The 56,643-nt window shown below is 71.3% G+C and carries 47 protein-coding genes and 1 pseudogene (1 of these 48 only partly in view); 22 read left to right on the forward strand and 26 right to left on the reverse strand.

All coding sequences use genetic code 11. The annotated features are described in order from the left end of the window. On the forward strand, positions 1-278 hold a 278-nt coding region (locus ACFW2Y_RS04555), incomplete at its 5' end, for a hypothetical protein (protein ID WP_384873438.1). Positions 279-641: 363 nt separating this feature from the next. Here the strand turns inward: ACFW2Y_RS04555 and ACFW2Y_RS04560 are convergent. From ACFW2Y_RS04560 to ACFW2Y_RS04570, 3 genes are all read right to left on the reverse strand, one after another. Next, positions 642-1,049: a DUF6415 family natural product biosynthesis protein gene (locus ACFW2Y_RS04560; protein ID WP_384873441.1), complete on the reverse strand. Its 408-nt coding sequence runs from the start codon at positions 1,047-1,049 to the stop codon at positions 642-644. Positions 1,050-1,173: 124 nt separating this feature from the next. Beyond that, positions 1,174-2,388, reverse strand: a complete 1,215-nt coding sequence (locus ACFW2Y_RS04565; protein WP_384873444.1) for a helix-turn-helix domain-containing protein — start codon at positions 2,386-2,388, stop codon at positions 1,174-1,176. 190 nt (positions 2,389-2,578) lie between these two features. After that, positions 2,579-4,243, reverse strand: coding sequence for a recombinase family protein (locus tag ACFW2Y_RS04570; RefSeq protein ID WP_384873447.1), 1,665 nt, complete (start codon positions 4,241-4,243; stop codon positions 2,579-2,581). 188 nt (positions 4,244-4,431) lie between these two features. Here ACFW2Y_RS04570 and ACFW2Y_RS04575 point away from each other — a divergent pair, with 188 nt between their 5' ends. Continuing rightward, positions 4,432-4,710, forward strand: coding sequence for a hypothetical protein (locus tag ACFW2Y_RS04575; RefSeq protein ID WP_384873450.1), 279 nt, complete (start codon positions 4,432-4,434; stop codon positions 4,708-4,710). Here ACFW2Y_RS04575 and ACFW2Y_RS04580 read toward each other — a convergent pair. Both ACFW2Y_RS04580 and ACFW2Y_RS04585 read right to left on the reverse strand, forming a co-directional pair. Further along, positions 4,698-5,321, reverse strand: a complete 624-nt coding sequence (locus tag ACFW2Y_RS04580; protein ID WP_384873455.1) for an HAD family hydrolase — start codon at positions 5,319-5,321, stop codon at positions 4,698-4,700. The genes ACFW2Y_RS04575 and ACFW2Y_RS04580 overlap by 13 nt on opposite strands. 101 nt (positions 5,322-5,422) lie before the next feature. Further along, entirely contained in the window at positions 5,423-6,478 is a 1,056-nt protein-coding gene (locus tag ACFW2Y_RS04585) for a hypothetical protein (protein WP_384873458.1), read from the reverse strand. Positions 6,479-6,550: 72 nt separating this feature from the next. On the opposite strand from ACFW2Y_RS04585, the gene ACFW2Y_RS04590 reads away from it, so the two are divergent. Further along, positions 6,551-9,187: a helicase-associated domain-containing protein gene (locus ACFW2Y_RS04590; RefSeq protein WP_384873461.1), complete on the forward strand. Its 2,637-nt coding sequence runs from the start codon at positions 6,551-6,553 to the stop codon at positions 9,185-9,187. Positions 9,188-9,299: 112 nt separating this feature from the next. After that, positions 9,300-10,940, forward strand: a complete 1,641-nt coding sequence (locus ACFW2Y_RS04595; protein WP_384873464.1) for a DNA repair helicase XPB — start codon at positions 9,300-9,302, stop codon at positions 10,938-10,940. 3 nt (positions 10,941-10,943) lie between these two features. Here ACFW2Y_RS04595 and ACFW2Y_RS04600 read toward each other — a convergent pair whose 3' ends face one another. Then, on the reverse strand, positions 10,944-11,147 hold the full coding sequence (locus tag ACFW2Y_RS04600) for a hypothetical protein (RefSeq protein ID WP_384873467.1): 204 nt from the start codon (positions 11,145-11,147) through the stop codon (positions 10,944-10,946). Between the two features lie 210 nt (positions 11,148-11,357). On the opposite strand from ACFW2Y_RS04600, the gene ACFW2Y_RS04605 reads away from it, so the two are divergent. Beyond that, entirely contained in the window at positions 11,358-13,397 is a 2,040-nt protein-coding gene (locus tag ACFW2Y_RS04605; protein WP_384873596.1) for a HelD family protein, read from the forward strand. A 138-nt stretch (positions 13,398-13,535) separates the two neighbouring features. Here the strand turns inward: ACFW2Y_RS04605 and ACFW2Y_RS04610 are convergent, their stop codons facing one another. From ACFW2Y_RS04610 to ACFW2Y_RS04620, 3 genes are all read right to left on the reverse strand, one after another. Next, entirely contained in the window at positions 13,536-14,453 is a 918-nt protein-coding gene (locus ACFW2Y_RS04610; RefSeq protein ID WP_384873470.1) for an aminoglycoside phosphotransferase family protein, read from the reverse strand. 218 nt (positions 14,454-14,671) lie between these two features. Then, complete coding sequence (locus ACFW2Y_RS04615) at positions 14,672-15,364, reverse strand: copper homeostasis protein CutC (RefSeq protein WP_384873473.1); 693 nt, start codon at positions 15,362-15,364, stop codon at positions 14,672-14,674. A 51-nt stretch (positions 15,365-15,415) separates the two neighbouring features. Continuing rightward, positions 15,416-16,381 (reverse strand): hypothetical protein, encoded by a 966-nt coding sequence (locus ACFW2Y_RS04620; RefSeq protein ID WP_384873476.1) that lies wholly within the window; start codon positions 16,379-16,381, stop codon positions 15,416-15,418. Between the two features lie 186 nt (positions 16,382-16,567). On the opposite strand from ACFW2Y_RS04620, the gene ACFW2Y_RS04625 reads away from it, so the two are divergent. From ACFW2Y_RS04625 to ACFW2Y_RS04635, 3 genes are all read left to right on the forward strand, one after another. After that, the gene (locus ACFW2Y_RS04625) at positions 16,568-16,855 is read left to right on the forward strand and encodes a heavy-metal-associated domain-containing protein (protein ID WP_384873598.1); all 288 of its coding nucleotides are present in this window, start codon (positions 16,568-16,570) and stop codon (positions 16,853-16,855) included. A 146-nt stretch (positions 16,856-17,001) separates the two neighbouring features. Then, positions 17,002-19,269, forward strand: a complete 2,268-nt coding sequence (locus tag ACFW2Y_RS04630; RefSeq protein ID WP_384873479.1) for a heavy metal translocating P-type ATPase — start codon at positions 17,002-17,004, stop codon at positions 19,267-19,269. A 34-nt stretch (positions 19,270-19,303) separates the two neighbouring features. After that, positions 19,304-19,585 carry a metal-sensitive transcriptional regulator gene (locus ACFW2Y_RS04635; protein ID WP_384873482.1) on the forward strand — a complete coding sequence of 94 codons (282 nt, stop codon included), beginning with the start codon at positions 19,304-19,306 and terminating at the stop codon, positions 19,583-19,585. A gap of 37 nt (positions 19,586-19,622) precedes the next feature. Here the strand turns inward: ACFW2Y_RS04635 and ACFW2Y_RS04640 are convergent, their stop codons facing one another. After that, positions 19,623-19,778: a hypothetical protein gene (locus tag ACFW2Y_RS04640; RefSeq protein WP_384873485.1), complete on the reverse strand. Its 156-nt coding sequence runs from the start codon at positions 19,776-19,778 to the stop codon at positions 19,623-19,625. Between the two features lie 83 nt (positions 19,779-19,861). On the opposite strand from ACFW2Y_RS04640, the pseudogene ACFW2Y_RS04645 reads away from it, so the two are divergent. From ACFW2Y_RS04645 to ACFW2Y_RS04675, 7 genes and pseudogenes are all read left to right on the forward strand, one after another. Next, a pseudogene (locus ACFW2Y_RS04645) lies at positions 19,862-20,209 on the forward strand (BlaI/MecI/CopY family transcriptional regulator); the annotation flags it as partial. A 119-nt stretch (positions 20,210-20,328) separates the two neighbouring features. Continuing rightward, the gene (locus tag ACFW2Y_RS04650) at positions 20,329-21,240 is read left to right on the forward strand and encodes a M56 family metallopeptidase (protein ID WP_384873488.1); all 912 of its coding nucleotides are present in this window, start codon (positions 20,329-20,331) and stop codon (positions 21,238-21,240) included. A gap of 233 nt (positions 21,241-21,473) precedes the next feature. Next, positions 21,474-21,845, forward strand: coding sequence for a GNAT family N-acetyltransferase (locus tag ACFW2Y_RS04655; protein ID WP_384873490.1), 372 nt, complete (start codon positions 21,474-21,476; stop codon positions 21,843-21,845). A 157-nt stretch (positions 21,846-22,002) separates the two neighbouring features. Beyond that, entirely contained in the window at positions 22,003-22,896 is an 894-nt protein-coding gene (locus ACFW2Y_RS04660) for an SAM-dependent methyltransferase (RefSeq protein WP_384873493.1), read from the forward strand. Positions 22,897-23,016: 120 nt separating this feature from the next. Further along, complete coding sequence (locus ACFW2Y_RS04665; protein ID WP_384873496.1) at positions 23,017-23,448, forward strand: Fur family transcriptional regulator; 432 nt, start codon at positions 23,017-23,019, stop codon at positions 23,446-23,448. A gap of 173 nt (positions 23,449-23,621) precedes the next feature. Next, entirely contained in the window at positions 23,622-24,653 is a 1,032-nt protein-coding gene (locus ACFW2Y_RS04670; RefSeq protein ID WP_384873499.1) for a LuxR C-terminal-related transcriptional regulator, read from the forward strand. 140 nt (positions 24,654-24,793) lie between these two features. Then, the gene (locus tag ACFW2Y_RS04675) at positions 24,794-25,846 is read left to right on the forward strand and encodes a LuxR C-terminal-related transcriptional regulator (protein WP_384873502.1); all 1,053 of its coding nucleotides are present in this window, start codon (positions 24,794-24,796) and stop codon (positions 25,844-25,846) included. A gap of 100 nt (positions 25,847-25,946) precedes the next feature. On the opposite strand, the gene ACFW2Y_RS04680 is transcribed toward ACFW2Y_RS04675, so the two are convergent. The 6 genes from ACFW2Y_RS04680 to asnB form a co-directional block, all read right to left on the reverse strand. After that, complete coding sequence (locus tag ACFW2Y_RS04680) at positions 25,947-26,153, reverse strand: hypothetical protein (RefSeq protein WP_384873505.1); 207 nt, start codon at positions 26,151-26,153, stop codon at positions 25,947-25,949. Between the two features lie 216 nt (positions 26,154-26,369). After that, on the reverse strand, positions 26,370-27,650 hold the full coding sequence (gene mshA / locus ACFW2Y_RS04685) for a D-inositol-3-phosphate glycosyltransferase (protein ID WP_384873601.1): 1,281 nt from the start codon (positions 27,648-27,650) through the stop codon (positions 26,370-26,372). Positions 27,651-27,811: 161 nt separating this feature from the next. Next, positions 27,812-29,377 (reverse strand): class I tRNA ligase family protein, encoded by a 1,566-nt coding sequence (locus tag ACFW2Y_RS04690; protein ID WP_384873507.1) that lies wholly within the window; start codon positions 29,375-29,377, stop codon positions 27,812-27,814. Positions 29,378-29,444: 67 nt separating this feature from the next. Continuing rightward, positions 29,445-30,191: an SDR family oxidoreductase gene (locus tag ACFW2Y_RS04695; protein ID WP_384873510.1), complete on the reverse strand. Its 747-nt coding sequence runs from the start codon at positions 30,189-30,191 to the stop codon at positions 29,445-29,447. A 102-nt stretch (positions 30,192-30,293) separates the two neighbouring features. After that, positions 30,294-31,205 (reverse strand): hypothetical protein, encoded by a 912-nt coding sequence (locus tag ACFW2Y_RS04700; protein ID WP_384873513.1) that lies wholly within the window; start codon positions 31,203-31,205, stop codon positions 30,294-30,296. Between the two features lie 97 nt (positions 31,206-31,302). Next, positions 31,303-33,108, reverse strand: a complete 1,806-nt coding sequence (gene asnB / locus ACFW2Y_RS04705; RefSeq protein ID WP_384873516.1) for an asparagine synthase (glutamine-hydrolyzing) — start codon at positions 33,106-33,108, stop codon at positions 31,303-31,305. A 146-nt stretch (positions 33,109-33,254) separates the two neighbouring features. Between asnB and ACFW2Y_RS04710 the strand changes: the two genes are divergently transcribed. Together ACFW2Y_RS04710 and ACFW2Y_RS04715 are read left to right on the forward strand one after the other, a co-directional pair. Then, the gene (locus ACFW2Y_RS04710) at positions 33,255-33,980 is read left to right on the forward strand and encodes a PIG-L deacetylase family protein (RefSeq protein WP_384873519.1); all 726 of its coding nucleotides are present in this window, start codon (positions 33,255-33,257) and stop codon (positions 33,978-33,980) included. Between the two features lie 237 nt (positions 33,981-34,217). Then, complete coding sequence (locus ACFW2Y_RS04715; protein ID WP_384873604.1) at positions 34,218-35,294, forward strand: IS110 family transposase; 1,077 nt, start codon at positions 34,218-34,220, stop codon at positions 35,292-35,294. Positions 35,295-35,477: 183 nt separating this feature from the next. Here the strand turns inward: ACFW2Y_RS04715 and ACFW2Y_RS04720 are convergent, their stop codons facing one another. Continuing rightward, positions 35,478-36,998: a chitinase gene (locus ACFW2Y_RS04720; RefSeq protein ID WP_384873522.1), complete on the reverse strand. Its 1,521-nt coding sequence runs from the start codon at positions 36,996-36,998 to the stop codon at positions 35,478-35,480. Between the two features lie 319 nt (positions 36,999-37,317). Here ACFW2Y_RS04720 and ACFW2Y_RS04725 point away from each other — a divergent pair, with 319 nt between their 5' ends. Then, positions 37,318-39,594 (forward strand): glycosyl hydrolase family 18 protein, encoded by a 2,277-nt coding sequence (locus ACFW2Y_RS04725; RefSeq protein WP_384873525.1) that lies wholly within the window; start codon positions 37,318-37,320, stop codon positions 39,592-39,594. Between the two features lie 77 nt (positions 39,595-39,671). On the opposite strand, the gene ACFW2Y_RS04730 is transcribed toward ACFW2Y_RS04725, so the two are convergent. Continuing rightward, positions 39,672-40,175: a MarR family winged helix-turn-helix transcriptional regulator gene (locus tag ACFW2Y_RS04730; RefSeq protein WP_384873528.1), complete on the reverse strand. Its 504-nt coding sequence runs from the start codon at positions 40,173-40,175 to the stop codon at positions 39,672-39,674. Between the two features lie 152 nt (positions 40,176-40,327). Between ACFW2Y_RS04730 and ACFW2Y_RS04735 the strand changes: the two genes are divergently transcribed. Continuing rightward, on the forward strand, positions 40,328-40,744 hold the full coding sequence (locus tag ACFW2Y_RS04735; RefSeq protein WP_384873531.1) for a hypothetical protein: 417 nt from the start codon (positions 40,328-40,330) through the stop codon (positions 40,742-40,744). Between the two features lie 67 nt (positions 40,745-40,811). Here ACFW2Y_RS04735 and ACFW2Y_RS04740 read toward each other — a convergent pair whose 3' ends face one another. Further along, a complete protein-coding gene (locus ACFW2Y_RS04740; RefSeq protein WP_384873533.1) occupies positions 40,812-42,566 on the reverse strand; it encodes an FG-GAP repeat domain-containing protein in 1,755 nt (584 codons plus the stop codon). A gap of 147 nt (positions 42,567-42,713) precedes the next feature. Then, on the reverse strand, positions 42,714-46,037 hold the full coding sequence (locus ACFW2Y_RS04745; protein WP_384873535.1) for an FG-GAP repeat domain-containing protein: 3,324 nt from the start codon (positions 46,035-46,037) through the stop codon (positions 42,714-42,716). Positions 46,038-46,523: 486 nt separating this feature from the next. Here ACFW2Y_RS04745 and ACFW2Y_RS04750 point away from each other — a divergent pair, with 486 nt between their 5' ends. The 3 genes from ACFW2Y_RS04750 (at position 46,524) to ACFW2Y_RS04760 (ending at position 54,348) form a co-directional block, all read left to right on the forward strand. Then, positions 46,524-52,817, forward strand: a complete 6,294-nt coding sequence (locus tag ACFW2Y_RS04750; protein ID WP_384873538.1) for an RHS repeat-associated core domain-containing protein — start codon at positions 46,524-46,526, stop codon at positions 52,815-52,817. Between the two features lie 44 nt (positions 52,818-52,861). Continuing rightward, positions 52,862-53,344 carry a hypothetical protein gene (locus ACFW2Y_RS04755; RefSeq protein ID WP_384873541.1) on the forward strand — a complete coding sequence of 161 codons (483 nt, stop codon included), beginning with the start codon at positions 52,862-52,864 and terminating at the stop codon, positions 53,342-53,344. An 809-nt stretch (positions 53,345-54,153) separates the two neighbouring features. Then, complete coding sequence (locus tag ACFW2Y_RS04760; RefSeq protein ID WP_384873544.1) at positions 54,154-54,348, forward strand: hypothetical protein; 195 nt, start codon at positions 54,154-54,156, stop codon at positions 54,346-54,348. Positions 54,349-54,429: 81 nt separating this feature from the next. Here the strand turns inward: ACFW2Y_RS04760 and ACFW2Y_RS04765 are convergent, their stop codons facing one another. The 6 genes from ACFW2Y_RS04765 to ACFW2Y_RS04790 form a co-directional block, all read right to left on the reverse strand. Beyond that, positions 54,430-54,705 (reverse strand): hypothetical protein, encoded by a 276-nt coding sequence (locus ACFW2Y_RS04765; RefSeq protein ID WP_384873547.1) that lies wholly within the window; start codon positions 54,703-54,705, stop codon positions 54,430-54,432. A gap of 80 nt (positions 54,706-54,785) precedes the next feature. Continuing rightward, on the reverse strand, positions 54,786-55,397 hold the full coding sequence (locus ACFW2Y_RS04770; RefSeq protein WP_384873550.1) for a LysE family transporter: 612 nt from the start codon (positions 55,395-55,397) through the stop codon (positions 54,786-54,788). Then, positions 55,394-55,705: a DUF2087 domain-containing protein gene (locus tag ACFW2Y_RS04775; RefSeq protein WP_384873552.1), complete on the reverse strand. Its 312-nt coding sequence runs from the start codon at positions 55,703-55,705 to the stop codon at positions 55,394-55,396. Before ACFW2Y_RS04775 ends, ACFW2Y_RS04770 begins: the two co-directional genes overlap by 4 nt. A gap of 52 nt (positions 55,706-55,757) precedes the next feature. Then, complete coding sequence (locus tag ACFW2Y_RS04780) at positions 55,758-56,039, reverse strand: hypothetical protein (RefSeq protein WP_384873555.1); 282 nt, start codon at positions 56,037-56,039, stop codon at positions 55,758-55,760. A 255-nt stretch (positions 56,040-56,294) separates the two neighbouring features. Further along, entirely contained in the window at positions 56,295-56,486 is a 192-nt protein-coding gene (locus ACFW2Y_RS04785; protein WP_384873558.1) for a DUF397 domain-containing protein, read from the reverse strand. Then, positions 56,479-56,643: the 3' portion of a Scr1 family TA system antitoxin-like transcriptional regulator gene (locus ACFW2Y_RS04790; protein WP_384873561.1), read on the reverse strand. 657 nt of this gene lie beyond the right edge of the window; 165 of the gene's 822 nt are visible here — the last part of the coding sequence; its start codon lies off the right edge, out of view — the gene reads right to left on this strand; it ends in the stop codon at positions 56,479-56,481. Before ACFW2Y_RS04790 ends, ACFW2Y_RS04785 begins: the two co-directional genes overlap by 8 nt.

The following is a 56,643-nucleotide window of genomic DNA, read 5'->3' on the forward strand; positions in this document are numbered from 1 at the left end:
CTGGTGAACGGCGAGAGCGAGACCACCGGCTGATCCCTGGCCCACTCCTGCGGCCCTCCCGACAGAGCATCCGGCACTGCCTCGCCGCCAGCCGCCCCAACCCCCACCACCCCGTCGAAACCGTCCTGGCCTGCGACTTCTGGCGTCGCCTCCACCAGACCCGCGCCACCGTCAGCCACTACCGACGACGCGGCGACTCGCTGCCCCGCCACCTAAAACCCTGGGCCGCCCACCGGCCGATCCCGCCGATCACCGACCCTCAAGATCTCCGGCTGTAGTACTGGTGTGTTGGGCTCGTATTTCGAGCTGCTTCTAGCCTCCCATCCACCACTGACAAACGAGACGGACTAATTCCGCTTACGCAGATACCCCCACACCCGACAAGGGCATGGGGGTATCGGTATGTCTGGGAGATCAGAGAGTCTTACGCCACTCCGCATCCGGAGACGTCAGGCGCTTTACGACGATGCGAGCCAGGAGACGAATAGCGGTCTCGTCTTCCTTCACCTGGTGGACATGCTCACGGTGCGCGTAGACATCCCTTCCCGGTCCGCTGCTCCCCGGCTCGTGCCACAGGAACACCGCGTCAGCTTCCTCCGTGATCACACCCTCGCAGCCACGGCAGTAGAAGAGCGCCTGGCTCACGCCTGCCCGCCCAGGTTCGCGGAGTCGGGACCACCCAGGTTCACGTAGTGGTCGGTGAGCGCCATGACGGACCGTGCGAGCCTCTGAGCCTGCCGGAGAGCCCACGGGGAATCAGCGGGCACGGAACGGGCCCTGAGATGCCGTGAGGCTTCCTCTACGCCCACCAGGGCGCACACACGGGGCATGTCTCCCTGGGGGTACCTGTCGGCTGCTGCGGTCACCTCAGGGATAGCCAGCATGAGCATTCCCCGGAGCGCCTGAGTGAGGCTGCTCAGCTCTTCCTGGGACAGGTTCTCCGAGTCCTTCCTGAGTGCTCTCAGGGCCGTCTGACGCATCGTCTGGACGTCGAGCGGGATCGTCTGCTCCGGGACCTGTTCCGCTGTGCCGTGCGCGGTAGCGTTCACGTGTCGACTCCTTGCAGTCGGCCAAGCTCCGGGGCCGTTCGCGCGGTCGCCGGAGCGCTTGACCTCTCATGCAATCGAGTTGGCGTGATCGCTTACAGGGACGCAACGTCCTAGTTCTGGTCGCTTAGCTGACGACTCCCAGGAACTCAGCCAACGACCGCAGCCCCGGAGGATGGTTGGGGAGCGACCACAGGTCACGGACGATCGCGACAGCCAACGTGTGGTGTTGCATCCACGTGGGCGCCACCTTCCGCAGGGACTCCAGAGTCTTGACCGCCCCGGCAGCATCCCCGGTGTCCGTATGGGCACGCGCCACGTCCAGGAGCAGCCACGTACGCCAGGACGGCGGAGTGTCCTTCCTCAGGCGCATTCCCTTGGCTAGAGCCAACGCGTCTTCCGGGTGGCCGTACTGGACAGCGAGACGTACACGCTCGATACGGACCGACGACGGACTGAACACGCTCACCATGCGGCTGTCTCCGCCCTCAGGGAGCTTGGAGACCCGTGCGGCTTCTTTCTCCGCCCGCTCCATGAGGTCCGCAGCGCGGTCATAGTCACCGCTCCTGGCTGCTGACGTAGCCGCGCTCATCGTCAGTCCGCCCCAGACCTTGAGCCCGTCTGCGGTCTCTGCGTTCCCTGCGCTCTTCATGTCGTCCGCAGCCCGTAGGGCGATAGCCAGGGCGTCTTCCAGGCGCCCCTGCCTCTGGTACGTCCACGCAGTGGAGTTCACGAGCATGGGCAGGAGCAGCGGGTTGGAGGACTGGGCAGCAGCGTCTATCGCCCGTTCAAGACTGATCAGCGCTAGGTCTGTCTTCCCCATGCGCACAGCTACGTGTCCGGCCAGTTGCAGAGCCTTGCCCAGAGCTGCGAACCCTTCCCCCTGCTGCTCCTTGTCGGCAGAGGCCGTGACAGAGCGAGCGTCCCCGATCAGAGAGGGCAGAGCATCCATCACAGAGTCGAACTCAGCAGCGTGATAGCGCGTCCACCCCTCTGCGATCTGCTCCCGCAGGGAGTCCATGGAGAAGTCAGAGGCCGGCGGTTGCGGCTCGGGTCCCCAGAGCGCGGGCATGATCGCCCGGCGCATCGCTACGAACTTAGGGCCGTCCGTCTCTCCCTTGGACGAGACCGCAGGAGGATCACCGAGGAGCGTCGTCAGCTCCACCCCAAGCCCGTTCGCCAGGGCGTGAAGCGTGGGCAGACGTGCGGAGTGCTTGCGCCGCTGCTCTAGCTGTCTGATCACGTCCACGGAGACGTTGGAGCGCTCTGACAGCTCTTCCTGTGTCAGTCCGGCCAGACGGCGCAGACGGCGCAGGGTCTTCCCCGGGTCTTCGGTCGTCACGCCGACACCGTACGCCGACTCCTCCCCCGCACATCAGGGTTCGGGGCTACTGCCCTACCCCCTGGGGGCGCAAGGCACCCGCGCGACTAGACCACCCCGAATTCAATTTTGATCGGTAAAGATGGGGGGTCTTTATTGTGAATCGAACCCACTTAAACAATAAAGCCCTGCATTTCTGCGAGGCTTTACCTTATACACCCCCTCCGTATCCCTCGAATAGCTTTACCATGCTATCGGGGACCGGCTCTTTAATGAACTCCCATGATTCGGGATTCGTCCAATGTCCCGGCACATTCTGACCCATCACGAGCTTATCCATTCCCCCTTCCTTACCCAGGCCCAATTCTTGCGCCATGGTCTTAATGTCTCCGAGGTCAATGACTGTGCCCAGCCCCGCATTCGGGATTGCGTCAGCCCATGCCCAGAGCTTTACACCATAGGTGCGCAGGAATTCCCTGCGGTCTTTCTGGTCTTTGCTTTTCCAGACTTCCCCGTACTTCTTACCCGTGGCCTTGATGGCAGGGTTAGCCCTCTCTGCTTCCTGCTTTTCCAGGAGAGCCACCTTTGCCGACAGGCTCTTGTGCATACGGTGATAGGACTCTTCCTGTCCCTCTCCGTCGTATACGCCTGCCAGGAAGTCACCTTCCAGCTTTTCCAGGCGCGCCTTAGCGGACTGGAGTTCCCGAGCCCGAGAGGGCCCTACGCCTGCCCTCTCGTACATGTCCCAGGTGCCGACGCTTCCCAGAACCTCCTGGTCAACCCACGTGTCGAGCACGTCAGCACGGACGTAGAGACCAGTGGAGCAGTTACCGCCCTTGAACTTGTTGGAGCAGCGGTAATACCTGTGTCCGGGTACCTTCGTTCCGTCTTTCCTGGTGTGTCCAGAACCCATGAGGGAAGTCACCGGAGAATCACATTCTCCGCATCGAGCAATTCCAGAAAGGAGACTCTTACCACCTGTGCGGCTTTCCGCTCCTTCCGCTTTAGGGGTGGGTTTAATCCGGTCCACCAAATCCGTCCACTCATCCATTGTCGCCAACGGCTTTTCCGGGAGGATGACCATTTCCCCATCATCATCCAGGATTGCTTCACCCTTATAGGTGTAGATCCCCGGAACCCAGGAAGACCGGATGAATTTATTGATGATGGTTGACTGCCACTGCGTCCCCTTGGTCTCCTCCCCCTTCACCTTTCGCAGGTGATCGCCCCAGGTGAGTACGCCACGGAAATTGAAGTCACGGGCGATACGGTGAGTGGACTGTCCCCCACGGACACGCCGGAAGATCTCTTCTACGTAGGGGTGGAAGTCCTGGTCAATCTCCAGAACCTTCCGCTTGCCACCCTCTACGGCCTTGATGCTGTAGCCGGTAGGCGGAGCGCCTGTCAGCCATGAACGGTTCTCCAGGCGGCTCTGTACGCCGTTGAGGATGCGTGCCTGGATCGTGTCCCACTCAGCCTCAGCGAACACGGCCGTCATCCGGGCCATCATCTTCCCCTGGGGGGTGGAGAGGTCGAACCCCTCTTCCACGCAGACGATGTACTTCCCGTGCTCCTGCGCCCACTCCAACAGTTCGTTGAAGTGCATGGAGCGACGGGTGAGTCGGTCCATCTTCGCCGCAATGATCACGTCGAACTCATCGGCTCGGGACGTGAGCCAGCATCCGAGCTTGGGGCGCTTGAAGGGGCTCATGGAGCCTGACACGTCGGTGTCCTCGGCCTCCCCGACCAGGACGCCGGACAGATGGGGAGAGCTGACGTGGTGGCGGATGACGCCACGCTGCCAGTCGATGGACGTGGAGCCGTCAGAGTCAGCAGACGGGCGGAGACAGGCTAGGTAGCGCAGACCAGGCGTCATGGCAGGAGCGTAGCGCTCTCTGTGTGCCTAGGTGACCCACTTGACCTTGCTGGTAGGCACCTTCGTCCTCGTCGCTGGGGATGGCAAACGGCGGGTCGGTCGACCCGCCGGCACCAGGCTAATGGTCAGGAGGCCGGAGACGGGCCGCCGCCGATGAGTTCCTCCGGCCTGGGAACTACCCTGGCGGGATGCGTAGTGAAACCCCCGCCGGACCGGTGGACGACGGCGCCCCCGGTGACGGCCTCGTGAAGGCCGGCGTGATCCTGTTCGCGATCGGTGCGGTCGCGACGCTGGTCACCGTGGCCCCGCTGTTCCTCGGGACGGACCCGTTCCCCACCCTCGCGTACACCGTGTCGATGCTGATGGGGGTGGGCTTCCTGGTGGCCGCCGCCGGGGTCCTGCGGTCGATCGCGGCCCAGCGCCGACAGGCCCGGCAGGGCGCGGCCGGGGCGGCTCAGCCGCGGTAGCCCTCCCACCACGGGCGGAAATCCGTCAGGTCGGGGAGGACCACGTCGGCGCCCGCCGCACGCAGTTCCTCCGCGGGACACGGGCCGGTCGCGACGGCCACCGAGAGGGCGCCCGCCGTGGCGGCGCCCCGGACGTCGCCGACGTGGTCGCCGACGTACACCCCGGCACCGTGTGCGCGCAGCGCCTCCGCCTTGCCCTCGGCCCACAGGCCGCCGACGACCGCGTCCGGCTCGATGCCGAGGTGCGCGAGGTGCAGTTCGGCGTGCGGACCGTTCTTCGCGGTGACCACGATCGTGCGCCCGCCGGCCTCGCGGACGGCCTCGATCGCGTCCCGGGCCCCGGGCATCGGCACGGTCGGTTCGATGGCGTACGAGGGGTAGAGCGCCCGGTAGCGGGCCACCATCTCCGTGATGTGCTCCGCGGGGAACCAGTGGGCCATCTCCTGCTCCAGGGGCGGGCCGAGACGGGTCACGACGAGGTCGGCGTCGATCGGCACGCCCGTCTCGGCGGAGAAGGCCACGAAGGCGGCCTTGATACCGGGGCGGGTGTCGAGCAGGGTCAGGTCGAGGTCGAAGCCGACGGTGGGGGAGTTCTTCGAGGTGGTCGCCATACGGCCATTCTGGTGAACCCGCGTCCCGGACCCGCGCCCCGGGTGCCGTCCCCGGGAGGAACTCCGGGGCGCGGGGCGGGCGCCGCGCCGGGTCGGCGGGCTCAGCGCCTGCGGGAGCGCCAGACCAGGAACAGGGCGGAGGCGATCGCCGCGCTCCGCAGGACCCACGGCCAGGTCTCGGAGATCGCCGCGCCCATCGCCTCGCCGCCCGGGCCCACCGGGGCGCCCCAGCGGCCCTCGACGCGACCCCACAACCAGGCCGCCCCGGTCGCCGCGGCCAGCCCGGGGATCACCAGGACCGCACCCTTGGCCTCGGCGGGGGTGAGCCGGCGGGAGGCGTAGGCGAGGAGCCAGCCCGCCGCCAGGGCGATCAGCGAGCCGAAGACGGCGCCGGCGAGGAGGAGCAGTGCGGCGAGGAGGACGAAGGGGTTCGTGAGGCGGGCCCGGCGGGGGGCCGCCGGTGCCTCCTCCGGCTCGGCGGCCGGGGGCGGGGCCTGCGGGGCCTTGCGGAGCCGGAGCACGCGGGCGAGGCGACGGCCCCTCCCCGCTGCGGGCTCCTCGGTCGCCCCGTCCCGGTCCTCCTCGGCAGCGGGGGGCGCGAACAGCTCGGGGCGTTCGACGCCGCCGACGAAACCGGGCACCCCGTCGGCGTCGGCGTCGGGATCCGCCAGCCACCAGTCCGCCGCGCGGTCCGATCCGGGGCGGGCGGGGCCGGAGCCCCGGTCGTCCCGGCCCGGGGCTGCCACGCCCGGGCCACCGTCGCCGGTGGTGCCCCGGCCGTCCGGGCCCCGCTCGTCCTGGGCCGGGATCACCGTCTTCGGCGCGCCGGGGGCCGGTCCGGCGGGCACGGGGCCGTCGGCCGCGGAGCGGGTTCCGCTCCCCCGGCCGCCCCCGCCGTCCTTCCCGCGCGGCTGCGGCACGCCGCCGCGCGGGGGTCCCGCCCGGTCCACGACCTCGTCGGGCGTGCCCAGGTCGCCGAGGATGCCCCGGACCGCCGCGGGGCTCTCCCCGCCGTGCGTGGCGCGCCGTCGGTCGATCTCGTTGCGGAGCCCGGACACCAGTTGCATCCGGTCGTTCGCCGGCAGGTGCCGTTGTTGTGCCAGATCGCCGACCCTGCTCAGGTAGTCGTAGACCAACTGGTCGCTCTCGATCCCCACGGTGCCCCTCCACGGCCGGTTCGCCCGGTACGGCCCGACGTTAGCGCCTGTGCAGCGGTTAACGTGGTCCGGATGGGGATCGGTGAGCTCGACCGGGAGGCGCACGTGCCCGAGGAAACCGGCGCCGGCACGGCGCCCCGCACGCTTGCGGAGGCGCTGCGCGCCCGGGGCGACGAGGGACTCTCCGCGCTGCTGCGGGCCCGCCCCGATCTGCTGAACCCGGTTCCGAACGACCTGACGCAGTTGGCGACCCGTGCCGGCACCCGGGGCTCGGTGGTGCGGGCCCTGGAGCGGCTCGACCGGTTCGCCCTCCAAACGGCCGAAGCGCTGGCGGTGGCACCGGACCCGGTCCCGTACCCCGTGCTCCTGGCGCTGTTCACCGGCGCGGAGGGTGATCCGGAGATCGAGGCGGCGCTGCCGGGTGCGGTGGCGCTGCTGCGCGAGCAGGCCCTGGTGTGGGGCGAGGACGACCGGCTGCGGCTGGTGCGGACCGCGCGGGAGCTGCTCGCGCCCTCGGCGCAGCACCCCTCGCCGACCGGGCTCGGGCCGACGGTGGCGGAGGCGACGGCGGGGATGTCGCCGGGCCGGGTGCAGGAGATCCTCGCGACGGCCGGGCTGGCGGCGACGCACGATCCGGTGTCGGCGGTGGCGGCGTTGACTGAGTTGTTCACGGACCGGTCCCGGATGGGTGCGCTGCTCGACGGGGCGCCCCCGGAGGCGCTGGCGGTGTTGGACCGGCTGGTGTGGGGTCCGCCGTACGGCGAGGTGACGGCGAACCCGGCGCCGCCGGTGGGCTGGCTGCGCGACCGGGGGCTGTTGCTTCCGGTGTCGCCGCGGACGATGGTGCTGCCGCGCGAGGTGGCCCTGCACCTGCGGGGCGGCCGGGCGCACCGGACGCCGGAACCGGTGGCGCCCCCGGTGGGGGCGGCGCGCGACTACCGTCCCCAGGTGGTGGACGCGGCAGCCGCCGGGCAGGCGCACGCGGCGCTCGCGGCGGTCGAGGAGCTGCTGAAGTCCTGGGAGCAGGGCGGCCCGCAGGTGCTGCGGGCGGGCGGGATGTCGGTGCGGGACCTCAAGCGGACCGCGGCGGCCCTGGACGTGACGGAGCAGCTCGCCGCGTTCTGGCTGGAGCTGTGCTTCGGGGCGGGGCTGCTCGCCTCGGACGGCGAGGCCGACGAGCGGTACGCGCCGACGCCGGCCTACGACGACTGGCTGGACCTGCCGCCGGCCGAGCGCTGGGCCCGACTCGTCTCGTCCTGGCTCGTCGCGACCCGTACGGCGGGTCTGGTCGGCGGGCAGGACGCGAAGGGGCGCACCTTGGCCGCGCTCGGTCCGGACCTGGACCGTGCGCCGGCGCCGGAGGTCCGCCACCGGGTCCTCGAACTGCTCGCGACCCTGCCGCCAGGCGCCGCGGTCGACCCCGAGACCTTGTTCGCCCGGCTCCGTTGGGAGCGGCCGCTGCGGGGTGCCGCTGCGGGAGGGCCGCCGCGGCCGGTGGGCGGCGCGGGTGCGGGCGGGTCCGGCGGCGGGGCGCGCGGGGCGGTGGCCGGTGCGGGTCCGGACGGAGCGGTCGGTTCCGACGGCTCCGGGCCCGGGGCGCCGGACGACCTGCGGTCCCGGCTCGCGCGCTGGACGCTCGCCGAGGCCGAGCTGCTCGGGCTCACCGGTCGGGGCGCCCTGGCCGCCCCCGCCCGGGCGCTGCTGAACCTGCCGCTCGCGGAGGCCGCGCCCGCCGGTGACCACGGCGGTGGGGTGGAGCTGTCGGTGGCCGCCGGGCGGGCGGCGACGCTGCTCGCGCCCTTGCTCCCCGAGGCGGTCGACCACGTCCTGCTCCAGGCCGATCTGACGGCCGTCGCGCCGGGACCGCTGCAGCGGCCGCTCGCGGACGCGCTCGCGGTCCTTGCGGACGTGGAATCGAAGGGTGGTGCGACGGTCTACCGGTTCACGCCCGGTTCCGTGCGCCGGGCGCTGGACTCCGGGCGGTCGGCGTCCGAGCTGCGCGACTTCCTCACCGCGCACTCCCGCACGCCGTTGCCGCAGCCGCTGGCGTACTTGATCGACGACGTGGCGAGGCGCCACGGCCATCTGCGGATCGGTGCGGCCTCGGCCTACGTGCGCTGTGACGACGACGCGGTCCTCGGGGAGATCCTGGCGGACCGGCGCTCCACCGCCCTGGGTCTGCGCCGGCTGGCGCCGACGGTGCTGGCCGCGCAGACAGACCCGACGTCGCTGCTGGAGGGGTTGCGGGCGATGGGGTACGCACCGGCCGCCGAGTCCGCCGAGGGCGACGTCCTGATCACCCGTGCCGATGCGTACCGCACGCCGGCCCGGAGGGTCCCGGTGCCGGTCACCGACGGGCCGCCGGCGCCCGATGCGACCTTGCTCGGCGCGGCGGTGAAGGCGATCCGGGCGGGCGACCGGGCGGCGACGGCGGTCAAGAAGGAGCCCGCGGCCCCGGTGGCGGCGGGTGACCTCCCCCGGACCTCCGCGGCCGAGACCCTGGCCACCGTGCAGGCCGCCGCGCTGACCGGTTCGGCGGTGTGGATCGGCTACGTCAACGCGGAGGGTGCGGCGAGCCAGCGGGTGATCGCCCCGGTCCGCGTGGAGGGCGGTTTCGTGACGGGTTACGACCACACGGCGGACGGGATGCGCACGTACCCGCTGCACCGGATCACCGGGGTGGCGGAGCTGGCGGACGACCAGGTGTGAGGGCCGTCCGGGGCCCGCGCCTCCGGGCCGGGCGCCCGGGGAGCGGCCATGCGGCACACTGGAGGATTGGCCGTTACGGGAACGGCCGGGCGCCGGAAGGACCTGATCGCACGTGAATGGGCCACTCATCGTCCAGAGTGACAAAACGCTTCTCCTGGAAGTCGACCACGAGCTCGCCGAGGCGTGCCGGCGGGCCATCGCACCGTTCGCGGAGTTGGAGCGGGCGCCGGAGCACATCCACACGTACCGGGTGACGCCGCTCGGGCTGTGGAACGCGCGGGCCGCCGGGCACGACGCCGAGCAGGTGGTGGACGCGCTGGTCGAGTACTCGCGGTATCCCGTGCCGCACGCACTGCTCGTGGACGTCGCGGAGACCATGGCGCGGTACGGGCGGCTCACGCTGTCCAAGCACCCCGTGCACGGGCTGGTGCTGACCACCACCGACCGGCCGGTGCTGGAGGAGATCCTCCGCTCGAAGAAGGTGCAGCCGCTGGTGGGGGCGCGGATCGATGCGGACACCGTGGCGGTGCACCCCTCCGAGCGCGGGCAGATCAAGCAGACGCTGCTGAAGCTGGGCTGGCCGGCGGAGGACCTCGCGGGGTACGTGGACGGGGAGGCGCACCGGATCGACCTCGCGGAGGACGGCTGGAGCCTGCGGCCGTACCAGAAGCAGGCCGTCGACGGCTTCTGGCACGGCGGTTCCGGCGTCGTGGTGCTGCCGTGCGGGGCGGGGAAGACGCTGGTCGGCGCCGGTGCGATGGCGCAGGCGAAGGCGACGACGCTGATCCTGGTGACGAACACGGTCTCGGCCCGGCAGTGGAAGCACGAGCTGGTGAAGCGGACCTCGCTGACGGAGGACGAGATCGGCGAGTACTCCGGGGCGCGGAAGGAGATCCGGCCGGTCACGATCGCCACGTACCAGGTGCTGACGACCCGGCGGAAGGGCGTCTATCCGCACCTGGAGCTGTTCGACTCCCGTGACTGGGGTCTGATCGTGTACGACGAGGTGCACCTGCTGCCGGCGCCGGTCTTCAAGTTCACCGCCGACCTGCAGGCCCGGCGGCGGCTCGGGCTGACCGCGACCCTGGTGCGGGAGGACGGCCGGGAGTCGGACGTGTTCTCGCTGATCGGGCCGAAGCGGTTCGACGCGCCGTGGAAGGAGATCGAGGCTCAGGGGTACATCGCGCCCGCCGACTGCGTCGAGGTGCGGGTGAACCTGACCGACTCGGAGCGGCTGGCCTACGCGACGGCGGAGGCGGAGGAGAAGTACCGCTTCTGTGCGACGACGGCGACGAAGCGGCGGGTGACCGAGGCTCTGGTGAAGAAGTTCGCCGGACAGCAGATCCTGGTCATCGGCCAGTACATCGACCAGTTGGACGAGCTGGGCGAGCACCTCGACGCACCGGTCATCAAGGGCGAGACGTCGAACGCCCAGCGGGAGAAGCTCTTCGACGCGTTCCGCAACGGCGAGATCAACGTCCTGGTGGTGTCGAAGGTCGCGAACTTCTCGATCGACCTGCCGGAGGCGACGGTCGCGATCCAGGTTTCGGGCACCTTCGGTTCGCGGCAGGAGGAGGCGCAGCGGCTCGGTCGGGTGCTGCGTCCGAAGGCGGACGGCCACCAGGCGCACTTCTACTCGGTGGTGGCGCGGGACACGATCGACCAGGACTTCGCGGCGCACCGCCAGCGGTTCCTGGCGGAGCAGGGCTATGCCTATCGGATCGTGGACGCGGACGAACTGCTGGGGTCCTGAGCGTCAGGACCGCGCGGCCGGGAGGCGTCCCGGGGCCGGGAGGTGCGCGGGGCGGGGGTCCTTGACGCCCACCCCGGCCGGGCCGTGGTCGCCGAGGAGGAGGACGCCGGCGGCCGCGCCGCCGAAGGCGCGTATCGCCCGGAGCGCGAGGGCGGTGCGGCGGAGGCGGGGGGCGGTGGTCGCGAGGGGGAAGGTCGTCGTGGTCATGTCTCCATGATGGAATTCGGACATTCGTTACACATCGCCCCAGGGGTGGAGTCGGGGTCCCCCTCGCGTCGGACCCGACCCCCTAGGGGGAAAGCCGTTCGCCGGGACGGCCGCCCGGAGCTAGACTTGCCGGCTCCCCCGCCTCCCGTCCGTGGAGCGCCGCCGCCCGGTCGGAAACCGGCGGCCACCTCGTCGTGTCCGCGTATCCACCTGCCCGGAGGCTCCACCGTGTCCCCATCCGACCCGCTCGCGCGCGAACGCGCCCATCTGACCTCCTCCCGCGCGGCGCTGCGCGCGATGCGGGAGGACGTCGAGGCGCTCGACCTCCGGGACGTCACCGCGAACTGGGTCAACTCCCTGGTGCTCGGGCGGCAGATCGAGGACCGGATCAAGGCGCTGGCCGACCTCGCCGACACCCCGCTCTTCTTCGGGCGGCTCGACTACCTGCCGACCGCCCGGGAGGGACAGCGCTTCTACATCGGGCGGCGGCACGTGCACGACGTCCAGGGCGACCCGATGGTGATCGACTGGCGGGCACCGGTGTCCCAGCCGTACTACCAGGCGTCGAAGAAGGACCCGCAGGACATCGGCCTGCGGCGCCGCTTCGGCTACACGGGCGGCGACCTCACCGCGTACGAGGACGAGCGCCTGTCCGACCCGGACGAGCTGGAGCGGACCAGCCGGCTGCTCCAGGCGGAGATCGAGCGCCCCCGCGTCGGCCCGATGCGGGACATCGTGGCGACGATCCAACCGGAGCAGGACGGGATCGTCCGCTCCGACCTGTCGGGGACGGTGTGCGTGCAGGGAGGGCCGGGCACCGGGAAGACGGCCGTGGGCCTGCACCGCGTCGCGTACCTGCTGTACGCGCACCGGGAGCGGCTCGCCCGCACCGGGACCCTGGTCATCGGACCGAACCGCTCCTTCCTCCACTACATCGAGCAGGTGCTGCCCGCGCTCGGCGAGCTGGAGGTGCAGCAGGCGACGGTCGACGACCTCGTCGCGCACGTGGAGGTGCGGGGCACGGACGGGGCGGCGACGGCGGTCGTCAAGGGCGACGCCCGGATGGCGGAGCTGCTGCGACGGGCGGTCCGCTCGCACGTGAAGCTGCCGACGGAGTCCCTGACGGTGGTGCGCGGCTCACGGCGCTGGCGGGTGCCCGCCCATGAACTGGAGGAGATCGTCAGGGAGTTGCTGGACCGGGACATCCGGTACGGCGCTGCCCACGAAGCCCTTCCCCAGCGCATCGCGCACGCCGTCCTGGTGCGGATGGAGGCGGCGGGCGAGGCCCCTGACGACCGGGTGCAGAACGCGGTCGCGCGGAACGCGGCGGTGAAGGCCCTGGTGAAGGAGTGCTGGCCGCCCGTCGATCCCGCGAAGCTGGTGCTGCGGCTGCTGGGTGACGCCGACTTCCTCGCGGAACAGGCCGAGGGGCTGCTCACCGAGGACGAACAGAAGCTGTTGCTGTGGGCGAAGCCGGCCCGGAGCGTGCGGAGCGCGAAGTGGTCGGCGGCGGACGCCGTCCTCGTCGACGAGGCGAAGGACCTGGTGGAGCGGACGCACTCGCTCGGGCACGTGGTGCTCGACGAGGCGCAGGACCTGTCCCCGATGCAGTACCGGGCGGTGGGCCGTCGCTGCACGACGGGTTCGGCGACCGTCCTGGGGGACCTGGCACAGGGCACGACGCCCTGGGCGACCGAGAGTTGGGCACGGGCCCTCGACCACCTGGGGAAGCCGGGAGCGCTGGTGGAGGAGCTGACCGCCGGCTTCCGCGTGCCGCGCGAGGTGATCGCGTACGCCTCGCGGCTGCTTCCGCACATGTCGCCGGGGCTCGCCCCGGTGGAGTCCGTGCGGGAGAACCCGGGCTCCCTGGAGGTCCGCCCCAGCGAAGCCCTGGACGAGGACGTGGTCGCGGCCTGCGTCGCCGCACTGGCGCACGAGGGCTCGATCGGCCTGATCGCCGCCGACGCCCGGATCGCGCCGCTCGCGGAGGCGCTGACGGCGGCCGGCCTGGCGCACCTCTCCCCCGGCGAGGAGACCACGGCCGAGTCCCGGCTCACCCTGGTCCCGGCCTCGCTAGCGAAGGGCCTGGAGTACGACTACGTGGTCCTGGACGAGCCGGCAGCGGTCGTCGACGGCGAGCCGGACGAGCGGACCGGCCTGCGACGGCTCTACGTGGCGCTGACCCGTGCCGTGTCGGGCCTCACGATCGTCCATGCGGCGCCGCTCCCGGCCCCGCTGGGTGCGGCATGAGCACCGTCGGCGCACCGCACCGCACCGCACCGCACCGCACCGCGCCGGACCGCACCGCGCCGGACCGCGGGTGGGTGACCCGGCGCGGGCCGGCGTCGCGGACCGCGCGGGGGCCGGTCGGGACCTCCGTCGGGCGCCCTAGTCGAGACCGCCGGGGACCTGCCCACCGGCCGTCCGGCGGGCGAACTCGGGGAGCGCCTGTGACCAGGTGCGGCGGGCGACGGCGGCCAGCACGGGGTTCTTCCCCCGGTAGTGGTGCTCGGTCATGACGCCCCAGCACAGGGCCCAGCCCCGGCCGCGCGCCCAGGTGGCGTCGTCGACCCGCGCGGCCTCGCGGAAGAGGGGTCTGGTGTCCGGGGTGAGGAGCGACCAGGCGGGCATCATGTCGCAGGCCGGATCGCCGGTGCCGAGGCAGCCGAAGTCGATGACGGAGTGCAGGCGGCCGTCACGGGTGAGGAGGTTTCCGGGGAGCAGGTCGCCGTGGATCCAGACGGGCGGGCCGTCCCACTGGGGGAGCCGGAGCACCGATTCCCAGGCGTCCGTGGTCCGGGCGGGGTCGAGCGTGCCGTCGGCGCCGAGGGCACGGATCGCCGCGGGCATGCCGCCCTCCTCCCACTCGGTGACCGGCCCGCCCCGGGAGGAGTCGGGGCCGCCGCTGGCGTCGATGCCGCGCAGGGAGTGCACGAACCTCCCCAACTCCCCTGCGGCGCCAGTGAGATCGGCGATCGGGGCGCGATGGGCGTCGGCCCCGTCCAGCCAGCGGAACACCGACCACGCCCGCTCGTAGCCCGCCCCCGGCACGCCGTGGCCGACGGGCGCGGGCACGGGGAGGGGCAGGTGCGGGGCGAGGTGGGGCAGCCAGCGCTGTTCCTTCTCGGCCTGGTCCGCCGCCCACTCGGCCTTGGGCAGCCGGACGGCGTACTCCTCGCCGAGCCGGAACATGGCGTTGTCGGTGCCGGCGGAGTCCACCGCCCGGACGGGGAGCCCCGCCCAGTGGGGGAACTGTGCGGCGATCAGTCGTGCGACGAGCGCGGCGTCGACGGCGGGAGTCGGCATGCGCGGGAGGCTAGCCGTCGCCTCCTCTTGGGGGCCACGGGTTTTCGGAGCGGGGCGGGCGCTCGGGCGGGAGCCCGGGGGGCCGCCCCGGTGGGGAACGCCGGGCGGGTGCCCGTGAGCGGGGCGCCGGCGTCCGCTCCGGCAGGGGCGCCGGCGTCCGCCCTGTCGGCGGGTGGCACGGCGGCCGCTCCCCCGTACGGGCGTCCCGCCGTCCGGGCCTACGGCGCGTCCAGCGCCTCACGCCAGGTGCGGACCGCTTCCGCGGAGACCGGGGCGGCCCAGCCCCGGGGGCGGGCCGCGCCACCGATGTGGAAGGCGGTGAGGCCGTCCGCGCGGAGGGTCGGCAGGTGGTCGAGGCGGAGGCCGCCGCCCACCAGGATCTGGGGCTCGTACCCCGGCTCGCCCGCGCGGGCGGCCTCGGCCTTCAGGGTGTGGAGGCCGTCGTCGACGCCGGTGGCGGCACCGGCCGTCAGATAGGTGTCGAGGCCGGGGAGGTCGGCGAGCGCCTTGCGGAGCCCGTCGCGGTCGGCGGCCCGGTCGATCGCCCGGTGGAAGGTCCAGCGGCAGCCGTCGAGGACGGCGACCAGGCGCTCCACCGCGACCAGGTCCGGCTCGCCGTCGGGGGTGAGGAAGCCGAGGACGAACTCGTCGGCGCCGGCCGCGCGGAGCTCCGAGGCGCGCGCCACCAGGGCGTCGACGTCACCGGGGGCGAAGCCGTCGCCGAGGCGGAGCATCACGCGCAGCGGGATGTCGACGGCGGCCCGGACGGCGGTGAAGGACGCCGTGGACGGGGTGAGCCCGTCCGCCGCCATGTCGGTGACGAGTTCGAGGCGGTCGGCGCCACCGGTCTGGGCAGCGACCGCGTCTTCCTCGTCGAGGGCGATCACCTCAAGGACTGCACGGTTGCTCATCGAGCCCATTCCTCCATGAATGACGGCTACAGGTCTAGTCCAATGAACAGATTAGCCGTGCGCGTGCCCCGCCGCACCGTGCGTGGCCCCGGGCGTGGCGACCGGCGCCCGATCGGATGCGCCCGCCGTGACCGTGAAGGCGGCCGTGTGGACCTCGCCCCCGTGCTGGAAGTCGAGGAACAGCCGGTACGTGCCCGCACTGGGCGCCGTCGCGGTGAAGGAGACGTCCGGGCCGGGGCCGCCCTCGTTGGGGTGCACGTGGAGATAGGCCAGGTCGCCGTCCCGGAGGGCGACGAGGTGTCCGTACGCGCCGAGGTAGGGCTCCAGGTCGGTGACCGGCTCACCCCCCTTGGTGACGGTGAGCTTCAGCTCGCCCGCCCTGCCGGGGTCGAGCGTGCCGCCCAGCCGGACCTGGTAGCCGTCGACCGTCGCGGTCGGGGCGACGGGGGGCAGCGGCTTCGGGGCGTACGCGCCCGGCACCGCGAGGTCCGCACCGAGGGTGACCCCCTGCGCGCCGGGGGCGGCGGGCTTGAAGTCGGCGAAGGCCTTGTAGCCGCCGGCGGCCGGCAGGTCGGCGTCCACCGACCAGGTGCCGTCGGGGGCCTTCACCGGGTGCAGGTGGCGGAAGGTGGTGAGGTCGCGCGAGGCGACGATGAAGTGGAGTTCCTTGCCGTGCTCGGTGGCGAAGGCGGTGACCTTCTTGCCGGCCGTGTCCTTGATGGAGAAGCTCAGGGTGCTCCGGCCGGGGGCGGGGGTGGGGGTGTCCAGGGCCAGGGTGTAGCCGGCTTCCGAGACCTGGAGGCCGCCCGGCAGGGCCTCGGCGGCCCCCGCACCCTCCTCTCCGTGCCCCGCATGGCCGTCCGCCGCCGTCTCCCGCGGCGCAGGCGCCGCGTGTTCGCCGTGCTCGGCCTTCTCCGGCTCCGCGACGGGGCCGACGCCCTTGCCGACCCCGTACGCGGTCCCGAAGGTCGCGGCGAGCGCGGCGGCAAAGGCAGTGATCTTCACTCCGGTGTTCATGACTGCTCTCCCGTACGTGGGTGACATGGGCATCCGGTCGCCCGATGCACTTCACCATACCCCTGGGGGGTATCAAAGTCACGCCGGACCACGCTTGCATCGGATACCACCGGGGGGTATACATGGACTCACGACAAGATACCCCCCAAGGGTATGATTGAAGTGGATCCGATCGAGGAGGAAGCCATGGGCTCCTGCTGCACCCCCGACAACAGCTGCTCGACCACCGGCGGCGAGGCGACCGCCACCGCGGTCGCCGAGGGCACCGTCACCGTCTACGCCGTCTCCGGCATGACGTGCGGCCACTGCAAGAGCGCGATCACCCAGTCCGTCAGCGCCCTGGACGGCGTCATCTCCGTCGACGTCGACGTCGCCGGCGGCCTGGTGACCGTGACCACCGGCGGGGCACCCGACGACGCCGCGATCACCGCGGCCGTCGACGACGCGGGCTACGAGCTGACCGGCCGGGCCTGATCCGCCACCGGGCCGACCGGCGCCCCCACCGGCGCCCCACGGTCCGCCCGGCAGGCGGTCACCGCCCGCACCACCCCGGCCGCCGGGGTCCGCCCACCACGCCCGGGCCCCGGCCCCCGAACCCCGATCCACGAGGAGCAGACCTCATGACAACGACGACACCCGGCACGGCTCAGGTCGAGCTCGCCATCGGCGGCATGACCTGCGCCTCGTGCGCGGCCCGCATCGAGAAGAAGCTCAACCGGATGGACGGGGTCGAGGCCACCGTCAACTACGCCACCGAAAAGGCGAAGGTCACCTTCGACGCCGACGTCGACGTCGCCGACCTCATCGCCACCGTCGAGGCCACCGGCTACACCGCCGCCGAACCCGAGCCCGAGCGCCCGGCCCACGACGGCGGCGCGGACGGCCCCTCCGACGAGGAGAAGGCCGACGCGGAACTGCGACCGCTGAAGCAGCGCCTGGTCACCGCCGTCTCGCTCGCCGTGCCCGTGATCGCGATGGCCATGATCCCCGCGCTCCAGTTCGAGTACTGGCAGTGGCTGAGCCTCACCCTGGCCGCACCGGTGGTCACCTACGCCGCCTGGCCCTTCCACAAGGCCGCCTGGACCAACGCCAAGCACGGCGCGGCCACCATGGACACCCTGATCTCGGTCGGCACCACCGCCGCGTTCCTGTGGTCGCTGTGGGCGCTGTTCTTCGGCACCGCCGGCACGCCGGGCATGACGCACCCCTTCGAGTTCACGATCGCCCGCACCGACGGCGCCGGGAACATCTACCTGGAGGCCGCGGCCGGCGTCACCGCCTTCATCCTGGCCGGCCGGTACTTCGAGGCCCGCTCGAAGCGCAAGGCCGGCGCGGCGCTCAAGGCGCTGATGCAGCTGGGCGCCAAGGAAGTGACCGTCCTCAAGAACGGCCGGGAGGTCACCGTCCCCACCGCCGAACTCCAGGTCGGGATGCGCTTCCTGGTCCGGCCCGGCGAGAAGATCGCCACCGACGGCACCGTGGTCGAGGGCTCCTCCGCCGTCGACGCCTCCATGCTCACCGGCGAGTCCGTGCCCGTCGAGGTCGGCGTCGGGGACTCCGTGACCGGCGCCACCCTGAACGCCGGCGGTCGTCTGGTCGTCGAGGCCACCCGTGTCGGCGCCGACACCCAACTCGCCCGGATGGCGAAGCTGGTGGAGGACGCGCAGAACGGCAAGGCCGCCGCCCAGCGCCTCGCCGACAAGATCTCGGCCGTCTTCGTGCCGGTCGTCATCGCCCTCTCGCTCGGCACCCTCGGCTTCTGGCTCGGCACCGGGCAGGGCCTCACCGCCGCCTTCACCGCCGCCGTCGCCGTCCTGATCATCGCCTGCCCCTGCGCCCTCGGCCTCGCCACCCCGACCGCCCTCATGGTCGGCACCGGCCGCGGCGCCCAGCTCGGCATCCTCATCAAGGGACCCGAAGTCCTGGAGACCACCCGCAAGGTCGACACGATCGTCCTGGACAAGACCGGCACCGTCACCACCGGCCGGATGACCCTCCTCAAGGTCCACGCCGCCGAGGGCACCGACGAGACCGACGTCCTGCGCCTGGCCGGCGCACTGGAGCACTCCTCCGAGCACCCGATCGCCCAGGCCGTGGCCGGCGGCGCCGCGGCCAAGGTCGGCCCCCTGCCCGTCCCCGAGGACTTCGCCAACGTCCCCGGTCTCGGCGTGCAGGGCGTCGTCGAGGGGCACGCCGTCCTGGTCGGCCGCGAGAAGCTGCTCGAAGAGTGGGCGATGGAACTCCCCGCCGGACTCAGGTCCGCCAAGGAGAAGGCCGAACGGGACGGCAAGACCGCCATCGCGGTCGCCTGGGACGGCAAGGCCCGTGCGGTCCTGGAGGTGGCGGACGCCGTCAAGGAGACCAGCCCCGAAGCCATCAGGAGGCTCCGCGCCCTCGGCCTCACCCCGATCCTGCTCACCGGCGACAACACGGCGGTCGCCGAGGCCGTCGCCGCCGAGGTCGGCATCGACGAGGTCATCGCCGAGGTGATGCCCCAGGACAAGGTCGACGTCGTCAAGCGCCTGCAGGGAGAGGGGCGTTCGGTCGCCATGGTCGGCGACGGCGTGAACGACGCCGCCGCACTCGCCCAGGCCGACCTGGGCCTGGCCATGGGCACCGGTACGGACGCCGCCATCGAGGCCGGCGACCTGACCCTGGTGCGGGGAGACCTGAGGGCCGCGGCCGACGCGATCCGGCTCTCCCGCAAGACGCTCGGCACCATCCGTTCGAACCTCTTCTGGGCCTTCGCCTACAACGTGGCCGCCCTGCCGCTCGCCGCGGCCGGACTGCTCAACCCGATGATCGCGGGTGCGGCCATGGCCTTCTCCTCGGTCTTCGTGGTCGGCAACAGCCTCCGCCTGCGGGGCTTCCAGGCCGCCGACCGCTGACCCCCGTGAATCGCCGAACCCCGAGGAGCCCGTCGTGGCCGGTTACGGACAGCACAAGGAAGACATCATCAGACGCCTGAGGCGGATCGAGGGCCAGGTCAGGGGGGTGCAGCGGATGGTCGACGAGGACGTGTACTGCATCGACGTCCTCACCCAGGTCTCCGCCATCAACGCGGCCCTCCAGTCCTGCGCGGTGGCCCTCCTGGACGAACACCTGAGCTGCTGCGTCACGGAGGCCATCGCCCAGGGCGGGGACCAGGCGAAGGCGAAGGTGGGCGAGGCCTCCAAGGCCATCGCCCGACTCATCCGGACGTGACGGAGGGACCGGGGCCCCGGAGGGCCCCGAAGCAGGGTCAACCGCTCTTGTGCGAAGGGCAGTCGGCGGACAGCGTGAGGCTCAGTCGGAGACAGAGGCCGAGCAGCTGGCGGAGGAGCACCCACTCCACCGATCCGGGCAGACCGGAGCCGCAGACCTTCGCGCAAGGGCGGTTCTTCATGAGGGTCGACATCCCGCCATCGTACCCCTGGGGGGTATATCTGGGCGAGGAGTGCGACCCGTACGATGAGCCGCCCGCAAGGGGAGGGGATGCACGTGCGCCGGCTGGGAGAGCTGGAGGCCGAGATCATGGACCGACTGTGGGACTGGCAACGGCCCGCCACGGTCCGCGAGATCGTCGACGACATCAACCGGGGACGCCGGGTCGCCTACACGACGGTGATGACGGTCGCGGACATCCTCCACCGCAAGGGCTGGCTCCGCCGCGAGAAGTCCGGCCGGGCCTGGCTGTACGAAACGGTCCGCACCCGCGAGGAGTACACCGCCGGCCTGATGCGGGACGCCCTCGGCGACAGCCAGGACCGCCCCGCCGCCCTGCTCCGCTTCGTCGAGGCCATCTCCGACGAGGACATGGCCGCCCTGGACGCCGCACTCCGCGCCGCCCGGGGCGACCAGGATCCGTCCGCCGGGGAGCGGGGCCCGCAGCGCGGGGACGGGGCGCACACCGGGAAGCCGGGGTCGCGCTCCGGGCGCGGGGAACGGGCGGAGAACGGGGCCGGCGCGTGAACCACCACCTGCTCGTCCCGCTCGGCCTCGCGCTCCTCACCGGCTTCCTCGTGCCGCCGCTCGCGGCCCGGGCCCGCTGGGCCGAGCAGGCCCCGCGGCTCGCGCTCGCCGTCTGGGCCGGCTGCGGTGCCGTGTTCGCGGGCGCGACCGCCCTGGTGCCCGCCCAACTGGTCCTGACCAGCGACAGCAGCCACCGGCTCGCCGACATGCTGCTCACCCTCCGCCCGCCCGCCCCGCACCAGTTGCTGCGCCTCGATGACCGGGAGCGGTTCGCCGCCTCCCTCGCCCTGCTCGTCCTCTCGGTGCCCACCGCCGCGTTCCTCCGCCGCCTCGCCCGGGCCCGGCGGACCCGGGCGAAGCACGCGGAGGTGCTGCGGCTCGTCGGACGGTACGACCCCGCCCTGCGCGCCACCGTCCTCGACGACGAGCGCCCCGCCGTCTACTGCCTGCCCGGCCGATCGCGCCGGGTCGTGGTCTCCTCGGGCGCGGTGCACGTCCTGACCCCCGCCCAGCTCGCGGCGGCCCTGGCCCACGAGCGGGCGCACATCGCGGGACGGCACCACCTCCTGGTGGCGGCTGCGGAGGCCTTCGCGGCCGTCGTCCCGCGACTCCCGCTCGCCCGGCACGGCGGGACCGCCGTGCCCCTGTTGCTCGAAATGACCGCGGACGACCGGGCCTTGCGACGGTGCACCAGGGACGCGCTCGCGACGGCGCTCTACGCGCTGGCATCGGGGCGGGCACCACGGTCCGCGTTCGCGGCGGGCGGGCCCTCGGCGGCGCTGCGGATGCGTCGCATCCTCACCCCGCACGGCGCGGGACACCCCGTCCTGCGCGGACTGCTGTCGATCACGGCTGCCGCCCTCGCCGTGGCCCCCCTGGCCGTTGCCTGCTGCTCGTTCCCCCGGTAATCACGAACACCGCTATTTACTAAGTGAATTCGTAGATTTCCCATCGCCCGCGGCTCATCGAATTCGCCGCTATTGTGGGTACGTTGGGGCAAGGACTCGGCACGTCGAAGGGTGCACGACCAATGCAGCTCGCTGGCGTTCGCACGGCAGCGGCCGGCGACGCGACGACCATATCCAGACTGCTTGCCGACATCATTCGGAGCAGCTACGCCGGAATACTGGATGAAATCCCGATGCGACGGCTGATCTCGGCCCAATGCGCGCTCCCCCGCATACGGGCGGAAATTGAAATTCCGGGAGGGGCGCCCGGATGGCTCGGCTGGCTGGTCGCCACGGACCAGGAGGGCTCGGTCGTCGGCGTCGCCGCGGGGGGCGTGCCGGTGCCCGGCGAGGGCGAGCTGTACGCGCTGGCGGTGGAGCCCGGATCCCGCCGCGCCGGGGTGGGCACGGCCCTGCTGGCGGCGGCGACCGAGCGGATGCGGGACTACGGCGCCCGGGAGCAGCGGGTCGGACTCCCTGCGGCGGCCGACCCCTCGCTCCCCTTCTACTCCCGCCTGGGCTTCACGGCCCTCTCCCCGAAGCGCTGGAGCAGACCGCTCGACTGAGGCCGGCCGTGGCAGATCCACGCCATCGCGTGTTCACGCAACCCGATCCGATGGATCGGGGTTCGCCCGCAGGTCAGGATGGTTCCAGCGGTGCGGGCCCGGCGGCACGGGTCCCCCGTTCGGACGGCATGGACCGAGCGAGCCCCTGGAGGAGCGGATGCACACACCGAGCGGCACTTCCCTGCCCGTCGTGCCCGCAGCGCTCGCTCCGGTCCTGCCCTCCCGATGCGGTCACGACCGGGAGCCCGCTCCCGGGGCGGGCATCCGGATCACCGCCGACACCCTTCCCGGACTGGAATCGGTGTCCCCGGCCGACGAGGACTCCGTCTGGCTGCACGACGCCCTGCTCGGTCCGCACAGCGCGGACATCGTCCGGTACCTCGGTCTCGCCCGCTCCACCGGCGGACCCGTCCTGGACCTCGGCTCCGGCGCGGGGCGGCTCGCCGTCCCGTTCGCCCGGCACGGCTTCGCCGTGGAGGCCGTGGACCGGGACGCCTCGGCCTTGGAGCGCCTCGACGACTGGGCCCGCCGGATCGGCCCGCAGGTGGCCGGGCTGGTCGTCACCCACCGGGCGGACCTCACCGGGCTCCGCCTCGAAGGCAGCTACCGGCTTGCGCTGCTGGCCGGCGCGATGGTCACCGCCGTCCCGCCGGCCAGCCGTTCCGCGCTCCTGCGGGAGGTCGCCGGCCATCTGGAGGCGGGCGGGGCGCTCGCCCTCGACTACACCGTGCACCAGGTGCCGGGCCTGATCGCGGAACCGCAGCGGACCTGGGCCTTCCAGGTGCCCCGCTTCGACGGCATCGACGAGTGGGTGGTGGCCCGGCAGGTCTTCGACCTGCGGTCGATGAGCGAGCGGATCACGTACTACGCGGCCAGGACCGGGAAGCTGTCCACGGAGCGGGTGGTGCTGACCACCGACAAGTGGATCGTCGACCCCGAGCGGCTCGCGGCCGAGCTGCACGCGGCGGGGCTGCACGTCGAGGGCCGGCGGCGCCACCGCATCGACGAGCGGACCGAATCGGTCCTGCTGGTGTGCCGGACGGACGGCTGACGCGGCGGCGGGGCGGACGGGGCGAACGGCCGAAGAGCGACTGCCGGGGTGGAGGAGCAAGAGGTACGATGCCCACAAAGGTTTGAGCCGACCAGATTGCGGGCGGAAAAGGTGGCGGTCGTGAAGGAGCTGACGGGCCGCGAGGCGGTGATCCAGCACCTGCGTGACGTGGGGCTGCGGGTCACGGGCCCGCGCCTGGAGGTACTCACGGTGCTCGCCGCCGGCGGTCACCTCGACGTCGAGGCGATCACCACGACGGCCCGCGAGCGACTCGGCACGCTGACCAGCCAAGCCGTGTACGAGATGCTGCGGCACTTCCAGGAGACCGGTCTGGTCAGCAAGTTCGACCGTCCTGGCCTGCCCGCGGTCTTCGAGATCTCCGGGCCGGCCCACCAGCACGCCCTGTGCACGGTGTGCGGTCGCGTGGAGAACGTCGTGGCGACCGCGCCCGAGCCGCCCCGCGGCGCCCTGCCCGGGTGGCGGACGGAGGACGCGGAGGTCGTCTTCAAGGGCTCGTGCCCCGACTGCCGGACCGACGGCTCCGCCGGCTGAACCCCCGGCCGACACCGCGTCGGACACCCCGGGCGGCCCGCCGGAACCCCGTGTGAGCCACCGTCAACTCCGTGCGTGGCGTTCGATTTTGTGGCAGGGTCTAGCGGGGCGATTCAACGGGATCCGGGTGGGATCCGAGGGGAGTCTGCTGCGCCGTGTCCAGAAACGCCGCCGTGACCCGCACGGGTAGCGATCAGGCGCTCGCCGTCTACCAGGAGCTGCGCGCCCGTCCCGAAGCCGGCTTCGACGAGGTCGCGGACCGCCTGGAACTCTCGGCCGACGAGCGGGAGCGGTGCCGCCAGGAACTCGCCTCCTTAGGACTGACCGCCCCACCTGCCCCGGCCCCCTCGGGCCGTCGGGAGGACCCGACCCCCCGCCCCGTCGTCGTCGACCCCGATGTCGCGCTGTTGCGGTTGTTGCGCCGGGAGCGCGACCGGCTCCAGGACCGCCTCGCCGCGACGAGCCGCGCGCACACCGCCCTGGAGGCGCTCGCCGGACCGTTCCTGCGGGCCGGGGCCGCGCCCCGCTCCGAGGTCGAGGTGGAGATCGTCACCGACCCGCAGCGGGTGCTGCGCGAACTGGCCGACCTCACGACGTCCGTGCGCACCGCCGTCCACGTCATGCACACCGGGTCCGTGCGGCGCGAGGACATGGCCGCCGAGTTGGAGCGGGACCGCCGCCGGGCCGCCCGCGGGGTGCGGGTCCGCGCCATGTACAGCCGGCGGGTGGGCACCGTGCCGGAGATGGGCCAGCACCTGGACGACCGGGCGGCGCTCGGCGTGGAGCTGCGCCTCTCCCCCGTCGTGCCGATGAACATGGTGCTGGCGGACGAGAACTTCGCACTGCTGCCGACGGACCCGCACGACCCGGACTCGCCCACCATCCTGGCCCGCGGCCCCGGGCTGGTCCGCTCGTACCTCGCCCTGTACGAGTACTGCTGGCAGGCGGCCTCCCGCCACGGGGAGGCGCCGGGGGAGACCCGCGGAGACGGGCTCTCCGACCAGCAGCGGGCCGCGCTGCAGATGCTCGCCTCGGGGATCAAGGACGAGCAGATCGCGCGCAGCCTGGGCGTTTCGCTGCGGACGGTGAGCCGTCTGCTGTCCGAGGTGATGCAGGAGTTGGGGGCGGCCAGCCGTTTCGAGGCCGGCGTCAAGGCCGCCCGGCTGGGGCTGCTGACCGGCGAGGGGCCGGAACCCGTGGCCTAGTACGAGGAGTTCGTATGTCATGGAGGAGGCGTACGGGTCACGGGGCCCGTACGAGTTGCGGAAACCGTACGACGGACCCGTGCCGAGCCGGATGAGGGCGAGGGCGGGGCGACTCGGAGGATGAGGGGGGTCACTTCGCCATGGTCACTGCGGGCGACGGCATCGGGGACGGCGCGACCGGGGTCCTGCTTGCCGTGTACCAGGAGTTGCGCCGACGGGGCGTCTCGGACTTCGAGGAGGTCCGCAGACAGCTCGGTCTCGCACCGGAGGAGTACGAGCGCTGCCGCAGCGAGCTCCTCGCCCTGGGGCTGATCGTGCCCACCGGGCAGGTGCACGCCACCGTCGCGGCCGTTCAGGACGGGAGTTGGCGGTCCGAGGCGGACTCGGTGGCGGCGATCGATCCGGAGATCGCGCTCCTGCGGCTCCTGGAGCGGGAGCGGGAGCGGCTGCGGGAGCACCTGGCCGAGGCGGACCGGGCGTACGGCACCCTGGAGGTCCTGGCGGGCTCGTACCTGCGGGCCGAGGCGTTGACCAGGGCGGAGGCGCACGTGGAGGCGCTGACCGACTACCGCAGGATCCAGCAGGCCATCGAGGACATCACGGACGTGATGCAGGAGAGTTCGGCGGCGATGCACCCGGGGAGGCCGGGACGGCAGGTGCCGGAGCTGATGCTCGACCGGGACCGGCGGCAGCTCGCGAACGGGGTGCGGGTGCGCGCCGTCTACGGGCGGCAGGAGGCCGCGGACCCGGAGATGGAGGAGTTCCTGGGGCGGCGGGCGGAGCTGGGGGTGGAGATCCGGCTCGCCCCGGTGGTGCCGATGAACATGATCATCGCGGACCAGCAGTTCGCCCTGGTGCCGATCCGGCCGGAAGACCCCGGCGAGGGCGCGATCCTGGCGCGGGGCAGTGCACTGGTGCGTCCGTATCTGAGCCTGTACGAGCACTGTTGGCACACGGCGACCCCGTACGGGAACGAGGCGGCGGCGGAGACGGGTGGCGACGGGCTTTCGGAGCAGCAGCGGGCGGCGCTGCAGATGTTGGCCTCGGGGATGAAGGACGAGCGGATCGCACGCGCGCTGGGGGTGTCGCTGCGGACGGTGAGTCGGATGATTTCGGAGTTGATGCAGGAACTGGGGGCGACGAGCCGTTTCGAGGCGGGCGCACGGGCGGTGCGACTCGGCTGGTTGGACTGATCCGCCGCAGAATTGCCGGGGCCCCGCAATCGTGGCAGCGATTGCGGGGCCCGGTCGTCGAGCAATTCCGGAATTCCTGGGAACGACCCGGTGCGTGCGATCAGTTGGTGGGGCTGGGGGTCGGGTTCGTCGGGGGGACCGGCCAGCCGTTGTCGTCCGCGACGCCGGCGATGGTGTGGGGGACGACCGGGTCGCTGCCGGGGGACACGACGAAGGCGGCGCCGGCTGCGACGGCCGTGCAGGCGACCATGGCGACGATGAACTGACGGGCGGTCTTCCGGATTCCGACGCTCTGCCGAGTGGTCATGATTCCTCCAGGAGTTGGTGGGTGAATTCCGTCTTCCGGGGCCCGTGCCGCCGGGTGTTCCCTGAAGACGTCTCCATTCTGTCCCGGCCCCCTCATCGAATCCAGGGATCGTCTCTGCGTGGATCTGCCATGGCGTGGATGCGTCAATACGCCTTCCCCGCAACGGAATTGCCGCATCCAGGGCTCGCCATATCTTTGGTTGAACCAAAAGAGATGTTAGACTCGTGCTACGGCCTTCTCGTTCCTCCAGGAGAGGGGGGCCGTCGGGGCAGGGGCGTGCCGCCGCCCCTGCCCACCTTCCCGCGCGAGCGCCCCCCGGTACACCTCGACCGTCCGGCCGGCCGACGCCCGCCAACTCATCCGCCGGGCGTGGCGCACCGCCGCCTCCCCCATCGCCGCCACCGCCTCCGGACGCCCCGCCAGCCCGCGCAGCCGTCGCGCGTACTCCACCGGGTCGTGCCCCCGCACCAGCATTCCCGTCACGCCGTCCCGCACCGCCGTCGGCAGCCCGCCCACCGCAGCCGCCAACACCGGCGTCCCGCACGCCTGCGCCTCCACCGCCACCAGGCCGAAGGATTCGCTGCGCGAGGGCACCACCAGCACGTCCGCGGCCCGGTACCAGTCCGCGAGCCGCTCCTGCGGCACCGGCGGGGAGGGCAGCAGCACCTCGGCCACCCCCAGCTCCTCGGCGAGCCGCCGGGCCGAGCCCTCCGCGGAGGCACCCGAATGCCCGCCGATCACCGGGACCAGGAGCCGGTGACCCAACTCCGGCTCCTCCCTGAGGAGTTCGGCCACCGCACGGACCAGCACGTCCGGACCCTTCAGGGGCTGGACGCGGCCGGCGTACAGCGGCACGAACGCATCGGCCGGAAGCCCGAGCCGGGCGCGGGCCGCCGCCCGCCCGTCCCCCGGGTGGAAGGTGCGGAGGTCGACCCCCGGCCGCACCACCTCGGTCCGTGCCCCCTCGGCCCCGTACAGGACGCGCAGGGCCTCCGCCTCGTCCGCCGTGTTGGCGATCAACCGGTCCGCGCTGCCGACCACCTGGTGCTCCCCCCGGATCCGGAGCTCGGGCTCGGGGGCGTCGCCCTCGGCCAGCGAGGCGTTCTTCACCCGGGCCAGGGTGTGCGCGGTGTGCACGAGCGGCATCCGCCAGCCGACGGCCGCGATCCGACCCGCCTGCCCGGACAGCCAGTAGTGCGAGTGGATCAGGTCGTAGCGCCGTTCCTCCTTGAGCAGCGCCAGCGAGAACGGCACCACCAGGTCGGGCATCGCCTCCTTGGGCAGCGGTCCGCGCGGCCCGGCGTGCAGGTGGCGCACCCGCACCCCCGGGGCGAGCTCGACGAGGGGCGGTGCCCCCTCGCCCCGGCAGCGGGTGAACAGGTCGACCTCGACGCCCTGTTCGGCGAGGGCGCGGGAGAGCTCGACCATGTAGACGTTCATGCCGCCGGCGTCCCCCGTCCCCGGCTGGTGGAGCGGGGAGGTGTGGACGCTGAGCATGGCGACGCGCAGGGACACGTGGGGCTCCTGGGAGTGGGGCCGCGCGTCCCTGCGCGGGGCTCGCGCACACGGTCACGCGGCAGGGGAAGGGGAGTGGTGCGGTGCTGGCCGATGGATTCGAGGACGTACTGAAGTACTTAGTTGCTTAGTAGTGGAGGAGGTCAGAAACCGAAGACCGGGCCCGACGGCGGCGCCAGCCGGGTTCCCGGCAGCGGGCCGGTCAGGGCCTGCCAGTCCACCGGACGCCCGGGTGCCACCCGGAGCGCCGCGGCGAGCCGGTCGGCGCCCTCCGGCATCACCGGCCGCGACCACGCCGACAGCGCCGAAGCCACCGCCAGTTGGGTCGCCAGCGCCGGGAGGTGGCGGCAGGAGGTGCTGGGCCGGCACCGTTCGTGGGCGTTGACATGGCCGAAGTCGGCCGCCGAGCGGACCATTTCGTCCAGGACGGCGACCGCCCGGCGCGGGTCGAAGGCGTCCGGGCCGTACGCCTCGCGCAGGTCGTCCACGCCCCGGTGGAGCCGCCGCTCCAGCACCTCCCAGCCGGTGCCGCCGGGCAGCGCCTGCGGGGCGAGTCCGCCGCACTCCTCGCGCACGGCCGAGAAGAGCCGGGACAGCCAGCCGTTCCAGTTCTCGTCCAGCTCGTGCCGGGCGGCGGCGAGCCGCTCCCGCTGGAAGACCGTGCGGCGGCCGAGCGGACGGGACTGGAGGACGTGGCGGCGCAGGGTGTCGGAGCCGTACTCGGTGAGCAGGTCGAGCGCCCAGACGTTGCCTTCCTGGACCCCCTCCTCGATGACGTACGACTCGTTGACGTTGAAGTCCTGCGGCAGTTTGACGTCCTGGGCGAGCAGCAGCACCGGCAGCAGCACGGCGTGGCAGAAGGCGTGTCCGAAGCCGCAGAAGTGGATGGCGCGGCGGGGCAGCGGGCCCGTGGGGTCGTGGCCGAACAGGTGCATCGCGGCGGCCTCGAAGCACCCGTCGATCCGGTGCTCGGGGAAGCCCTCGACGGGGACCGGGAGCCCCCACTCGGCGGGCTGGCCGACCGCGATGTCCGGGAGCCCGTCCTCCACCAGCGACTCGCACAACGCGGCGAGCCGGGGCGGCAGGCCCGCCGTCGCCCAGTAGTCGGCGAGGACGTCCCGGAACGGCTCCAGCGGGACGTAGAGCCGGCGGCAGCGGCGGGCGACCGCCGGGGCGTCGCAGAGCGCGCAGCGCGCCGAGATCAGGTCGCCGCCGTCGTTCGGGCGGGCGCACTCGTGGCACATGCCGCCGCCGCTGACCGCACCGCAGTGCGGACAGGTCCCGGTGGCGTGCGCCCCGTGCAGCCAGCGGCCGCACGGCTCGCAGTACGGGAGCAGCCGGGTCCGGGGGGCGATGACGCCCTGGGCGTAGAGCTTCGCGAAGAGGTCCTGCACCCAGCGCCCGTAGCCCTCGTCGCGGCGCGGGCTCACGATGCGGTCGAACTCCACCCCCGAGCGCAGCCAGTCGGCGGTGATCGCGGCGCGGTAGCCCTCCGCGACCTCCTCGGGCTTGCGGTGGTGCCGCAGCGCCCGGACCTCGACGGAGCTGGTGTGGTCGGCGGTGCCGGTGGTGAAGCGGACCGCTTCGCCCTCGGCGCGCAGGTAGCGGGTGAGGACGTCGGCGGCGACGTACGGCCCGGCGAGGTGGCCGATGTGCAGTTCGCCGTGGGTGGCGGGAGGGGTCGCGGTGATCCAGACGGGGGTGCTCATGGGGGACCTCCTTGACGCTGTGGTGCGGTGGGCTTCAGCGGTCGCGGTCGGCGGTGGGGCGGGCGGCTCAGCGGGGCTCGAAGTGGAAGGACCGGATGAAGCAGTCGCGCGGCTGCTCGACGGCGTAGACGATGCACTCGAAGAGGGCCTGGGTGGTGAGCTTCTCGTCGGGTGCGATGCCGTCCGGGTTCGACCCGTCCCATTCCGCGAAGCGGGGGTCCGAGGTCGAGAAGTCCGGGGGGAAGAGGGAGAAGACCCGGACCCCGGAGGGCCGCAGCCTGCGCGAGAGGATGTCGGCGAAGCCGGCCTGGGCGCTCTTCGCCGCCCAGAAGGCCTCGTGGGCGGCGCCGGCGGTCGCGGCGGAGGCGCCCTCGGCGTCCCGGACGGCGACCATGTTGACGATGTCGGGCCGCAGCGATCCCCGCAGCAGCGGCAGGAAGTGCTTCACCATGAGGACCGTGCCGCCGGCCGTCGACTCGATCGTCTCGACGATCTCGGCGTCGCTGGCCGCCTCCAGGTCCATGCCGTCGAGCCAACGGGCCCCGTTGTTGACCAAGAGGTCGACGCGGTCGGTGTGTTCGCCGACCCGGGCCGCGAACTCCCGGATCTCGGCGGGTCGGCTCAGGTCGCAGCCGAAGGCGTGGATGCGGTCGCGGGCCGAGCCCATCACTTCGGCGCGGGTGCGCTCGGCGGCCTCGACGGTCCGCGCCGACACGTAGACCTCGGCACCGAGATGGGCGAATCCGACGGCGAGCGCACGGCCGAAGTAGCGGGACGCTCCGGTCACGACGACACGCAGGTTCTCGAATTTCATGTGTGTCTGCTCTCCCCACGGATACCGATGGCCGGGCCAGTTCAGCGTGGTTTCAGCCTGGCAGAGGAAAGCGGCGACGAGCCCGGCGAGAGGGGTGCGCGTTCACGCCGTTGCGTGGATGCGCCAGGGCAGTTCGAGGGTTTCGAGGACCTCGGCGCGCTTGTGGTGGACGCGGATGCGGTCGGGTGCCACGGAGACGGTGACGGTGCCGTCCGGGGTGCGCACGGCACCGTGCACGGCGGGCACCACGGTCCCGTCGAGGGCCCCGGCGGCGGCGAGGGCGGCGGCCCCGGTGAGGGCGAGCCGGGGGTGCCATCCGTCGACGGTGAGCGCGCGGACGGCGAGGCCGTCGGCGGTCTCGGTGAAGGCGGCGATCTTGGGCAGGGCGGAGCCGGGCGGGTGGCCGAGTCGGCGGGCCGCCTCGGCGCGGAGCGCGAGGAGCCGGGCCCGGAGGTCCGAGCCGGGCAGTCGGCGGGCGTCGACGAAGACGTACGGATTGCCGTACCGCACGAGGGAGACGGGCACGCCGTGGAGCACGTCGACGGGCCGGCCGGTGGGGAGGGTGCCGGGCGCGGTGGGCGGCTTGAGGAAGCTGAGGGTGTACGCGACGCCGGGCGGGGCGTCGCTCGCGACGCCGGGCGGGCCCTGGTGCTGCGGCTCGCAGAGAACGGTGTCGCCGGTCGTCACGGTGCGGACGGTGACGGGGCCGGGGCGCCCGTCGGCGACGACGCAGGCGAGGAGGGAGTGCCCGCAGCCGGCCCGGAAGTCGAAGGAGCCGTCGGGGAGGGCCTGGACGAAGCGGTAGGAGAGCCGGGCGGGGGCGTCCGGGGTGCGGGGGGACGGGGGACCGTAGAGGGCGATCTTGTTGAGGGCGGCGTACCGGGTCGTGGCGAGGGTGCGCCGCAGGTGCAGGAGTTCGTGCCGCAGGGCGAGTGCCCCCGGGGGAAGTCGGTCGCGGCGGACGACGAGGGTGGGGCCGGGTGCGTCGTGGGCGCGGACGACGGTGACGGGCACCGTGTCGGCCGGGCGTCCCTCCGCGGCGGGACGGGGTGCGGCACCGCCCGGGCGGACGGCTCCCGGTGCGGGCCCGGGGCGGTGCCGGGGCGGGGGTTCAGGCCGCACAGCCCACCGGGATCCGCATGCCCTGGACGACCTCCGTCCACAGTTCGTGGACGGCCAGGGACCAGAGGGTCAGGGCGGCTTGGGGCGTGGGACGGTCCAGGTGGCGGGCCAGGAGCTTGGCCACCCGGTCCGCGCGGACCTTGCCGCCGAGGACGAGTCGCGCCGGCGACAGCAGGTCGCGCACCAGGTCGAGGAGCGGGCCGCCGGGCGCCAGCATGGCCGCGACGGGGAGGGTGAAGGGCTGCTTCGGGCGCCGCAGGACGGACCCGGGCAGCAGGTCGACACCCGCCTCGTAGAGCGCCCGTTTGCCCGTCCGGGCCTGTGCCGGCAGGGACCGGGCGTGGCTGACGACGGAAGGTTGGCAGAACGGCAGCCGCGCCTCGACGGCCCAGGCCATGGAGAGGTGGTCGAGGCGGCGCAGGTGGTAGGCGGGGAGGCGCCAGCGGGTCTCGAAGGCGGTCATCGCGGTGATCCGGTCCGCGCCGACGGCCTCCGCGGAGCGGAGTTCCTGCTCGATCCGGTCGGCGGCGGACCCCCGGTCGGCGATGTGGGCGCGGTAGTTGGCGGTGTAGAGGTGTTCGCGGAGCAGGCGCGGGGCCGCCGCGAGGGCGTCCGCGTAGGCGCCGGCCCAGTCGCTGCCGGCCGGCGCCGCGAGGGCGGCGCGCATCCGGTCGTACCCGCCGAAGAGCTCGTCGGCCCCGTCGCCGGCGAGGGCGACGGTGAAGCCGCTCTCGCGGACGGCGCGGAAGAGGGCGTAGGTGGAGACGGTGATGGGGTCGGCGTTGGGCTGGCCGAGGTGGCGAACGGTCCGGGTGAGGAGCGAGCCGAGTTCGTCGGGGTCGACGGCGACCTCGTGGTGGACGGTCCGGGCGCGGCGGGCGACGGCGCGGGCGTGTGCGGACTCGGAGTCGGGCCACCGGCCCCGGTAGGTGAGGTGGAAGGTGTGCAGCGGCGGTGCGGCGGTCTCGCGGGCGTGTTCGGCGGCGAGGGCGGTGACGAGTCCGGAGTCGAGGCCGCCGCTGGTGACGGCGCAGACGGGGACCTCGGCCCGGGCGAGCCGGCGCACCTCGTGCCGCAACACGTCCTGGGTGTCGCCCGCGGGCGTCGCGCGGTGCGGGCCGCGACGGCGGACGACGGGTGCGGCGCCGGGGCGCACGAGGGCGGTGGCGCCGGGCGGGAGCACGTCGATGCCGTCGAGCGCGGTGTGGGTGGAGAAGGAGGTGCGGGTGGCGAGGAGGGTGTCGAGGGCGTCCTCGCGGGGGGAGATCCGGACGCCCTCGAAGGCGAGCAGGGCGGGGATCTCGGAGGCGAAGCGGGTGGAGCCGTCGTACGGGTCGTGGTGCAGGTGGAGCGGTTTCATGCCCATGTCGTCGACGGCGAGGACGAGTCGGGTGCTGCCGGGGCGCAGGTCGAGGACCGCGACGGCGAACATGCCGTCGAGGTGTTCGGCGAAGGCGGGCCCGTGCTCGGCGTAGAGCGCGGGGAGCAGGGTGCCGTCGCAGCGGTCGGGGAAGCGGTGGCCGCGGGCCGCGAGGGCGCGGCGGAGCTCGGCGTGGTTGTAGATCTCGCCGTTGAGCACGGCGAGGATCCCGGGCAGGTGGGGCAGCCGGTAGGGCTGTTGGCCGCCGCAGGGGTCGGTCACCGCGAGCCGGTCGCAGCCGAGCGACCAGCCGGGCCCGCTGAGCACCCGGTGCTCGTCGGGGCCGCCGTGGCGCTGGCGGGCGGAGACCGCCGCGAGTTGGGCCGGCTCGGGGCGGTCCGCCCCGGCGGCGAAGGAGCCGAGGATCCTGCACATGCCGGTCACCCTCCAAGTACGTCACTTCACCTGAAACTCCCAATGTTTTGAAGCTACCAAGTTTTTGAATGGCGCGTAAGTGCCATGTCCTGTTCACGCCACGGCTTGGCCTTGCGACGCCCCCCGGCCCCCAACAGGCTTGCCCCATGGAGGACTTCAACCGGACGGCCCCCGAGTCCCTGCTGGTGGTGGCCGCACACCCGGACGACATCGAGTTCTGCGTCAGCGGCACCGTCATGCAGTGGGTCGCACGCGGCACCCGCGTCACGTACTGCATCGTCACGGACGGCGGCGCCGGCGGTTACGACGAGGCGCTCCCCCGCCAGGCCATGGCCGACCTGCGCCGCGCCGAGCAGGTCCACTCCGCCAAGCTCAGCGGCGTCGCCGACGTGCGCTTCCTGGGATACCCGGACAGCTTCGTGGAGCCCAGCGTGGAGCTCCGCCGCGACCTGTGCCGGGTCATCCGCGAGGTGCGGCCCCAGCGGGCCGTCATCCCCTCCCCCGAGATCAACTGGGCCCGCGTCGCCGACCTCCACCCCGACCACCGGGCCGTCGGGGACGCCTGTCTGCGCGCGGTCTACCCCGAGGCCCGCAACCCCTTCGCCCACCCGGAGCTCCTCGGGGACGAGGGCCTGGAGCCCTGGACCGTCCACGAGCTGTGGCTGATGACCGGCCCCACCCCGAACCAGTACGTGGACGTCACCCCCGTCTTCGACCGCAAGGTGGAGGCCCTGCGCATCCACACCTCGCAGACCGCCCACTTCGACGACCTGGCCGGCCTGTTGCGCACCTGGCTCGGCGAGCACGCGGTGGCCGGAGGGCTGCCCCCGGGACGGATGGCGGAGGCGTTCCAGATCGTGCACATCGACTGACAGTGATGATGTTCGTGGTGATGTTGCCGGTGGGTCTGACTCATCGACTGACTGACGCTTCGGTTGTCCTGTTTGGGATTTGTCGGCCCGTCGGCGACGCCACCACGCACGCGGCCGGACGGGCGCTTGTGACTTCATAGGAGCCTGGCCAGAGGCCCCGTCACTGTCTTGTCCACCCGCCCGACCGGCGCGTGCCGCCCTCGGCTCGGACAAGCGGCAAGGACGGACATGACCAGCATGACGCACGACGGCCCGGAGATCACCGGCGGAGTCGACACCCACGGGCTGACCCACCATGCCGCGGTGATTGACCGGCTGGGCCGGCACCTGGCCGACCGGGAGTTCCCGGCGACGATTCGCGGCTACCGGGACCTGCTGGGCTGGATGCATTCGCACGGCACGTTGACCGCGGTCGGCGTGGAGGGCACTGGTGCCTACGGGGCCGAGCTCGCCCGGGTGCTGACCGCGGCCGGGGTCACGGTCGTCGACGTCGACCGCCCGGACCGCAAGACGCGCCGGATGAAGGGCAAGTCGGACCCGATCGACGCCTATGCCGCCGCGATGGCGGTGGCTTCCGGCCGGGCCACCGGCATCCCGAAGAGCCGGGACGGGGTGGTCGAGGCCGTGCGGGTGCTGCGGATCGCCCGCCGCAGTGCGGTCAAGGCCCGCACCCAGGCGATGAACCAGATCCGTGGCCTGCTGGTGTCCGCGCCCGCGCTGCTGCGGGAGCAGGCCGCAGGCCTGGACCGGGCGATGCTGATACGCACGCTCGCCCGGCTGCGGTCCGGCGCGGACCTGTCCAGGCCGCTGGCCGCGACCAAGGCGTCCCTGCGGCGCCTGGCTCGTCGCCACCAGGCGCTGGATGACGAGATCGCCGAGCTCGACGCGGAGATCGCACCCCTGGTTAAGCGGGCCGCGCCGGAACTGCTCGCGCTGTTCGGTGTCGGCCCCGAGACCGCCGGCCAGCTGCTGGCCTCGGCCGGGGACAACCCGGAGCGGATGCGGTCCGAGGGCGCGTTCGCGCACCTGGCCGGGGTCGCGCCGATCCCCGCGTCCTCCGGCCGCACCCATCGCCACCGCCTGAACCGCGGCGGCGACCGGGCCGCGAACAACGCCCTGCACACCATCGTGCTGGTCCGCATGCGCTACGACGAGCGCACCCGCGCCTACGTCGAACGCCGCACCAAGGAAGGGCTGTCGAAGAAGGACATCACGCGCTGCCTCAAGCGCTTCGTCGCTCGTGAGGTCTATCGCGCACTCACCAGCACGCCAACCACACCAATCACTCAAACCGACTTGGCTCCTGCGGCTTGACGTCTATAGGAGCATCCCGCTCGACTGCCCCTCCCACCGGACCGCCCCCGCGGACCGTCCGCCCGTACTGCCATCGCGAACCGTCCGCCCGCACCGCCCGGCAGGGGCCGTCCGCACGGGTGGCGGACGGGACGCGCCCGGCGGTTGGGGGGCCGCCGGGCGCGCCGGACCGGTTCAGCGGGCTCAGCAGGGACCGAGGTCCTGCCAGACGCCCCACTCACCGGTGGTGCCGGGCTCCTCGGCCGTGGTCCACCACTTGGCCTTCCAGGTGTGGCCCCGGTGCGAGACCTGCTGGCCGCCGGTGTAGATGGCGGAGGAGACCCAGGGCGGCGCGGTGCACTGGGTCGCGCCGCCGGTGACGGTCAGCGAGAAGACCGCCGAGTGCCCGGCGGAGGGGCCGGACCCGTAGACCACGATCGCGTGGGTGCCGGAGACCGTGGCGGCCGTGGTGTTCAGGGTGAGGGTGGCCGAGCCGCCGGCCGTCACCGAGGCGGGGCTGAAGGTGGCGGTGACCCCGGCGGGCAGACCGCTGACGGAGAGGTCCACCGTCTGCGCGGTGCCCGCGGTGACCGCGGTCTTCACCGTGGTGCTGGTGGACGCGCCCGCGGTGACGGTGGCGGAGGCCGGGGTGGTGGTCACCGAGAAGTCGTCGGTCGGGGTGGCCGTGCCGCTGGTGAAGGGGGCGAAGATCCGGGAGAAGTCCCAGGTGTCCTGCTGGATGCCGGAGCAGTGGTCGGCGGCGGCGCCGCCGGGGCAGCCACCGTTGTCGCGCTGGAGCGCCCAGAAGGAGAGCGTGTTGATGCCCTTGCCGACGGCCCAGTCGTAGACCGTGCGGGCGTTGGCGAGGGTGAAGGTCTCGGCCGGGCCGAAGTCGTCGACGCCGATCATCTCGGTGATGCCGATCATGCCCCAGAGCTGGGCGGGCGTCTTGGTGGGGTAGAGCTTGGCGAGTTGGTCGTAGAGGCCCTGGGCGGCCGTCTTGGTGTCCGCGGCCATGTCGTGGGCGGCGTTGTCGTAGTAGTCGAAGGTCATCAGGTTGACGACGTCGACGCGCGCGCCGTTCGCCACGGCGTTCTTGAGCACCGCGAGCCCGCTGGCCGCGAGGCCGCGGGTGGTCGTGGGCAGGGTGTACGAGATCTGGATCTGACGGCCGTTGGCGGCGGCCCGGTCCTGGACCAGTTTGATGGCCTTGTTGCGGCGGGTGATGCCGGCGGAGTTGTCGAGGGAGTCGACCTCGATGTCCATGTCGAGCCGGGTGAGGTCGTAGGTCGTGATGACCTTCTCGTACACGGCGGCGATCTGGTTGACGTCGGTGCAGCTGTCGGCGATCTCGGTGCCGGTGGTGTCGGCCGTGTAGCCGCCGAAGGAGGGGATGACGTCGCCGCCGCGGGACTGGATGGTCGCGATGTCGGCGCCGAAGGAGGAGGGGGCGATCGGCAGCCCGACGTCACCGTTCCAATAGGCGGTGCACGAGCCCTTGGTGGCCGTCTGGAGGAACGCCATCGTCAGGTGCTTGGCGCCGGACTGGGCACTGAGGGCGGCCGGGCTCTCCCCGGTCCACGCCTCGAAGTACGGGGCGAAGACCCGGTCCGGGAGCGGGGTGGCCGCCTGGGCGGGGGCGGTGGTGACGACGGCCAGGCCGAGGGAGGCCACGGCGGTCACGGCGGCGGTGAGGACGGAGCGGAGCGACCTCATGCGTCTCATCATGGGCAGTCCAATGATCGTGGGGGAATCCGAGGGTGCGCCAACACCGTTGTCGCGCACGGCTGTTGAGCCAAGGAAGCGCCACGCTCCGGGGTGCGTCAATGACTTGACCCAGACTTGGACTAGACCAATTTTTCTTTTCGATGTGTGGTGCACCCACCGACGGGGCGTACGTACTGCCGCGATGCCCGCACGCGGACGGATTGGTCCAAAGAGCCACCCGCGCGAAGAGTTCGGGGCGTCTTGACGCCCGAATTGGTCCAGTCCAACCTCATGGCCGATGACATGCACACTCCAGTCCTGACATCGGAGCTCCGCCATGCCCGAGAACAGACCCCCCGGCCGTACGCGGCGCAGCGCGGCCCTCGCCACGGCCGCCCTGCTGGTCGCCGGCGGCGGCGCCCTCGCCGCCGTGCCCTCGAACGCCGCCGCAGACCCCGCCCAACTGCTGCTCAACCCCGGGTTCGAAACCGGCACCCTCAGCGACTGGAACTGCTCCGGCGGCTCCGTGGTCACCACGCCCGTCCACGGCGGGACCCATGCGCTCTCCGCCGCCACCACCGGCTCCGACACGGCCGAGTGCCGGCAGACCGTGACCGTGCGGCCGGACTCCACCTACACGCTCTCCGGCCACTTCCAAGGGACCTACACCTACCTGGGCGCGACCGGCACCGGCGTCAACGCGAGCACCTGGACCCCCTCCGCCCCGTCCTGGCAGCAGCTCTCGACCACCTTCACCACCGGTCCGAACACCACCTCCGTCACCGTCTTCACCCACGGCTGGTACGGACAGGGCACCTACCACGTCGACGACCTCAGCCTCACCGGGCCGGACGGCGGCCCCACCACTCCCCCGACGACCACGCCCCCCACCAGCGAACCCCCCACCACGCCACCGCCGACCACCACGCCTCCCCCCACGACCCCGCCGCCGACCACGCCCCCCAACGGTCCGGACGGCGACGGCAAGGTCACCACCCCCACCGGGCTGACCGTCGGCAGGACGACCCCGAACGCCGTCGTCCTCAACTGGCAGAAGTCCACCGTCCCCTCGGGCAACGGCTTCCCCGCCTACAAGGTCTACGCGGCGGGGCAGTTGATGGCCACGTCGATGGGGCCCGCGGTCGCCGTCAGCTCCCTGCTCCCCGACACCACCTACACCTTCAGCGTGCAGGGCTACAGCGGATCACACGCCTCCGCCCAGTCCTCGGCGGTCACCGTCACCACTCCCCCGGCACCCGCCGCACCGGCCACCGGCTCCCTCGCCTCGGCCTACTTCGACCAGTGGGGGATCTACGAGAACGCGTACTTCCCCCGGCACGTGGCGAAGAGCGGGGCCGCGGCCAAGCTCGACGTCATCCAGTACGCCTTCGAGAACATCCACCCCACCGACCACACCTGCTTCGAGGCGATCAAGGCCTCCGACGCCGGCAACGAGGACAACCCCAACGCCGGTGACGGAGCCGGCGACGCCTACGCCGACTACCAGGCCGAGTACTCCGCCGGCGACAGCGTCGACGGCACCGCCGACGTCTACGAGCAGCCCCTCAAGGGCAACTTCAACCAGCTGCGCCAGCTGAAGGCCGCCCACCCGAACCTCCGCCTCACCGTCTCGATCGGCGGCTGGACGTACTCCAAGTACTTCTCCGACGCGGCGGCCACCGACGCCTCCCGCAAGGCCCTGGTCTCCTCCTGCGTGCGGATGTTCCTCAAGGGCAACCTGCCGAAGAACGTCCAGGGCGACCCGTCCGGCGGAGCCGCCTCGGCCGCGGGCCTGTTCGACGGCATCGACATCGACTGGGAGTACCCGGGCTCGGACGGGGGCCACGTCGGCAACCACACCTCGCCCGCCGACAAGCAGAACTTCACCCTGCTCCTCAAGGAGTTCCGCACCCAGCTCGACGCGTACGGCGCGACCCTCGGCAAGCGGTTCCTGCTCACCGCGGCCCTGCCCAGCGGCCAGGACAAGATCGCCCACCTGGAGACCGACAAGATCGGCGCCTACCTCGACCACGCCGACGTCATGACCTACGACATGCACGGCGCCTGGGACGCGACCGGACCCACCAACCACCAGGACCCGCTGCACGACAGCCCGTCCGACCCCACCACCCCGATCACCCCGGGGACGGCCAGGTACAACGTCGACACCGCCCTCACCGCCTACACCACCGGACTGCCCGAGTACGGCATCCCGGGCGGCTTCCCCGCCGACAAGATCGTGCTCGGCGTCCCGTTCTACTGGCGCGGCTGGACCGGCGTCCCCGCCGGCGACGACCACGGCCTCTACCAGTCCGCCAAGGGCCCGACCCCCGCGAAGCCGCTGAGCCAGGAATCCGGACTCGCCTCCTGGAAGGAGCTCAACCCCACCGCGGCCACCATCCATTGGGACCCGGTGACGGAGAGCTCCTGGATCTACGACGGCACCAACTTCTGGACCGGCGACACCCCGCAGGCGCTCCGGGCCCGGGGCGACTACGTCCGGGCCAAGGGGCTCGCCGGGATGTTCGCCTTCGCCCTGGAGAACGACGACGCCGCGGGCACCCTGGTCAACGCCATGGTCGACGGCCTCACCGCACCCGGCGGAGCCGGATAGCCGCCCGGCCCGGAACAGACCGGGCCGCGCCCCGCCCGGACCGGACACCGGGCGGGGCGCGTCACGCGGAGCCGGGATCAGGACGGTCCGTCGGGAGCCCCGTCGCCCTCCACGTTGGCCACCATCCTGCGCAGGACCTTGAGCGCGACCACGTACTCCTCGTCGCTGACGCCCCGGTGGACCACGGCACGCACCTCGGTCGCCAGGGCACGGAGCCGGACCCGCGCGGCCTCCCCCGCCTCCGTGAGGTGCAGGCACTGCCCCCCGTCGACGCGGAGCCATCCGCGGTGGAGCAACTGGTCGATGGTCCTGGCGATCTCCCGGGGCTCGTCGGCGAGGTGCCCCAGCTGCGCGACGACCTCCGCGCGACTCGGCGCCGCGGGGCCGCCGTTCACCCGGTTGAGCACCCAGTACTGCGGTTGTGTGGCGTCGACCTCGGCCATGGCGTCACGCAGGTGCCGGGTGACGGCCGCATGGGCCAGGCCGGACCAGTAGCCGACCGGCTGGGTGGCCAAGGCGTCATCGGTGGCGGCGGGGTCCGCCGGCGCCTGGTCAACGGTGGTCCCGTGAGTTAATTCCATGCCCACGACACTACGTTCGCCCGGTGTCCCAGGCGGCCGGGGGGACCCTTCCGCCGCCGCGCGCCGGACACGGACCGACACGGATCGACACCGCTCGCCCGCACCGGTCGCGAGCACCCCGCGGAACCGCCCGGGACCACTAGGGTCGGGCCATGACCCCTCGCCACGGTTCGTCCCCCTCGTTCTGGTCGCGGGCCTCGTCCCTGTCCGTCGGCCCGGTCGGATCGGCGCTGTCGATCGAGTCCACCGGCCCGCTCCCGTCCGTCGGATCGGTCGGCTCCGCGCTCTCCGTCGGCTCCGTCGGATCCTTCCTGTCGATCGGCTCGGTCGGCTCCGCCCTGTCGATCGGCTCGGTCGGTTCCTTCCTGTCCGTCGGTTCGGTCGGCTCCGCGCTCTCCGTCGGCTCCGTCGGATCCTGGGCGAGCATCGGATCCGTACTGTCCGCGCAGTCACGCTGGTCAGTGCTCTCCTGGCGCTCGCACCGGGGCGTCCTGACGGCGGGAGCGGCGCTGGCCGTGGCCGGGACCGTCGCCCTGGCGGCGAGCGCGGCCCGACGGGCGGACCGCTGACGCCTCCCCGCTCCGGGGCGGACGGCCCGCACGCCTGGGTCAGACCGCCGTGCGGGCACGGCCCCGGTCAGAAGAGGTGGTCGTAGGTGTTCCAGCCGCCACCGATGCGGGTGCGGGGAAGGAACGGTGCGGTGGGCTTTCCGGTGCCCCGGTAGAGCCAGAGCGTGCCGGTGCGGTCACGGGCGACGGCGTCGGCACGTCCGTCGTCGGTCAGGTCACCGGTGACCACCAGCTGGTCGTAGACCTGCCACCCGCCGCCGACCCGGACCCGGGGCGCGTACGGTGCCGCCGCCTTGCCCGTGCCCCTGTACAACCACAGGGCGCCGGCCTTGTCGCGGGCGAGGAGGTCGGCCCGGCCGTCGCCGGTGAGGTCGGCGCCCCCGGCCAGTCGGTCGTAGACCTGCCAGCCGCCACCGATGCGCACCCGGGCCTTGAAGCGGGCTCCGCTGGTCTGGGTGCCGGTGCCCTCGTAGAACCACAGGGTGCCGGCCTTGTCGCGGGCGACCAGGTCCATGAGCGCGTCACCGTTGAGGTCGCCCGCTCCGACGATCTGGTCGTAGACGTTCCAGCCTCCGCCGACCCGGACGCGGGGTGCGTATGCCGTTCGTGCCCCGGCGCCGAGCTGACGGTCGTAGTACCAGAGCGTCCCGGCCGCGTCACGGGCGACGAAGTCGCCCAGACCGCGGGTGATGTCAGAAGGAGTGACGGTGCCCCAGAAGAAGGGGCCCTCTTCATAGGGGGACAAGGAGGTGATGGCGGTGTAGGCCTGCCAGCCGTGGCCGGCCTCGTGGCGCGGGGCGAGAGGCCCGACGGCGTTGCCGGTGCCGCGGTACTCCCACAGCTTGCCGTTGGTGTCACGGGCGCGCAGGCCGTGCCAGGGCACGACGGGGCTGCCCTCGACGGAGAACGGGGCGGAGGTCTGCTTGACGTCGGACTCGTCCCAGACGGGACGGTCGTAGATGTCGTACCGGGTGTGGGCTTGGAACTTCTGCGTGTACTGGCCCGGGTCGCTGGTCAACTCGTAGCCGATGACGTGGTCTCCGGCTTCGAGCTCGCAGGCAAGATTGGGAACGGTGTCACCCGGCACGCGCGTGTTGTGTATTTCGCAGGCAGCGCCCGGGCCCACCGCCACGTTTCCGATGCGGATGGGCGGAGCGTCGGCGGACAAGTACCCTTCCGCACGCCTGAGGCGCAAGGTCAACTGGCCGGCATCGTTGGCGTGGACGCGCATCTGCTGGTGGACGACACCGCCGTCCGGAACGGTCGGCAGGTCGAAGTCGATGGTGTTCAGCAGCGCGTGTGCCCGGGACTTGACCGTGATCTTCCCGGTGCCGTGCCGACCGTCCGCCGGACGGGAGCCCGCGCTGCGGGCCTCCTGGACGGCGGCGTCCAGGTTGAGATCGCCACTGCCGGGAGCGTAGGCGAAGCCCCAGTACAGGGTGGCGTCGTCGGCATCGGCGGGGATGCTCACGTCAGGACGCGGGAAGAGCCTGCCCTTCTCGCAGACGAGGACCCCGACGTAACCGACCGCCTCCTGGCAGCCGTTGAGACGCACCTTGTAGTCAGGCGGCAGGCCGGCTCCCGCGCCTGCGGGGTCGGTCATCGGCTGGGTGCCGACCGCGACGACGACCCTGCTCACGTACGGCCAGGACTCGACGATCGGGAAGAGCTGGGGGAAGGAGCCGGGCGCCGCGACCTCGTCGTAGCCGGACAAGCGGACTTCGTCGGCGGCGCTGGCGGTGTGGGGGCTGAGGAGCGTCGCGGCGGTGAGGAGGCCGGCAGCCGCGCTGAGCGTGGCCGCGCGGCGAGTGATGCGTCTCATGAGTCCTTCACGGTGTGGGTGTCGACGGGCCCGAGGGTTGCTGTCGGCCGTCGTGCGGGATGGGTGTGCGGGAAGGAGCGGACCGGTGCGCCGAGCCTCCTGGGAGGCCTGGCACACCGGTCGGTTGGGGCGAGAGGAGCGACCCGATCAGAAGATTCCGCTGACGAGGGTGGCCCATCCGCCGGTACCTGCAAGACGGGGTGCCCCGTGTCCTGTGGGCGTGCCGGGATAGGTCAGGAGACACCCGGTGGGGCAGAGACGGCTGGTCCAGTTGCCTGCTGAGTCCATGTAATGGACAGGGGTGTTCGGGTCGGCGGGGGTAGTGGCCCAGAAGTCGCCGGCCTCCTCACCAGTGGTCGGAACGAACCGCTTGAAGTGATAAGTTTCGGCCTCATTGCCAGGACCGGGCGGAAGTTCGGGCAGGGGCTCCTTGATTTCCGTGACGTTCTGCACGGTTCCCTGAACGTTACCGGGGGAGGTCAGGTAGGGCCTCTGGTTCCAGCCACCGGTTCCGTAGACGCTGCGAGGAAGTAGCTTGTAGCCGCTTTCGGGGCACTTCTGCGCATCGTCGATGCAGCCGGGGTAGAGGTAGAGCTTGCCGTCGGCGGGGTCTCGGGCGACGAGGTCGGCGTAGGTGTCACCGTTGACGTCGTCGACGGCGAGGTTGGTGAGGTCGAGCCAGCCGCCGGTGCCCAGGGTAACCGGGTTTTCCCAGTCGAAGGGTTGCGTCTGATCCAGACCACCGCCACCAACCCCTCGACCGCTATAGAGAAGGAGCTGCGCGTTGGTGCATTTGCCCGCGCTGTCATAGAGGCATTCGACGGTGATGAGGTCGCTTCCAAGCTTGCCGTCGATGTCACCGGGGAGGAGCAGCTGGCGCAGACCGCTCCAGTCCGACCCCTGGGAAGGGTGAATGAGCTCCTTGCGGGTGTAGACCCACGGGGCTCCCACACCATTGCCGGGGTAGAGGTAGAGCTTGTTGTCCGGCAGCCGGACGAGGAAGTCCTCGTAGCCGTCGGCAGCAGCGTCCTTGTAGTTCATGCCCTTCAGATCACCGCGGTGGGCGATGAGGGCTCCGCTCCAGCCGCCGGTGCCGACGTTCTGTCGGGGTGCCGGGGTGCCGAGGGTGCCGTTGCCCCCGTAGAACCAGAGCTTGCCGTCGGGGTCGGTGGCGACGAAGTCGGCGAAGCCGTCGCCGTTGAGGTCGCCGGGCCGGTCGTGCCCGTAGCCCGTGCTGTCGATCGGCGAGGTGTCGGTCTCGTACACGAACTCCGGCGGCGTCGTGGTCAGGGTGACCTGGTCGTCACCGCCGGCGAGTACGGACCGGTTTCCGAAGGTGTCGTAGGCGACGACGTTCAGCGTGCTGACGGGGTGCGCGAACGGCGTGATCGTGGCGGTCGCGGTGTGGTTGGCGTCGGTGCCGGCGTCGACCCACGTGCCGTTGGGGCAGCGGGTGCTGCTCACGGTGGACAGGGGGTGGTCCATGGCCCAGCAGTAGCCGGCGATGTCACTGACGGGATTGGTGAACTTGAACTGGCGCGGTTCACGGGCCTTGTAGACGTCTTCGGTCTCGCCGGCCTTCGTGCCGTCCATGTCGTAGACGGTCACCGGCTTGTCGGGACCGATCCGGTCGACGCTGAAGGAGCAGGCGGAGGTGGAGGCGCTGGTCGTGTTCTCGTTGTCCTTGGCGTACACGGTCCAGGTGTAGGTGCCGTTGCTCAGCCCCTTGGCCGGTACCAGCACGCTGGCTTCGCCCGAGCCGGTCACGCTGTCGGAGTTGGGGGAGAAGGGGACGACGGTGCCGCTGGAGTTCTTGAGCGTGAAGTAGGCGGTGACCTTGCCGCCGTCCTGGTCCTTGATCTTCGCGGTCAGGGTGATGCCGCTGTTGCCGATGCGGCCACCGCAGGCGACCGGGTTGTTGCCGTCACCGGACTCGACGTAGTAGCCCTCGTAGGCGGCCTTGCTGGTGACGACGGGCTTGTAGTTGTAGTCGACCTCGAGGACGGGGTTGTTGCGGAACCGCTTGTAGGCCTTGGTGTTGCCCGCGTAGCCGGCCGGGGCTCGGAGGCCGAGGACGAGGGTGCCCCACTTGTTGCTGGCGGCCTGCTGGACGTACGTCTTCAGCGCTGCGCTCTCGAAGTCGTGTCCGACGTCACCGGGGCAGAAGGTGTCGTTGCCGCCGTAGAAGGAGTCGGAGTCCAGCTTGCTGCCCCAGGCCTGGGTGTTCCAGGTCGGGGTCGTGTTGATGCTGCCCGCTGACCACAGTTCGGTCGGGCCGACGGACGAGTCGCAGACGTAGGAGTGGGTCTGGATGACGGCGAACCTGGCGCTGTTGATCGTCGCGTTCTCGAGCCCGTTGGTGTTCATGGCGAAGAACGAAGCGGTATCGCCTGTTCCGTTGAATCCGACGCGCGGCTCGTCCGCGGGATTGGAGGAGTTCCAGCCCGAACCGTTCGGGTAGGCGGCGTTGGGCGTGGCCGAGTAGACCACTGCCCACTTCTCACGGCTGCCGTCCGCGAAGACCGGGTCGATGACGAGCGGGAACTGATCTGCGGAGGAGAGCAGCGCGGGGTCGGGTACGAGCGTGAGGGTGTCCTCGCCGATGGCCACGTCCACGGGCGCGCTGTCGGGCTGTGCGGGCTCTGCGGCCGGTGCGAGGGCCGCTGTCTTCGAGACGGCACCGGCTTGCTGCTCCTCGGCCGGGACCGCGGGCTGTTCCCACATCTTGGGGCTCGGAGCGCTGAAAACGGTCTCGCCGTTCTCGTCCTTGGCCAGGAGCAGGTTGTCGGAGGTCTCGGTCAGGGTGACGCCGTCGGTTTCCAGACCAAGTTCGATGCTCCGCAGTGCGGGGTTCGCGGCGGCTTCGGGCGTGTGGATGACGAGGTGCTGGGCGAGGCCGTCCACCTCGGCGGTGAGTTCGAGGTCGACTCCGGGCAGGACCGACGGGTACGTGGCCGTGTCGCCGTCCAGGACCGGGTCGGGTAGCGCGGTGGGCCAGGTCAGCGCGAGCTTCTTGCCCTTCTTGGTCATCGTCGCCAGCGGCTGGTCACCGCCGCCGGAGAACGAGATCGCGAAGACGGGCGCCGCCGGTGCGACCGATCCGTCGGACCGGCGCACGAGCTTGGCGTCGGCCCGGCGCCACATGCCGTCATAGCGCGTCCACTTCGGGATGCCGTAGGAGCGGCGGGTGGTCGAACCGTCGGGGTTGGCGAAGAACTCCAGGCTCTCCTGCCGGCGGTCGAGGATCTCGATGGGCTTGCCCGTCCTGGCCGCCTCGTCGAAGGCCGCTTCCTCGAACAGCGCGGACGGCGTCGCAGACGCCTTCACATCCGCCGTCGTGGTCGTGGTCGCGGTCTCCGGCGAGGCGGCGGGCAGGGCAACGGCCGCGGAGACCGGCAGGACCACGGTCGCGGCCATCGCCAGCGCCATGGCCCTGCGGCCGCGTCTGAGTCTGGGTCTGGTACTGCTCATGCAATGAAGCCTTTCCGGACAATGCGGATTCCCGCAACGCGCAAGAACTAATTCCCGTCCTTCCTGGCGGAGGACTCTAGCCCGAGGGTCTGACATTCCGGCAACGCACCCCCTCGGTGCGCCCACGAAAAAGACTTGCAAGAACCCCAGACCCCCTGGATGGAATCCCCTGCTCCATTTTCCAAGCATTCAGAAATGTAACTTTTGCGACCCTATGATCCACAAACCGCCTGATCACAACGTTGGGTTGACTTCCGCGAGATCCCGCATGCGGCAAGTCGACCAGACCTGACGAACTAAGGAAGCAAACGACTCCTTCCCTTGCCGGACCCGCACTCGACGTGCTGGAGTTCGCCGGTCTCAGATCTTTTAGGCGTAACCGGGGTGGGAATCTCAATGTCTTTTCAGAATGGCTTCGCCATGCCCTTTTACGGGCGTACACGAAGAACAAGACAAGCACGGGCAGGGATCGTCGGAGCCCTGTCGGTGGCTCTCGGCGTCTCCCTGCTCTCCGCGCCCGCGTGGGCCATGCCTGCCGAGGTTCCAGGTGCTCCCCCCGTCCCGAAGACCAAGTCGGTCGACGGGACCGACTTCGTCCCGAAGGGCCTGAAGAGGAGGCCCAAGCCCGGCCCCGCCTGGCAGGCACCGCACGTCACCTGGCCCACGGCAGCCACCCAGCAGCTCGACCTCCAGTCGGGCACCACGGATTCCGCAACGGTCGGCGGACTGCCCGTACGTCTCACCGCGCTTCCTTCCCGCGCGAAGAAGGGCACCAGCAGCTCCCCCCGCGCCGCGGTCACGGTCAAGGACCACGCCACCGCCCGGCGAGCCGGCGTCGACGGCCTGCTGATGACGCTCGCCCCCACTGACGTCGCCGCCGCGGGCGTGCCGGTCGAGATCGAGGTCGACTACGGCACCGTCCGCGGCGCCTACGGTGCGGGCTGGTCCTCGCGCCTTCGTCTGGTGAGCCTGCCTGCCTGTGTGCTGACGACCCCCGAAAAGGCGGAGTGCCGTCAGCAGACCCCGCTGGCGACCGAGAACAACACCCGCACCCACACCCTCGGCACCACTCTCACCACCAACGCGCCCGCCGGACCGCTGAAGGCGGAGACAGGACAGACCGCGAAGACGGCACCGTCGCTGTCCAGCCTCGCGATGAACACCGCCGGAGCAACCGTTCTGGCAGCCACGGCCGGTACCAGTGGCAGCGACGGCTCGTTCGAAGCGACCTCGCTCGCCCCCTCCGGATCGTGGTCGGCAGGCGGGAACTCCGGTGGCTTCGGCTGGTCCGTCCCCATCAACGTCCCCGCAGCGCCCGGCGGACTGGCCCCGAACGTCACGCTGTCCTACAACTCCTCCTCCGTGGACGGCCGTACCGCATCGACGAACAACCAGGCGTCCTGGATCGGTGAGGGCTGGGAGTACTCGCCGGGCTTCATCGAGCGCCGTTACGCCTCCTGCGAGAACGACAAGCAGGGCGGCAACAACACCGCCAAGACCGGCGACCTGTGCTGGAAGTCGGAGAACGCCACCCTCTCCCTGAACGGCTCGTCCAACGAGCTGGTCTGGGACTCCACGAAGAAGACGTGGAAGCTCCAGAGCGACGACGGTTCCCGCGTCGAGCGGATCTACGACACCGATCCGAACAACTCGGGTGACGCGGACTCGGAGTACTGGAAGGTCACCACGCTCGACGGCACCCAGTACTGGTTCGGCAAGAACCGCCTGCCCGGCTGGGCCAGCGGCAAGACCGAGACCAACTCCGTCTTCTCCGTCCCCGTCTACGGCAACCACAGCGGCGAGCCGGGGCACGCCACCGACTACGCGTCCTCCGCCGAGCAGCAGGGCTGGCGCTGGAACCTCGACTACGTCGTCGACCCCCACGGCAACGCCATGGCCCTCTACTACACCAAGGAACAGGGCTACTACGCGCAGAACAAGAAGATCGACGCGCCCAAGCCCTACATCCGCGGTGGCTACCTCAACCGCATCGACTACGGTCTGCGCGCGGGCGCCGTCTACACCACCACCAACCCGGCCGGCCGCGTCACCTTCACCACCGCCAACCGCTGCACCGCCGCGGACTGCGCCTTCACCGAGGCCAACGCCACGAACTGGCCCGACACCCCGGTCGACCTGAACTGCACCTCGGGCACCGAGTGCCTCCAGGCGTCCCCGTCGTTCTGGTCGAAACGGCGCCTGACCTCCATCAGCACCTCGGCCCTGGTCGGCACCGCCATGGAAGCGGTCGACACCTGGACTCTCGCCCAGTCCTTCCCCGCGACCGGTGACACCTCCACCCCGGCGATGTGGCTCGACTCGGTCCAGCGCACCGGCAAGGCCGGCCCCGCTGCCGACATCACCCTGAACAAGGTCGTCTTCGAGGGCGAGCTCATGCCCAACCGAGTGGACGCCGCCGAAGGCCGCCCCGCCCTCAACCGCAAGCGCATCACCAAGATCACCAACGAGACCGGCGGTCAGACCCTCGTCACCTACACCGCCAAGGAGTGCACTTCGACGGCGCTGCCCACCGCCCCGGACACCAACACCAAGCGTTGCTACCCCTCGTGGTGGACCCCGGACGGCGCGGTCGATCCGGTCGAGGACTGGTTCCACAAGTACCTGGTCACCCGGATCGACGAGAACGACACCACCGCCGGTAGCGGCTCCCCCTCGAAGGTCACGACCTACGAGTACGCCGACGGCCCTCACTGGCGCCGTGACACCGGGGAGTTCACCCTCGACAAGCACCGCACCTGGAACGTCTTCCGTGGCTACGGGACCGTCCGCACCTACAGCGGCGACGACTCCGACCGGGTGAAGACCGAGAAGACCTACTACCTCGGGATGGCGGGCGACACCCTCGCCGACGGCAGCACGCGTCCGGTCGCCGCCATCAACGGCATCACCGACCGCGAGGACCACTCCGGCCGCGTCGCCACCTCCAGCGCCTACGACAGTGCGGGCGCCGGCGGAAAGATCGTCAACAGGACCACGTACATCCCTTGGGAGTCGGGGGAAACGGCCACCCAGCCGGTCAAGGGCGTCACCGACCCCGACAAGCCGGGCACCCCGGCCCCCACCCTCCCCGCCAGGACCGCACGGCTGTCCGGCACCGCAACCGAGAAGAGCAGCACCCTCCTCGACGACGGCACCTCCTGGCGCACCCTCACCACCACCCGCACCTACGACACCACCTACGGCCTGCTCACCAGGCAGGCCGACGACGGTGCCGGCACGGTCGAGTCCCTCTGCGCCCTGACCAGTTACGTCGCGCCGGACACCGACAACTGGCTGATCTCCTATCCCCGCGAGGTCATCACCACGGACAACGGCGCCTGTCTGACCCGCCCGGGCGAAGTCACGGGGCACGCCCGCACCTACTACGACGGCAAGGCGCTCGGCGTCGCACCGGACACGGGCCTGGCCAACGCCTCCAAGACCGAACAGCTCGCCCGCTACGACGACGGCACCACTCCCGTATGGGAGACGGTCTCCCAGGCCACCCACGACCAGTACGGACGCGTCCTGACCGCCAAGGGCCAGGACGGCCAGCCGGTCACCACCGCCTACACCCCGGCCACCGGTGCCCAGCCGACCAAGGTGGAGATCACCAACGTCAAGGGCCACTCCACCTCCACCACCTTCGACGGCATGCGCGGCCTGGCCCTGGCCACCACCGACGCCAACGGCCGCACCTCCCACAGCGACTACGACGCCCTGGGCCGTCTGACCAAGGGCTGGAGCACCGGCCGGGCCAAGACGCTGCAGCCCAACGTCACCTTCACCTACAACCTCTCCGCAACCGTCCCGTCCACCGTCATCGCCAAGAAGCTGTACGAAGACGGACTGTGGGGCACCAGCGTCACCTTCTACGACTCCCTCCTGCGCTCACGGCAGTCCCAGTCCGACTCGATCGGCGTGAACGGACGTGTCGTCTCCGACACCTTCTACGACAGCCACGGTCGCGCCCACCTCACCAACGCGCCCTACTACAACAGCAGCGCCGTCTCCACGTCCGCGATGCTGGTCGCCGCGCCGAACCAGGTTCCGCAGTCCTTCCAGACGACGTACGACAGTCGTGGCCGCGTCACCGAGAGCATCCAGCTCTCCCTGAACGTGCCGCAGTGGAAGACGACGAACACCTACGGCGACTACTGGACGGCCACCGTCCCGCCTCAGGGCGGTACCGCCACCCTGAGCCTCGTCGACGTCCGCGGCCGCATCGTCGAAGAGCGCCAGTACAAGGACGGCACCCCCGTCCCGAACGCCGCTGCGACCCAGTACGAGAAGACCACCCGTACCTACAACGACGCCGGACTCCTGGCCTCGCTCACCGACGCCTCCGGCCGCAACACCTGGCGCTACACCTATGACCTGCGCGGACGGGAACTGAGTACGGCCGATCCCGACAAGGGCCAGACGACCACCCACTACGACGCCTACGGGCGCGTGGACACCGTCACCGGCGAGCGCGGCACCCTGGCCACCACCTACGACGAGCTCGGCCGCAAGACCACCCTCCGCACCGGATCCACCACGGGCACCAAGCTCGCCGAGTGGACCTATGACACCGCCACCGGCGGCAAGGGGCTGCCGCGCAAGTCCATCCGCTACGACACGGGCAACGCCGGCGCCGCCTACACCACCGAGATCACCGGCTACGACTCCACCGGACGGCCCACGGGCACCAAGGTGACGGTTCCGAGCGTCACCGGCGAAGAACTCCTCGCCGGCACCTACACCGTGGCCACCACCGCGACACCGGTCAGCAACCTGCCCAAGACCGCCGTCTACAGCACCACCAACACCAACGCCACCACGGCCCTGCCCGCCGAGACCGTCACCAACCGCTACGGCTCGAACGACACCCTGGCCATCGTCGACAGCTCGCTCAACCAGGCCTACCTGCGCGGCGCCGGCTACACGCCCTTCGGCGAACTCGCCCAGGCCCAGCTCGGCAACCTCGGCAAGCTGATCACCCAGACCCTCACCTACGAGACGTCCACCCGTCGCCTGGTCAAGAACCAGATCAACCGCGAGGCCACCGGCCCCACGACCCTCTCCCACATCACTTACGGCTACGACCCGGCCGGCAACATCACCTCCATCCGGGACGCCCAGAACGACGGCACCGTCACCGACGACCAGTGCTTCACCTACGACTGGGCACGCCGCCTCACCGACGCCTGGACCTCCGGCGACGCCTGCGCCACCAAGTCCGTCAACGGCGTCGGCAGCCCCGACCTCGGCACGGTCGACCCGTACCGGACCTCCTGGACGTTCACCGACACCGGCCAGCGCAAGACCGAGACCCAGTACGCGGCCGGATCGATCACCGCGGACACCACCCGCACCTACGCCTACCCCACCACCGCCGGCACGCCCCAGGCCCACGCCGTCCGCTCCGTCACCGCCACCGGCGGCGCCACCGGAACGGACACCTACGCCTACGACACCACCGGCAACCTCACCAAGAAGACCCCTGCCAGCGGCCCGGTCCAAGACCTGACCTGGACCGAAGAGGGCAAGCTCAGGACCTCGACCGTCTCCGGCCAGACCACGTCGTTCCTCTACGACGCCGAAGGCACCCGCATCATCAAGCGCGACCCGGCCAAGACCACCCTCTACCTCCCCGGCGGCCAGGAGCTCGAACTCACCCGCAAGGCCGGCACCACCCCCGCGGCCCTCACCAACGGCACCCGCTACTACGGCGTGCCCGGCGGCTCGGCGATCCGCACCAGCAGCAACAAGAGGGTCGGATTCCTGGTGTCCGACCACCACAACACCAACACCCTCTCCATCTCCGCCAGCAGCCTCGCCACCAACCGCCGCAAGACCCTCCCCTACGGCGGGCAGCGCGGGGCCGCGCCTTACTTCTGGCCCGGCACCAAGGGCTTCGTCGGCGGCGACATCGACACCACCACCGACCTCACCCACATCGGTGCTCGCGAATACGACACCAACCTCGGCCAATTCATCAGCGTCGACCCGGTCCTAGCGGTTGACAGCCCCCAGTCCCTCAACGGCTACAGCTACGCCAACAACAACCCCGTCACCACCAGCGACCCGACCGGCATGTGCGCGGAGGTCGACTGCCCCTCACACGGCGTCACCCCCGTCAAGAACACTTCCCCCATCAAGCAGAAGCCGAACAACGGAACCAACGTCCATACAGACCAAACCCTCGAGACCACTGAAACCCCCACGCCAACTCCTGGCCCCACACCTACACCTCCACCAGGCCCCTGCTTCTGCGAGGGTAAAAAGGGACCTGACGTCTTCCTTGAAAGAAATCCGTTCCACGCAGAAAATAACGCGAACGGCTCCAACGACTTGGCCTACTGGCTCTGGCGGATCTTCGGGAATGCAGAGTGCGAGCGAGGCGCGCAGCAGGTGATCTGCTATGAGGGCTCACCTGGCTTCGATCAGCCAATGACTGTGGGAGACGTCCTCTTCTGGCCGTCGAACAAGAAGAACCTGCAGGACAGACTGGACGATGAAGCGGCTCGACGCATCGAGATCACCGCTCTGACCGGCCACAAGTCGGTGGCCGAGAAGTTCGGTCCCGACATCCTCAAGCACGAAGCCGTGCATTCGAATCAGTGGGCGCGATACGACCACGCGTCCAAGTACATCAGCGATTACACGAGAGAATCTGCGGAATCGAAATGGAAATGGAACGAGCCAGCCATCGCGAACAGCTTCGAGGACGAGGCGAACCTGTGGTGGGGCGGATACCTCTGGTGGGCCCCCGACGCTATCGGCCCGACATCGTGAGAAGGGCTACCCGGCATCGTTACCGGCTCGGCGCGATCGCACTCGTGGCTCTGATGACCGGCGGAGTCGCTTCCTGTTCACCGGGTCCGAAGAGCATCCTTGCGGTAGAGACGGTGGACGGTTCGACCGCCCAGCTGCTGACCATGACCTGCTCCGAGTTCACCGCGGACCATTTCGGGGTGTACCAGGACGACGGACCCGACGACGATCTGCGTAAGTGGGCGGTCAGTCGCTCCTTCACGGGCCCTCGGGTGGACTCCGTCCAGGTGTTCAAGCAGCCGGACGGGTGGAAGACATACAGCTCGAAGCTGACCGGGTTCGAGAAGGGTTCCACCTATGTGGCATCGGTGGATGGAGGTATAGATGGCAGGGCAGTTTCAGGAGAGCTCAGCTTCGGGGCGGATCAATTGAGGGGCCTGGTGGCGGGAGATGTGCTGGCGAGCGATGGTGACGGTAACACCGTGACCATGGGCCGCGACGACTTCCTGAAGGCTGCCGACGAGCGTTGCCGGGAGCTGGCGCGCTGAGTTGGGCGGTTCATGAGCCTCTGGCTGAATCTGCTGCCGCCTGAGCACGTGGCGGCGGGGCGGGGTCCGCTCACGTCTGGTGAATCTGCTGCTGGGCGGACCTGGAGGGAGTGAACCCTACGGGGTGAGCGCATCGGCTGGTCAGCCATCTCCCTGGTGGGACTCCTCAAGGCCTTAGCCCGCGCGTTTCACTTGGGTCTGCACTGGCCGAACTCGTGGTCACCCCCGTCCGGGAAAAGGTTGACCAGCACGGTCGTCGCTGGGTCGAGTCCCTGGTCTTCGAGAAGGCTCCTGAGCCGCCTCCAGAGATCGAACGCGCTCGTGCGCAGGAGGTACGTGTTCTGAACATATGCAGCCTGGGACATAGAAACCGAACTTGTGTCATCAGCATCGAACCCGCCAGTCCTTGCAGAGATGGATATCCCAAAAGAAACGATGACTTAGTAGTACTTCGTTGAGTCTGAGGTGGTTGGGTGTGTGCTGCCTGGCGCGTGGTGAGTAACTCGCGGTAGCAGGTGGACCATGCACTGGAAGACACCTCTGAACGCCTTCCAGATCGCCTTCGAGGGACGACTGACCCCGAGCAACAGCTGTCCACTCAACCACCAAGATCAGCCGTTAATTTGACACACCCGCCTTCGACAACAGGGGCGAAGACGTACCGATGTGGTGCGGCGAATCTCGGCCGGGAAGTTCGTTTCTTCGTGCCCTCGGGTGCGTCCGCCATAGGTGAAGTCCCTTGAGGGCGGGAGAAGCTCCCCCATAGGCTCGGCAGTTCAGGGCCGGGCACGGGAAGACGGGGTGGGGGAATGGGCAGGACCAGTGCGTGGGGCCGGTTTCACGAGTGGCCGTTGCGGGAGCGCCTCTTCGTGGCCCTGGTGGCCTACACCACGGTGTTCCTGCTGCTGTTGCTCTTCCTTCCCCTGCGCCATGCGGCAGTCATCTGCGCACCGTTCTCCGGGTTCTTCGTCCTGCTCGTGGGCCGAGGCCCCGGCAGGCAGTGACCCCCGTTCCGCGGAGGAGGGGGCGGGCCGGGAGAGGTGGTGCGGGGGCCATCGGCGCGTACGCGTGCGGGCGGCGAGCGGCTACAGGAGGGCCTGGTACTCCGGTGACGGCTCGGCCAGTTCGGGGTGCTCCACCATGTAGCGGTCGCCGTAGACGATCTGCATCGCCCAGTGCCACGCCTCGTCGTGGAAGACCAGCCCGCGGAAGGGCTTGTCAGCCGGCTCGTACGGGTAGAACTCCATGGCGTCCTGCATGGCCGCCGCCGGCGTCATCCCGCCGTGGTGCTGCATGACCCATGCGTAGGCCCGCCGCTCGGACTGCAGGTAATCGACGTACTCGGCTTCGCTCCATGTCACGCCCCCACCGTAGATCAGCCCCCACGAGGGGATGACCGGCCGGGTGCGCCGCGCGGCCGTCGCCGCGGCGGGGGCGGCCCTCACCACACCAGCCCCACCGCGAGCGCCGCAATGAGGACGCCCGAGGCGAGGGCGGTGGCGAGGCGGGCGCGGGGGCCCGTGAGGGCCTTGCCGAGGAGGGTGCCGCCGCCGGCGAGGAGCAGTTGCCAGCTCGCGGAGGCGGCGAAGGCCGCGAGGACGAAGGCGGCGGCTTCGACGGCACCCGTGGTCGGGTGTCCGCCGAGGACGAGGGCGGTGAAGTAGAGGACCGTCAGGGGGTTGAGGACGGTGATCCCCAGGAAGGTCAGGAAGGCGCGTCGGGGCGCGGCCGGGAGCTCCGGGCCGGTGGCCGCCCCGCTCCGGTGGGCCCGTACGGCCTGGTGGGTGGAGCGCGCGGCCAGGGCGAGGAGGACGAGGGCGGAGGCCCAGCGCAGGGGCGTCGTCACCGGCGCGAGGAGGGGGACGAGGGCGGCGCCGCCGAGCACCGCGAGGAGGGCGTACAGCCCGTCGGCGGCGGCGATGCCCAGGGCCGCGCCCGCCCCGGTGCGCCACGGGGAGCGGGCCGCGACCGCCACCAGGTGGGCGCCGACCGCGCCGACCGGGATCGCGATGCCGTAGCCGGCGAGCAGGCCGGCCACCGCCGCGGCGGTCATGCGACGGCGGGGATCGCGCCTCCGGGGCAGCCGGGCCGCTGCTGTCGGCGGTAGTCCGCGCCGTCCTTCGTGCGGGTGAGGAAGCCGCCGATCACGAGGTACCGGCGCAGCGCCGGGAAGTCGTCGTGCACGGTGCTCAGGGCCTCGTTGACCTCGGACTCGCGGTAGGCGCGGTCGGCGTCGAAGAGGGTGGCCGCGAGGTGCGCGAGGAGGGCCTCGCGGCGGGCGGGCTTCCGGGGGATCGTCGTGAGGCGCCCGTCGGCGGAGAACAGCTCCGTGACGGGGCGGGCGGCGGTACGGCTGGTCATGGCCGTGAAGCCTGGCTCCCGCCGCCCCCGGGCCGCAAGGGGTTTTCCCGGGTCAGGGCCGCACGATGATGTTCACGGCCTGCTGCACGTTCGGGATGACCGGCGGGAATCCGGACCGTTCGAGGATCGGCCGGGCCTTCTCCATGAAGGCCAGGAAGTGCTCCTCCGAGGCGAAGAAGTCGACCATCCGCCATCCGCCGCTGCCGTCCGGCCCGGCGGCGTGGGCGAAGAACCCCTCGGGCGGAAACCATTCGGCGTCCTGGATCTGCCGGGTGGTCTCCTCGTACTGCTCCTGGGTCCCGCCGGGGATCTCGACGGTGACGATGACGGCCATGGTCCTTCTCCTGGGGGTGCGGGGGCTCCGGCCCCCAGCAGAGCAGCCGGTCTCCGCAGCCGCACGGCGGCGGCCCCCGAACGGGCGAGCCGACCGGGGCACCGGCAGGTCCCGGAGTCCACCGCCCTCCGCAGCGGCGCGACCGTCGTGCGGGCAGCCGTCGCCTGCCGCACCGCAGTGCGCCGGCGCGGCCTCGCCTTCCTCCGCGGGGCCCCCGCCGGTGGGTGGGGGCCGGAGGGCCGGTGGGGCCGCGGGTCAGATCCGCTGCGTCCGCAGGAAGGCGGTGAAGGCGGCCCAGGCGGCCGGGGTGGCGGTCAGTTCGCCCCGGGCGCGGTCCTTGGTGTCGCGGACGCGGACGCGGGCGAGGTCGTCGGCGACTTCGACGCAGGCGTCGTTGTCGGCGCCGCTGTAGGCGCTCTTGTGCCAGTTCGGAGAGGTCTCAGTCATCGTGTTCCTTCGCGATAGCACGCATCAGTTCCGTGGAGGCCCGGACGCCCAACGCACCCTGCTGCAACAGATCATAGACACGCTGAAATCGCATCACCTCTGCTGGTTCCTCGGTGTAGTTGCCCGTGCTGAAGCCCTCGGTGTACGCGCCGCGCTC

Origin of the sequence: Streptomyces sp. NPDC058877, from assembly GCF_042742855.1 — a bacterium.
In the GTDB taxonomy this organism is placed as follows: domain Bacteria; phylum Actinomycetota; class Actinomycetes; order Streptomycetales; family Streptomycetaceae; genus Streptomyces.

What these genes read in the sequence shown, in the direction of transcription:
- ACFW2Y_RS04570 (WP_384873447.1), bottom strand. Translation starts at nt 4,243, where the DNA reads ATGACGCCTGGTCTGCGCTACCTAGCCTGTCTCCGCCCGTCTGCTGAC.
- ACFW2Y_RS04575 (WP_384873450.1), top strand. Translation starts at nt 4,432, where the DNA reads ATGCGTAGTGAAACCCCCGCCGGACCGGTGGACGACGGCGCCCCCGGT.
- ACFW2Y_RS04580 (WP_384873455.1), bottom strand. Translation starts at nt 5,321, where the DNA reads ATGGCGACCACCTCGAAGAACTCCCCCACCGTCGGCTTCGACCTCGAC.
- ACFW2Y_RS04590 (WP_384873461.1), top strand. Translation starts at nt 6,551, where the DNA reads ATGGGGATCGGTGAGCTCGACCGGGAGGCGCACGTGCCCGAGGAAACC.
- ACFW2Y_RS04600 (WP_384873467.1), bottom strand. Translation starts at nt 11,147, where the DNA reads ATGACCACGACGACCTTCCCCCTCGCGACCACCGCCCCCCGCCTCCGC.
- ACFW2Y_RS04610 (WP_384873470.1), bottom strand. Translation starts at nt 14,453, where the DNA reads ATGCCGACTCCCGCCGTCGACGCCGCGCTCGTCGCACGACTGATCGCC.
- ACFW2Y_RS04615 (WP_384873473.1), bottom strand. Translation starts at nt 15,364, where the DNA reads ATGAGCAACCGTGCAGTCCTTGAGGTGATCGCCCTCGACGAGGAAGAC.
- ACFW2Y_RS04620 (WP_384873476.1), bottom strand. Translation starts at nt 16,381, where the DNA reads ATGAACACCGGAGTGAAGATCACTGCCTTTGCCGCCGCGCTCGCCGCG.
- ACFW2Y_RS04625 (WP_384873598.1), top strand. Translation starts at nt 16,568, where the DNA reads ATGGGCTCCTGCTGCACCCCCGACAACAGCTGCTCGACCACCGGCGGC.
- ACFW2Y_RS04630 (WP_384873479.1), top strand. Translation starts at nt 17,002, where the DNA reads ATGACAACGACGACACCCGGCACGGCTCAGGTCGAGCTCGCCATCGGC.
- ACFW2Y_RS04640 (WP_384873485.1), bottom strand. Translation starts at nt 19,778, where the DNA reads ATGTCGACCCTCATGAAGAACCGCCCTTGCGCGAAGGTCTGCGGCTCC.
- ACFW2Y_RS04655 (WP_384873490.1), top strand. Translation starts at nt 21,474, where the DNA reads ATGCGACGGCTGATCTCGGCCCAATGCGCGCTCCCCCGCATACGGGCG.
- ACFW2Y_RS04660 (WP_384873493.1), top strand. Translation starts at nt 22,003, where the DNA reads ATGCACACACCGAGCGGCACTTCCCTGCCCGTCGTGCCCGCAGCGCTC.
- ACFW2Y_RS04675 (WP_384873502.1), top strand. Translation starts at nt 24,794, where the DNA reads ATGGTCACTGCGGGCGACGGCATCGGGGACGGCGCGACCGGGGTCCTG.
- ACFW2Y_RS04680 (WP_384873505.1), bottom strand. Translation starts at nt 26,153, where the DNA reads ATGACCACTCGGCAGAGCGTCGGAATCCGGAAGACCGCCCGTCAGTTC.
- mshA (WP_384873601.1), bottom strand. Translation starts at nt 27,650, where the DNA reads ATGCTCAGCGTCCACACCTCCCCGCTCCACCAGCCGGGGACGGGGGAC.
- ACFW2Y_RS04690 (WP_384873507.1), bottom strand. Translation starts at nt 29,377, where the DNA reads ATGAGCACCCCCGTCTGGATCACCGCGACCCCTCCCGCCACCCACGGC.
- ACFW2Y_RS04695 (WP_384873510.1), bottom strand. Translation starts at nt 30,191, where the DNA reads ATGAAATTCGAGAACCTGCGTGTCGTCGTGACCGGAGCGTCCCGCTAC.
- asnB (WP_384873516.1), bottom strand. Translation starts at nt 33,108, where the DNA reads ATGTGCAGGATCCTCGGCTCCTTCGCCGCCGGGGCGGACCGCCCCGAG.
- ACFW2Y_RS04710 (WP_384873519.1), top strand. Translation starts at nt 33,255, where the DNA reads ATGGAGGACTTCAACCGGACGGCCCCCGAGTCCCTGCTGGTGGTGGCC.
- ACFW2Y_RS04715 (WP_384873604.1), top strand. Translation starts at nt 34,218, where the DNA reads ATGACGCACGACGGCCCGGAGATCACCGGCGGAGTCGACACCCACGGG.
- ACFW2Y_RS04720 (WP_384873522.1), bottom strand. Translation starts at nt 36,998, where the DNA reads ATGAGACGCATGAGGTCGCTCCGCTCCGTCCTCACCGCCGCCGTGACC.
- ACFW2Y_RS04725 (WP_384873525.1), top strand. Translation starts at nt 37,318, where the DNA reads ATGCCCGAGAACAGACCCCCCGGCCGTACGCGGCGCAGCGCGGCCCTC.
- ACFW2Y_RS04730 (WP_384873528.1), bottom strand. Translation starts at nt 40,175, where the DNA reads ATGGAATTAACTCACGGGACCACCGTTGACCAGGCGCCGGCGGACCCC.
- ACFW2Y_RS04735 (WP_384873531.1), top strand. Translation starts at nt 40,328, where the DNA reads ATGACCCCTCGCCACGGTTCGTCCCCCTCGTTCTGGTCGCGGGCCTCG.
- ACFW2Y_RS04740 (WP_384873533.1), bottom strand. Translation starts at nt 42,566, where the DNA reads ATGAGACGCATCACTCGCCGCGCGGCCACGCTCAGCGCGGCTGCCGGC.
- ACFW2Y_RS04745 (WP_384873535.1), bottom strand. Translation starts at nt 46,037, where the DNA reads ATGAGCAGTACCAGACCCAGACTCAGACGCGGCCGCAGGGCCATGGCG.
- ACFW2Y_RS04760 (WP_384873544.1), top strand. Translation starts at nt 54,154, where the DNA reads ATGGGCAGGACCAGTGCGTGGGGCCGGTTTCACGAGTGGCCGTTGCGG.
- ACFW2Y_RS04770 (WP_384873550.1), bottom strand. Translation starts at nt 55,397, where the DNA reads ATGACCGCCGCGGCGGTGGCCGGCCTGCTCGCCGGCTACGGCATCGCG.
- ACFW2Y_RS04775 (WP_384873552.1), bottom strand. Translation starts at nt 55,705, where the DNA reads ATGACCAGCCGTACCGCCGCCCGCCCCGTCACGGAGCTGTTCTCCGCC.
- ACFW2Y_RS04780 (WP_384873555.1), bottom strand. Translation starts at nt 56,039, where the DNA reads ATGGCCGTCATCGTCACCGTCGAGATCCCCGGCGGGACCCAGGAGCAG.
- ACFW2Y_RS04785 (WP_384873558.1), bottom strand. Translation starts at nt 56,486, where the DNA reads ATGACTGAGACCTCTCCGAACTGGCACAAGAGCGCCTACAGCGGCGCC.